This is a genomic window from Pseudomonas sp. 382 (assembly GCF_002759075.1).
Taxonomy (GTDB): domain Bacteria; phylum Pseudomonadota; class Gammaproteobacteria; order Pseudomonadales; family Pseudomonadaceae; genus Aquipseudomonas; species Aquipseudomonas vlassakiae.
In genome coordinates this window covers 1-56,466 of the sequence record NZ_PEMX01000002.1, presented here as the reverse complement: position 1 = coordinate 56,466, position 56,466 = coordinate 1, and the positions used below count along the sequence as shown (strand labels likewise).

The window sequence follows — 56,466 nt, the reverse complement described above, 5'->3', positions numbered from 1 at the left end:
CATGCTCGCCGGCCTGGAACGGGGCGACGAAGCAGGCCAGCAACTTGTTGGCGATGGCATGGGCATCGCTGGGCTTGTGCAGGCCGGGCAGCAGGATGATGAATTCGTCGCCGCCCAGGCGGGCCACGGTGTCGACGTCGCGCACCTGCTCCTTGAGGCGCTGGGCGATGCCTTTGAGCAACAGGTCGCCAACCGGGTGGCCGAGGCTGTCGTTGATGTGCTTGAAGCGGTCCAGATCGAGGAACAGCACAGCACCCTGCCGGTTGGACACCTGTGCGCAGGTCAGCACGGCCTGCAGCCGGCTTTCGAAGAGGGCGCGGTTGGGCAGGCCGGTCAGTGGGTCGTGGTGGGCCTGGTAGTCGAGTTTGGCCTGGGCGTGCTTGAGGCTGGAGATGTCGGCGAACACGGCGACGAAGTGGGTGATGTTGCGATCATTGTTGCGAACGGCGCTGATGGTCAGCCAACCGGGATACAGTTCGCCGTTCTTGCGCTTGTTGTAGATCTCGCCCTGCCAGTGACCTTCTGCGGTGAGCTGGTGCCACATGGCGGCATAGAAGGCGCTGTCATGCTGGCCAGAGGCGAGCAGGCGCGGGGTCTGGCCGAGCGCCTCGATCTCGCTGTAGCCGGTGATCTCACTGAAGGCACGGTTGACTGCACTGATGCGCTGGTCGGTGTCGGTGATCAATACACCTTCAGCGGTATTTTCAAACACGGTGGCAGCCAGTTGCAGTTTTTCCTGCATCAGGTGGCGTTCGGTAATGTCGCGGGCGATGGTCAGCATGCAGTCGACACCACCGATCGGCAGTGGCCGGGCCGAGAGTTCGCAGAGGCGAATCTGCCCGTCGCTGCGGCGCAGGTGGCAGCTGAAGTCACGCACGAAACCATTGCGTCCCAGTTGGTCGATCAGGCGTTTGCGTTCGTTGAGGTCGACCCAGATCCCCAGGTCGAAGGAAGTCTGGTCGATCGGCTGGTTGAATTCGTAACCGGTCAGGCGGCAGAAGCCTTCGTTGACTTCCAGCAGCAGGCCGTCGCTTTGGCGCGACAGCAACAGGCCGTCAGGCGAGGCGTGGAAAGCCTTGGCGAACTTTTCCTCGGAGGTCTGCAACTGTTGTTGGGTTTCCTTGAGCTGGCTGATGTCGCGAACCGCCACGACCAGCGCCGGGGTGCCGTCGAGCTCGAAGGTTTCGGCCGAAGTCAGGCCGGTGAACAACTGGCCGTTGCTGCGGCGGAAAGTCATTTCAAGGTTGCGGATGCCACCCTGATGCAGGCGTTCGAGAAGCCTCGGGCCCATGCCTTCGACCCCCCACAGGTTGAGCTCGGTAGCGGTACGGCCGATGACCTCACCCGGTTTCAGGCCGATCTGTTCTTCGAAGGCTTCGTTGACCTCGAGCAGCACGCCATCACTATGCCGTGCGATCAGCAGAATGTCCGGGCACTGCTCGAACACCGAGGCGAACTTTTGCTCAGACAGACGCAGGGCGTCTTCGGTGCGTTTGGTCTCGCTGATGTCGATCATCAGGCCCCGCATCACCGGCCGGTGGCCGTGTTCGATCATGCTGACGATGTTGCGCACCCAAAGCGCCTGGCCGTCGGCGCGTAGCACGCGGTAATCGAGGCTGTGATCACGCCCTGCGGCGGTTTCGCTTTCGCAGAAAGCCTGGGCCCAGAGCGCATCGTCGGGGTGCAGGATGCTGCGCCAGAAGCCGGGCTTGAGCCAGTCGTGCAACGGGTAGCCCAACAGGTCCTCGGCGTGCGGCGAGACATAACTGTAGGTGAAGTCGTTGGCGTCGGCTTCCCAGGCGATTGCCGACAGGCTCTCGATCAGGCCGCGGTAATGGTATTCGCTGCTGCGCAGTTCCTGTTCCAGGGCGATACGTCTGGAAATTTCCGAGCTGAGCCGGCGATTGATACGGATGACCGCGGCGAGAATGGCGATCAGCAGCAGGACGGCCGGCAGCCCATAGAGCAGCGTGTCGTGCCAGAAGCTTCGCTGGTCGACCACGGCGCCGACCCAGCGCTGCTGGATATGGCTGATCTCTTCGCTGGACATGTCGGCCATCACTTTGTCGAGGATGCCGACCAGTACCTGCTGGTCACGGGGCGCGGCCATTGCCAACTGATAGCGATAGGGTGTGTCGCCGCTTACATACAACCCTTCGAGCTTGAGCTGGCGCAGGCTCCAGATACTGGAGGCGAGGTCACCGACCACGGCGTCCACCGCGTCGGTGGCCAGTGCCTGCAGGGTCGAGTTGACATTCGGCATCGCCACCAGGTTCAGGTCCGGGTGGTGGGTGCGGAGCAGTTCATGGGGCGCATAGTTTTCCACCACAGCGACCTTCAGCCCGTACAAGTCCTTGAGCGTGCGCGGTTGTGGGCCGCCTTCATGGGCCAGGATGACGATGGGGAAATCGAGGTAGGGACGGGTGAACGCGAGGTAGCCCTGGCGTTCGGGTGTCGACATGATGCCGGGCAGCAAGTCGATGCGGCCTTCGCGCGCCTGCTGCAGCACTTCGGTCCACCTGCTCGGCTCGACCGGTTTCAGTATTACGCCCAGGCGATCCTGGAGCAGGGCGATGTAATCGGCGGCCAATCCCTGGTACCGGCCCTCCTGGTCACGAAACTCGAAAGGTGGCCAGGAAGCGTCGACGCCCAGTCTCAACTGCGGGTGGGCAGCGAGCCAGGTTTTTTCCTCGTCTGTCAGGGTCAGGGCGCCGGCCGTTGTGTTCCACAGCATCAGGAACAGCAACAGAATGGCCGGCTTCGGCAGCATAGCGGCCTCGCATTCAGTTGGTCTGAAGTCGAGTGTAGACGGGCATTCAGCCAGCAGAGTGGCCGATCACAACTATTTGTCGGATAAGAAAAACCCCGGCCTGGGCCGGGGTTCGTCATCACTCGTCGAGGAAGGAGCGTAGATGCTCGCTGCGAGTCGGGTGGCGCAATTTGCGCAACGCCTTCGCTTCGATCTGACGAATCCGCTCACGGGTCACGTCGAACTGCTTGCCTACCTCTTCAAGGGTGTGGTCGGTGTTCATGTCGATACCGAAGCGCATGCGCAGCACCTTGGCTTCGCGTGCGGTCAGGCCCGAGAGCACGTCACGGGTCGCTTCCTTGAGGCTTTCGACCGTGGCCACGTCGATCGGGGACTGCATGGTCGAGTCCTCGATGAAGTCGCCCAGGTGCGAATCTTCGTCATCACCGATCGGGGTTTCCATGGAGATCGGTTCTTTGGCGATCTTCAATACCTTGCGGATCTTGTCCTCAGGCATTTCCATGCGCTCACCGAGCTCTTCCGGGGTCGGCTCACGGCCCATTTCCTGCAGCATCTGGCGGGAAATACGGTTGAGCTTGTTGATCGTCTCGATCATGTGCACCGGAATACGGATGGTGCGCGCCTGGTCGGCGATCGAGCGGGTGATCGCCTGACGGATCCACCAGGTGGCGTAGGTCGAGAACTTGTAACCGCGACGGTACTCGAACTTGTCCACCGCCTTCATCAGGCCAATGTTGCCTTCCTGGATCAGGTCGAGGAACTGCAGGCCCCGGTTGGTGTACTTCTTGGCGATGGAAATCACCAGACGCAGGTTCGCCTCGACCATTTCTTTCTTGGCGCGGCGGGCTTTCGCCTCGCCGATAGACATGCGGCGGTTGATTTCCTTGATCTCGGCGACGGTCAGGCCGGTCTCGGTCTCAAGGTCGATCAGCTTCTGCTGGCAAGCGACGATGGCGGCGTCCTTTTCACCCAGGGCAGCTGCCCACTTGGTGTTGCGCTTGGCCAGGTCACCGGACCAGGTCTGGTCGGTTTCATTGCTCGGGAACAGGCGCAGGAAATCAGCACGCGGCATACGGGCATCACGCACGCACAGCTGCATGATCGCGCGCTCTTGCTGACGCAGGCGATTCAGGGCATCGCGCACACGCTCGACCAGGACGTCGAACTGCTTCGGCACCAGCTTGATCGGCATGAACAGGTCAGCCAGGGCCTGGAGGGCCTCGATGCTTTCCTTGCCGTCACGGCCGTGCTTTTTCAGGACCTTGGCGGTGGCCTGGAGCTGATCGGCAACGGCACCGAAGCGCTGGGCTGCGACAACCGGATCGGGACCGCTTTCGGTCTCTTCCTCGTCGTCACCCCCTTCGCTTTCCTCGTCTTCGTCGTCCGACTCTTCCTTGGCCGCTGGTACCTTGGCACCAGGTACTGGCACTTCGTCGGTCGGTGCGGCGATGTTGTCGTCAGGGTCGATGTAACCGCTGAGGACGTCGGACAGGCGGCCGCCTTCGGCGGTGACGCGGTCGTATTCGCCGAGGATGTAGTCGACAGTGCCCGGGAAGTGAGCGATGGCGCCCATGACTTCACGGATGCCTTCCTCGATACGCTTGGCGATTTCGATTTCGCCTTCGCGAGTCAGCAGCTCGACGGTACCCATTTCGCGCATGTACATGCGCACCGGGTCGGTCGTGCGGCCGATATCGGTTTCAACTGCCGCCAACGCAGCAGCGGCTTCTTCGGCCGCGGCTTCGTCGGTGTCGGCTTCCGCCAACAGAAGGGCATCCGCATCCGGAGCACTCTCGAATACGTTGATCCCCATGTCGTTGATCATGCGGATGATGTCTTCCACCTGTTCCGGATCTGAAATATCCTCAGGCAGGTGGTCGTTGACCTCCGCGTAAGTCAGGTAGCCCTGCTCACGACCGCGGGTGATCAACTCTTTGATACGAGACTGCTGTTGCGCTTTTCCGGACATAACACCCTATCCACTGAAGGTCTTGGCGGGCAAAAAACAAGCCGAGGATTATACCCGAGCATGGGCCTCACGCGCCAGATGAGGTCGGCGTTTGTGCGGGAACATTCCGGCTCAGCAGGGCGAGGAGCTGTGATTTTTCCTCGCTGGTCAATTCGCTTTGACGTGATTTCCTGAGCAGTTGTTCCAGGCTGCGCTCGCGTTGGCGGGCGGACAAGCTAGTTATAGTGTCGAAAAACTGTTGTTCAAGGTTGTCGGCCACGATCAACCATTCCTTTTCGGCCAGGGCCCGCAGCAGACGGCCTTGTTCAGTGCCGTGCCAACGTGCGATCAACTGCATTGAGCTTAGCCCAGGATTCTTCTGCGCAGCTTCGATCAGGGCCACCAGCAGCTGGCTGTACAGGTGTTCTTCGTCGGCGAAGTGGCTGGCATCCTCGACCTTGCCGGCCAGCAATGGATGGTGCAGCAAGGTGCGCAGGGCGGCCAGGGTCGGTGGTTCGACCGGTGCCGGCACCCGCGGCGGTGCTTCGTCGCGCTGCTGCCATGGCTTGCCGCCCTTGCGGTTCTTGTCCCAGGGCTTGTCGCCCCACTGCTTCTTGCCCCCGCCTTTGTTTGGCTTCCACTCCTGTTGCTGATGAACGGGGGCGTAGTCGGGCTGTGGCATGTCGCCGTAGTCGGGGGTATAGCTGGCCATGGCATCGTAGTCATAGCCAGGGTCGTAATCTGGCACGCCGCTGGTCGCCGGGGCCTGTTGCGCCAGTTGCTCGACCTGCTGAGGGTCGAGGCCGGTGATTTCCTTCAGGCGGTTGCGCATGAGCTGACGCAAGTTCGCACCGGGGATCTTTTCGATCAACGGTGCAGCCAGGGTGGCCATGTGTGCCTTGCCTTCCAGCGAGCGCGGGTCGGCTTCGTTGCTCAATTGCTCGAAGAAATAGTCGGCCAGTGGCTGTGCGTGCTGGTTGATCCGGGCCATGAAGGCATCGGTGCCTTCGGCGCGTACCAAGCTGTCCGGGTCTTCACCTTCTGGCAGGAACAGGAAGCGCGCACGGCGGCCATCCTGCAGTGCCGAGAGGGTCGATTCCAGCGCCCGCCAGGCAGCCTTGCGCCCGGCCTGGTCGCCGTCGAAGCAGAACAGTACGCTGGGCACCACGCGGAACAGGCGCTTGAGGTGCTCTTCGCTGGTCGCGGTGCCGAGGGTGGCGACGGCATTGCGCAGGCCTTGTTGGGCCAGGGCGATCACGTCCATGTAGCCTTCGACGACGATTATTTCGTCGAGGTTGCGGTTGTGCTTGCGTGCCTCGTACAGCCCGTAGAGTTCCTGGCCCTTGTGAAACACCGGGGTTTCCGGTGAGTTGAGGTACTTGGGCTTGTCGTCGCCCAGTACCCGGCCGCCAAAAGCGATGATGCGCCCACGGCTATCGCGGATCGGGAACATCACCCGGTCGCGGAAGCGGTCGTAGCGTTTGCCGCTTTCCGCATTCTCGATCAACAAGCCGGCGTCGATCATCACCTTTTGCTGCAGACTGTCGGCGCCCAGGTGCTTGAGCAGGTTGTCCCAGCCCGGCGGCGCGAAGCCCAGGCCGAAGTCTCGGGCGATCTCGCCAGACAAGCCACGGCTCTTGAGGTAGTCCACCGCCGCCTTGCGGGTCGGATGGCTGCGCAGGGCCTGGCGGTAGAACTCCGAGGCGGCATCGAGCAATGGGTACAGCGGCGAATCGGTTGGCTGGCGCGGCTTGTTGTCGCGACGGCCTTGTTCCCTGGGCACTTCCATGCCGGCTGCGCGGGCCAGCTCCTCGACGGCCTGGGGAAAGTCCAGGTTGTCGTGGTCCATGACGAAACCAAGGGCGTTGCCGCCGGCACCGCAGCCGAAGCAGTAGTAGAACTGTTTGTCTGGGCTGACCGTGAAGGAAGGGGTCTTTTCCTTGTGGAACGGGCAGCAGGCGGAGTAGTTCTTGCCGGTTTTTTTCAGCTGAACGCGCGAACTCACCACGTCGACAATGTCGAGGCGGTTGATCAGGTCGTCGATGAAGCTTTGGGGAATCAGCCCGGCCATGGCAGTCTCGTCATCTGGCAACTGGCAAGTCTAAACGCTAACGGGGCGAGTGATGCTAGGGGAAGTGCGAGGGAGTGTGTGCTCGTCGCCAGCCTCCGGCTTGCCGGGGGCTCGTCAGTCAGGACGTGCACGACTGGCCGAAACCAGATCTGACGCTTTGGAACCATTTGCCCGCTGCAAGTTGCTGCAGGCACCTTGGGCTAGCTGCTCAAGGCCAAACAAACCGCTGCCATCGGCCCGGCAGCGAGCCGGGCAGGGCAGAAGCTCTTGCGTAGAACGTCTGTATTAGTACAGGCGAACGGCGCGGCGCTGTTCGCGCTGAACTTTCTTGGCGTGACGCTTAACAGCTGCAGCTGCTTTGCGCTTACGCTCGGCGGTCGGCTTCTCGTAAAACTCGCGGCTACGAACTTCAGCCAGTACACCGGCTTTTTCGCAGGAGCGCTTGAAACGACGCAGAGCTACGTCGAAGGGTTCGTTCTCTTTAACTTTGACGGCTGGCATCCAGGGCTACCTTAATTCATTACCGGGGTAGACGTGCTCCTGGCAAAACAAAGGTGTGCTGGAGAACGTCGGTTTTCAAGGGTTGCGGATGTTAACCCTTAGTACGCCGGAATGCAAAGCCTCTGATCGAAAACCGCTGGTCGGCACCCGGCACGGGGACTATCATGCGCGGCTTCGAATTCAGCCCCCACAAGGGACGAGCCCATGCTAGTACTGGGATTGGAAACATCCTGCGACGAAACCGGCGTCGCATTATACGACAGCGAGCGCGGTTTGTTAGCCGACGCGCTGTTCAGTCAGATCGACCTGCACCGCGTGTTCGGTGGCGTGGTGCCCGAGCTTGCCTCGCGTGACCACGTCAAGCGCATGCTGCCGCTCATCCGCCAGGTGCTGGAGGAAGCTGGCTGCGTCGCCACCGAGATCGACGCCATTGCCTACACTGCCGGCCCTGGCCTGGTCGGTGCGCTGTTGGTCGGCGCCTCGTGCGCCCAGGCCCTGGCTTTCGCCTGGGATATCCCGGCGATCGGTGTGCATCATATGGAAGGCCACCTGTTGGCGCCGATGCTGGAGGAAAACCCTCCCGAGTTTCCGTTCGTCGCTTTGCTGGTTTCCGGCGGCCATACCCAGCTGGTGCGGGTGGATGGCATCGGCCAGTACGAGCTGCTGGGCGAGAGCCTCGACGATGCTGCCGGCGAAGCGTTCGACAAGACCGCCAAGCTGATCGGCCTCAACTACCCGGGGGGGCCGGAAATCGCGCGCCTGGCCGAGCGGGGTGTGCCTGGGCGCTTCGTGTTCCCGCGGCCGATGACCGATCGGCCGGGTCTTGAGTTCAGCTTCAGTGGCCTCAAGACCTTCGCCCTGAACACCTGGCAGCAATGCAAGAATGCTGGCGACGACAACGAGCAAACCCGTTGCGACCTGTCCCTGGCTTTCCAGCAGGCGGTGGTGGAGACTCTGACCATCAAGTGCAAGCGGGCCCTCAAGCAGACTGGCCTCAAGCGCCTGGTCATCGCGGGTGGCGTGAGCGCCAACAAGGCCTTGCGCGCCTCCCTGGAAGACATGCTGGCCGGCCTCAAGGGCAACGTGTACTACGCGCGACCACAGTTCTGCACTGATAACGGTGCGATGATCGCCTATGCCGGTTGCCAGCGTCTGTTGGCCGGGCAGAAGCAGGACTTGGCCATCAGCGTGCAGGCACGCTGGCCCATGGAGCAGCTGCCGCCGCTGTGATGGCGTGCGGGCGCGTCAGAAATGCCTTTCGCGCCCGGCAAACAAGTCGCGCAGATTGTTGCGGTGGCGCCAGACGATCATCACTGTCAGCACGGCGATCGGCAGCAGCGCCTCCGGCTCTCGCCAAGCCAGAAGTGGCAAGGTCAGCGGGGTTGCCACAAGCGCCGCCAGCGAGCTGGTGCGAGTGAGGTAGAAGGTCAACAGCCAAGCGCCGATGGCCAGCAGTGCGGCTGGGAAATACAGGCCCATGAGCATGCCTGCGGCAGTGGCGACGCCTTTGCCGCCGCGGAAGCGGAAATACAGCGGGAACAGGTGGCCGAGCACTGCGCACACGCCGACCCAGGCTTGCTCTTGCAGGCCAAGGCCGGCAGCGCGGGCGAGCAAAACCGGCAACAGCCCCTTGCACAGGTCGCCGAGCAGGGTCAGGATCGCCAGTTTACGGCCCGCCAGGCGTAGCATGTTGGTGGCGCCGGCATTGCCCGAACCGCTGGAACGAGGGTCCGGGCTGCCCGAAAGGCGGCTTAGGACGATGGCGAAGGACAGCGAGCCGAGCAGGTAGGCGAGCAACGCCAGTAACCAAAACATGCTAACTATTCCGGGCGAGGACGCCCTGATTCTAACGGCGCCAGTCGCCCTTGTCGTGCTGTGGAGAGAAGTGCTTGGACAGAGTGTTCATCGAAGGCCTGGAAGTCGATACCGTCATCGGCGCCTATGACTGGGAGCGGGATATTCGCCAGTGCCTGCGCCTGGACCTGAGTTTTGCCTGGGATAACCGCCCGGCAGCCGCCGGTGATGACCTGAACCTGGCACTCGACTATGCCAGTGTGTCGGCGCGGATCCAGGCATTTGCCGAGCAGGCGCGCTTCGAATTGGTGGAAACCTTCGCCGAGCGCCTGGTGGCCGCGCTGATGGAAGAGTTCCACATTCCCTGGGTGCGGTTGAAGCTGACCAAGCCGGGGGCCGTTCCCGCCGCCCGCGGCGGTGTTGGCGTGGAGATCGAGCGCGGATGTCTCTGAACACCGTTTACCTGGGCCTTGGCAGCAACATCGATCGCCACCAGCACCTGTGTGCGGGGCTCGATGCGCTGGCGGCCATTCTCAGCGACATGCAATGTTCCCCGGCGTTCGAGAGCCAGGCTGTGGGGATCAAGAGCGGGCCGTTCATCAACTTCGTGGTCACCGGCAAGACCGATCTGCCGCTGATGGAGCTGGATCGCCGGCTCAAGTTCATCGAGGCGGACAATGGTCGCTATGCTCCGGATCGCAAGGGCCTGCCGCTGGATATCGATGTACTCCTGTATGACGACCTGCATGGCACGTTCGATGGGCTGGTGCTGCCTCGGGCGGAGATCCTGAAGAATGCCTTCGTGCTGTGGCCTTTGTCGTTGCTGGCGCCGGAGCTTGTACATCCAGGTGCGGGCAAAAGCATGGCGCAGCTGTGGCAGGAGGCGCGGATCGACCAGGTGTTGGCACCTGTCGCTTTCGAATGGCGGGGCGTGCAGCTGACCCAGGCGTGAGCCTGTAACGGCCCTTTCGCGGCTAAAGCCGCTCCCACAGTGACCCCATAAGCCTTGGTCTGATGCGATCCCACAGGGACCCCATAGGCCTTGGTCTGATGCGATCCCACAGGGACCCCATAAGCTTTGGTCTGATGCGATCCCTGTGGGAGCGGCTTTAGCCGCGAAAGGGCCGGTGTGGTCAGCCCGGCTTGTAAGCCTCGAGCGCTTTTAGCCGCTCACCGTTGAGGGCCTCGCCCAGGCCTTGCCCGGTCAGCCCGGCTTCCACCAGTGGCTTCACATCCACTGCCCGGGCTGCGGCTGCCGCCCCGCGCAGATAATTACCCTGTGGATAACCTTCACAGGTGGCCATTTCACACGCGGCAATGAAATCCTCGAAACGCTGTGGTCGTCGATAAACGTCGAATTTCTGCAGCATTTCCAGCAATTTTGCAGGCGTTAATTGCAACGCGTTGTCAGCCCGCCCGGCAAACTCACCCACCAGCACGGCCAGTTCCTGGCATTCACGCGGCGCCTTGAAACGCTGATTGAGTGCTTTGATCGCCACTGGCTCCAGCCCTCGCAGCAAGCACGCCCAGCGCACAGCCAGCGGCTGCTGGCGCTCTGCCGCCCGGCGCAGGGCGCCCAGTGCGTGCGCAGGCTGTTCCAGCTCAGGCATCAACTCGTTCAAAGCGCCACAGGTCTGCAATACCTGGATGAACACTTGCGGCTGACTTTCCATCAGCGCCCGTTCGATCTCTTTCCAGCTACGTTCGGCTGTCAGCGCCTGCAATTCGCCAGATTCGGCGATCTGGCGCATCAGCGCCAGTGTTTCATCGGCGACCTTGAAGCCCAAGGGGGCGTAACGTGCGGCAAAGCGGGCAACACGCAACACACGTAGGGGATCTTCGGCGAATGCGGGGGAAACGTGGCGCAGAATGCGTTGTGCAAGGTCGGCCTGGCCATGGTAAGGGTCGAAGACCACGCCCTGTTCATCCTCGGCCATGGCATTGATGGTCAGGTCGCGGCGGATCAGGTCTTCCTCTAGCGTAACGTCCGGGCTGGCGTGAAAGGTGAACCCGCCGTAACCGCGTCCGCTCTTGCGCTCTGTGCGTGCGAGGGCATATTCCTCGCCGGTCTCTGGATGCAGGAACACCGGGAAATCAGCGCCGACCGGGCGGAAGCCCAGGGCATGCATTTCCTCGACCGTGGCGCCAACCACCAGCCAGTCGATATCACTGACCGGGAGCCCGAGCAGGCGGTCGCGTACTGCGCCGCCGACTTTGTAGATGTGCATGTGCAGCCTCCATTACTGCCCACAGGATAACCTGTTGGCAGTAATGGCGGTGCATCAGAGGTGGTGGATGACGGCGAGGTCCATGCGCCCGTAGTCGCCGCTCTCGGCATGTTCCCCGCGCGGTGGCATGTGATGGGTCTTGACCACCTGGTCGCCCTGTACTGTCTCCAGGTGGATATCGAAGCCCCACAAGCGGTGCAGATGCTTGAGCACTTCCTCGGTGGAATCGCCCAGCGGTTTGCGGTTGTGCTGCTGGTGGCGCAAGGTCAGGGAGCGATCGCCGCGGCGGTCGATGCTCCAGATCTGCACGTTGGGCTCGCGGTTGCCCAGGTTGTACTGGGCAGCCAGTTGCTCACGAATTATCCGGTAACCCGCCTCGTCATGGATGGCCGGTACCAGCAGGTCGTCGCGCTGGTCATCATCGAGGATGCTGAACAGTTTCAGGTCACGCATCACCTTGGGTGACAGGTACTGCAGGATGAAGCTCTCGTCCTTGAAGCTGCTCATGGCGAACTTGATGGTAGAAAGCCAGTCACTGCCGGCAATGTCGGGGAACCAGTGGCGATCTTCCTCCGTCGGGTTTTCGCACATGCGGCGGATGTCGGTGTACATGGCAAAGCCCAGTGCATACGGGTTGATGCCGCTGTAGTACGGGCTGTCGAAACCGGGCTGGAACACAACGCTGGTGTGGGACTGCAGGAACTCGATCATGAAGCCTTCAGTGATCAGGCCTTCGTCGTACAGGTCATTCATCAGGGTGTAGTGCCAGAAGGTGGCCCAACCTTCATTCATCACCTGGGTCTGGCGCTGTGGGTAGAAGTACTGGGCGATCTTGCGCACGATGCGCACCACCTCGCGCTGCCAGGGTTCGAGCAGCGGAGCGTTCTTCTCGATGAAGTAGAGGATGTTTTCCTGCGGCTCGGAGGGGAAGCGGGCATCGTCGCGGTCACCGCCTTTGTCCGCACTCTTTGGAATCGTGCGCCACAGGTCGTTGATCTGCCGCTGCAGGTGCTCTTCCCGGTCTTTCTGACGCCGGCGTTCTTCCTCAGCGGAGATCGGATAGGGGCGCTTGTAGCGGTCCACGCCGTAGTTCATCAGCGCATGGCAGGAGTCGATCAGGTCCTCCACGGCGTCGATGCCGTGGCGTTCCTCGCACTGGGCGATGTACTGCTTGGCGAACACAAGGTAATCGATGATGGATGTGGCGTCGGTCCAGGTGCGGAACAGGTAATTGCCTTTGAAGAAGCTGTTGTGGCCATAGCAGGCGTGGGCAATCACCAGTGCCTGCATGCACATGGTGTTCTCTTCCATCAGGTAGGCGATGCACGGATCGGAATTGATCACGATCTCGTACGCCAGACCCATCTGGCCCCGGCTGTAGGACTTCTCGGTACTGAGGAACTGCTTGCCGTAGGACCAATGGTGGTAACCCAGCGGCATGCCGACGGACGCGTAGGCATCCATCATCTGCTCGGCAGTGATCACCTCGATCTGGTTGGGGTAGGTGTCCAGGGCGTAACGCTCGGCCAGCCGACTGATTTCCCGATCGTAGGTCTGGATCAGTTCGAACGTCCACTCGGACCCGGTGGAAATGGGTTGGCGTCTCTGTGCTCTGGCGGTCATGTGGCTAACCTGCGCTGGAAGAGTTCACGGAAGACCGGGTAGATATCGCCGGCCGATACCAACTGCTGCTGGGCGAATGTGTCGGGGAAGGCTTCACCGATTCGCTCGTACTCGTACCACAACGCCTGGTGCTCACGGGGGGTGATCTCAACGTAAGTGTAGTACTGCACATGCGGCATGATCTGCTTGGACAGGATCTCGCGGCAGATCGGCGAGTCGTCGTTCCAGTTGTCGCCGTCGGACGCCTGGGCGGCATAGATGTTCCAGTCGGCGGCCGGGTAACGTTCAGCCATGATTTCCTGCATCATCTTCAGCGCACTGGAGACGATGGTGCCGCCAGTTTCCCGGGAATAGAAGAATTCTTCCTCGTCGACTTCGCGGGCGCTGGTGTGGTGGCGGATGAACACCACCTCGATCCGGTCGTAGTTTCGCTTGAGGAACAGGTACAGCAGGATGAAGAAGCGTTTGGCGATATCCTTGGTGGCCTGAGTCATCGAACCGGACACGTCCATCAGGCAGAACATCACCGCCTTGGAACTGGGATTGGGTTGCTTGACCAGCAGGTTGTACTTGAGGTCGAACGTGTCGAGGAAGGGCAGGCGGTTGATGCGTGCCTTGAGCCGTTCGATTTCCTGTTCGACTTCCTGGATATCGGTGAAGTTGTCGGGTTCTTCGATCTTCAGCCGGTCCAGTTCCTTCTGTGCTTCGCGCAGCAGCGCACGGCTGCTGCCGGTCAGGGCGATGCGCCGGGCGTGCGCCGAGCGCAGGGTACGGACGATGTTGATGCGTGACGGGTTGCCCTCGTTGGCGATGCCAGCTCGCACGGTCTTGAAGGTGTCGGCGCCGGTCAGGTGGCGTTTGACCAGGTTGGGCAGTTCGAGGTCTTCGAACATGAATTCGAGAAACTCTTCCTGGGTGATCTGGAAGACGAAGTCATCCATCCCCTCGCCGGAGTTGCCGGCCTTGCCGCGGCCACCGCCGCCCCCGCCGCCTTGTGGCCGAGGGATATGCTCGCCAGCGGTGAACTCCTTGTTGCCTGGGTGCACGATGGTCTGCTTGCCGCCCCGGCCATGGTGCAGCACAGGTTCATCGATGTCCCGTCCCGGAATGCTGATCTGTTCGCCATGTTCCATGTCCATGATGGAACGGCGGCTCACGGCCTCTTCGACGGCCTTCTTGATGTGTTCACGGTAACGCCGCAGGAAGCGCTGGCGGTTGACCGTGCTCTTGTTCTTGCCGTTCAGGCGTCGGTCGATAACGTAGCTCATGGTCCCTCCGGTAGCTGGGAGCAGCTGCAAGCCACAAGCTTCAGACTGCTGGAATCAGCAGCCACCGCTGCTTCACGCTACGGCGCCGGGCTTGCGCTCGGCGCTGGGCAGCTTGAAGCGAGCGGCTTGTAGCTTGCCGCTTTATTGCGATTTCCTGACCCGCAGGTACCATTCCGAGAGCAGGCGAACCTGTTTGTCGGTGTAGCCACGTTCCACCATCCGCGTGACGAAGTCGTTGTGCTTCTGTTGGTCCTCCTTGCTGGCCTTGGCGTTGAAGCTGATGACCGGCAGCAGGTCCTCGGTGTTGGAGAACATTTTCTTCTCGATCACCACCCGCAGCTTCTCATAGCTGAGCCAGCTCGGGTTCTTGCCATTGTTGTTGGCGCGGGCACGCAGCACGAAGTTGACGATCTCGTTGCGGAAGTCCTTCGGATTGCTGATGCCTGCCGGTTTCTCGATCTTTTCCAGTTCTTCGTTGAGGGCGATGCGGTTGAGGATCTCGCCGGTTTCCGGATCGCGGTATTCCTGGTCCTGGATCCAGAAGTCGGCGTACAGCACGTAGCGGTCGAAGATGTTCTGACCGTATTCGCTGTAGGACTCGAGGTAGGCCGTCTGGATTTCCTTGCCGATGAACTCGATGTAGCGCGGTGCCAGGTACTCCTTCAGGTAGCGCAGGTAACGCTCGCGTACTTCGGCCGGGAACTGTTCTTGCTCGATTTGCTGTTCCAGCACGTACAGCAGGTGCACCGGGTTGGCTGCCACTTCATGTGGATCGAAGTTGAACACCTTGGAGAGAATCTTGAAGGCGAAGCGGGTCGACAGGCCGTTCATGCCTTCGTCGACGCCCGCCGCATCGCGGTACTCCTGGATCGACTTGGCTTTCGGGTCGGTGTCCTTGAGGTTTTCGCCGTCGTAGACGCGCATCTTCGAATAAATGTTGGAGTTTTCCGGCTCCTTCAGGCGTGAGAGCACGGTGAACTGGGCGAGCATCTTCAGCGTGTCTGGCGCGCAATGGGCCTTGGCCAGCGAGCTGTTGATCAGCAGCTTGTCGTAGATCTTGATCTCATCGCTGACCCGCAGGCAGTACGGCACCTTGACGATGTAGATCCGGTCGATGAACGCCTCGTTGTTCTTGTTGTTGCGGAAGGTGTGCCACTCCGATTCGTTGGAGTGGGCCAGCAGGATACCGGTGTAGGGAATGGCCCCAAGGCCTTCGGTACTGTTGTAGTTGCCTTCCTGGGTGGCGGTGAGCAAGGGGTGCAGGACCTTGATCGGCGCCTTGAACATTTCGACGAATTCCATCAGGCCCTGGTTGGCCCGGCACAGAGCGCCCGAATAGCTGTAGGCATCGGCGTCGTTCTGCGGGAATTCCTCGAGCTTGCGGATATCGACCTTGCCGACCAGGGCGGAGATGTCCTGGTTGTTCTCGTCGCCCGGCTCGGTCTTGGCGATGGCGATCTGGTTAAGGATCGAGGGGTACAGCTTCACTACCCTGAACTTGCTGATGTCACCGCCGAACTCCTGCAGGCGCTTGGTGGCCCAGGGCGACATGATGGTGTTCAGGTAGCGCCGCGAGATGCCGTACTCCTCCTCGAGAATGGCCCCGTCTTCGGTGGCATTGAACAAGCCCAAGGGCGACTCGAACACTGGCGAGCCCTTGATTGCGTAGAAGGGCACCTTTTCCATCAACTGCTTGAGTTTCTCGGCCAGCGACGATTTACCGCCGCCTACCGGGCCCAGCAGATAGAGGATCTGCTTCTTCTCTTCCAGGCCTTGGGCGGCATGGCGGAAGTACGAAACGATCTGGTCGATGCACTCTTCCATGCCATGGAAGTCGGCAAAGGCCGGATACCGGCGAATGACCTTGTTGGAAAAGATTCGCGACAGCCTGGAGTTGGTTGAGGTGTCGATCAGTTCTGGCTCACCGATGGCCAGCAACAGCCGTTCAGCCGCCGATGCGTAGGCACTGCGATCCTCTTTGCACAGCTCGAGGTACTCCTGCAGCGAGAGTTCTTCCTGGCGCGTAGACTCGAAGCGTTGTTGGAAGTGGCTAAAAATGCTCATGACGTCACCTCGCTCGATACGTGGAGACGACGCCGGATCAGTCAGCTGATGCTGGCATGCAACCGGGTTCGCCGATTGCTGTATACCCCCCAGAACACCCTGAAACGCTACCGATGACCCGCACGCCGGTGTACCGGCTCTCCCCTTTTTTTGGATGGCCTGCGCTTAAGAATAGTTGGTTATCCGCAAGGTCAAGGGCGCGCAGTGCAGAAGTTACGAACGACCGTTCGTCAGGTGGGCTGCGAGCCCGCGTGGGGCGCGGGCTGCAGTAAATATGAAAAAATTATTCGGCAGCGCCTTGAGCGGTCTCTGCCGGGTAGGTGGCGCGCCATAGTTCGAAGCCGCCATCGACGCTGTACACCTCGGAGAAACCTTGGCCGACCAGGTAGGCCGCTGCGCTCTGGCTGGAGTTACCGTGGTAGCAGACCACCAGGGTCGGGGCATCTAGGTCGGCATTGCGGATGAACTCGGCGACCGAGTGGTTATCCAGATGCTTGGCACCGGTGATGTGGCCGGCGGCAAAGGCTTGCGGGTCGCGAATGTCGACGACTACCGCACCTTGTGCGCGCAGTGCCAGGGCCTGCTCGGGAGGGATGCGCTTGAATTCGCTCATGGTACGGCTCTCTTCAGGATTGATCGTTCAGTGTAGTGGGTTGTGCAGGCAGACGGACATTGCCGTCGTCGGTGCAGTCGCAGCGGTGGTATTCACCGCTGTCAACGTTGTACAGGGTCATGGCGCCCCCCCACACGCAGCCGGTGTCCAGAGCGATGATGCCAGGCTCGTCGACCTGGCCCTGGAGTGCAGCCCAGTGGCCAAAAATGATCGTCACGTGGCGGGAGCGGCGGTCTTTGTGGGCATACCAGGGTTTGTAGCCCTTGGGTGCGGTGCCCAGGCCTTCCTTGCTCTTGAGGTCGAGCTTGCCTGCGGGGGTGCAGAAGCGCATGCGCGTAAGGTAATTGGTGATGACCCGCAGGCGCTCGATACCGGTGAGGTGTTTGCTCCACTTGTTCGGCTCATTGCCGTACATGCCATCCAGATACAGCTTCAGTCGGCCGTCGTCGCGCAGCACTTCTTCGACTTCCGCAGCGAGCTTCAGGGCCTGGCCAAGGGTCCACTGTGGCGGGATACCGGCATGAACCAGGGCGACGCCGCGGGGCTCGTCGTAATGCAGCAGCTTCTGCTGGCGCAGCCAGTCGAACAACTGATCGGCGTCCGGCGCCTCGATGACCTCGCGCAGGGTGTCGCTCTTCTTCAAGCGCTCGACATTTTGCCAGGCAGCCAGCAGGTGCAGATCATGGTTGCCCAGCACGCACACCAGTGACTGGCGGATCGAGTAGAGGTAGCGCAGGGTTTCCAGCGACTCGGGGCCGCGGTTGACCAGGTCGCCGACCAGCCAGAGGCGGTCGACCGCCGGGTTGAAGTTGACCCGCGCGAGCAGGCATTTGAGCGGACCAAGGCAGCCTTGCAGGTCTCCGACGGCGTAGGTAGCCATCAGTGCAGCGCTCCAGGAACCGCGAGGCGGAAGGGTGCGATGTCGGCTTCGAAGCGCTTGCCGTCTTCGGCGAACATCTCGTAGCTGCCCTGCATGGTGCCGACGCGTGTGCTGATCACCGCGCCACTGCTGTAGGTGTGGCTCTGGCCAGGTTCGATGGTCGGCTGCTGGCCGACCACGCCGGCACCGCGCACTTCCTCGACTTCGCCATCACCGTTGGTGATCAGCCAGTGGCGTGACAGCAGCTTGGCTTTGACCAGGCCGTTGTTCTGCACGGTGATGGTGTAGGCGAAGGCGAAGCGACTGCTTTCGGGGTCGGATTGGTCTTTCAGGTAACGGGTCACGACGCTGACGTCGATCTGATAGCGAGGGTCGGACATGCAAGGGCCTTGGGCGAACTGACGCAATAATGCAGTCTAGGCCATTGGCAGGGTGGAGGGCCAGCGGTGTAGGGGCTTGGAGGGTGTGCTGTCAGTGCCGGCCCCTTCGCGGGTAAACCCGCTCCCACAGGGACCGCACAGGCTCCTGGGGTTGCGCAATTCCTGTGGGAGCGGGCTCACCCGCGAAAGGGTCGGTGCAGGCTGAACCTGCTCCCACAGGGTGGACTGCACAGGCTCCTGGGGTTGCGCAATTCCTGTGGGAGCGGGTTCACCTGCGAAAGGGCCGGTGCAGGCTGAATCAGGCTTGCTGGTCGGCCAGCTGATCGGCCAGGCGCACGAACGCCGCCAGGTCGAGCTGTTCAGGGCGCAGGCTGCCATCCACGCCAGCGGCCTCGATTGCGGCGCTGTCGAGCAGGCCTTTCATGGTGTTGCGCAGGGTCTTGCGACGCTGGTTGAACGCCTCACGCACCACCTGCTCCAGCAACCGTGCATCCTTGGCCGGGTGCGGCAGCACTTCGTGCGGCACCAGGCGCACGATTGCCGAGTCGACCTTCGGCGGCGGGTTGAACGCGCCTGGGCCGACGTTGAACAGGTGTTCCACGCGGCAGTGGTACTGGACCATGATCGACAGGCGACCCCAGTCACCCCCGCCTGGGCCGGCAGCCATGCGCTCGACCACTTCCTTCTGCAGCATGAAGTGCATGTCACGGATCAGTCCGGCATGGCTGAGCAGGTGGAAGATCAACGGGGTAGAGATGTTGTACGGCAGGTTGCCGACCACCTTCAGGCTGCGTGGTGGCACACCCAGCTGGTTGAAGTCGAACTTCAACGCATCGCCCTGGTGCAGGCGGAAATTATCGCGGCCAGCGAACTTGTGCTGCAGGATCGGGACCAGGTCCTTGTCCAGCTCGACAACGTCCAGCTGAGCGCCACTGCCCAGCAAGCCTTCGGTCAGGGCGCCCTGGCCCGGGCCGATTTCCAGCAGGTGTTCGCCAGCCTTGGCGTTGATGGCGCGCAGGATGCGGTCGATGATGCCTGCATCGTGCAGGAAGTTCTGGCCGAAGCGCTTGCGTGCCCGGTGTTGGTATTGCTCGTTCATGGTCGGTTCTCGGCCATCTGGTAGGCGGTTTCCAGGGCTACGCGCAGGCTGCCGGTGTCGACCTTGCCGCTACCGGCGAGGTCCAGGGCAGTGCCGTGGTCGACCGATGTGCGGATGATCGGCAGGCCCAAGGTCACGTTGACGGCTGCGCCAAAGCCTTTGTACTTGAGTACGGGCAGGCCCTGGTCGTGGTACATCGCCAGCACTGCATCGCAGTGCTCCAGATATTTGGGGGTAAACAGGGTATCGGCCGGCAGTGGGCCGCGCAGGTCCATGCCTTCAGTGCGCAGGCGGGCCAGCGTCGGCTCGATGATGTCGATTTCTTCGCGGCCAAGATGGCCGCCTTCTCCGGCATGCGGGTTGAGGCCGCAGACCAGGATGCGCGGGTTGGCGATGCCGAACTTGTCGCGCATGTCGGCGTGCAGGATGCGGGTAACCCGCTCCACACGTTCGGCAGTGATGGCGTCGGCAATGTCCCGCAGCGGCAGGTGCGTGGTCACCAGGGCAACGCGCAGGCCACGGGTGGCCAGCAGCATCACCACCTGGGCGGTGCGGGTCAGGTCGGCAAGAAATTCGGTATGGCCGGAGAAGGCGATACCGCTTTCGTTGATCACGCCCTTGTGCACTGGCGCGGTGATCATCCCGGCGAATTGCCCATCAAGGCAACCTTGGCCGGCACGGGTCAGCGTTTCCAGCACGAACGCCGCGTTGGCCTTGTTCAGCTGGCCCGCCACCACGGGCGCAGCCAAGGGTGTATCCCATACGTACAGGCTACCGGCAGGCGCAGGCTGGTCAGGCCATTGGCCTGGCGCTACCGCTAGCAGGTTGACCGCCAGCCCCAGCTGCGTGGCCCGCTCGGCGAGCAGGTCACGGCTGGTGATGGCAATCAGGGGATGGGGCTGGGCGTCGGCGGCGAGCAGCAGGCACAGGTCAGGGCCTATGCCGGCTGGTTCGCCGGGAGTGACGGCGAAGCGCAGGGGCTTCACTTCGCGGCCTGGTCAGCGCCAGGCAGCTTGATTTCAACGTAGGCTTCGTCGCGGATCTGGCGCAGCCAGGTCTGCAGCTCTTCGTCGTACTTGCGGTTGCGCAGCACGTTCATGGCCTGTTGCTCACGCGCCTGTTCGGTGCTGTCGGTAGCGCGACGGCCCAGCACTTCCAGGACGTGCCAGCCGTACTGGGTCTTGAATGGCTTGGTCACCACGCCTTGCTGGGCGTCGGCCATCTGCTCGCGGAACTCAGGCACCAGGCTGTTCGGGTCGACCCAGTTGAGATCGCCGCCGTTGAGTGCCGAACCTGGGTCTTCCGAGAAGCTCTTCGCCAGTTCGCCGAAATCTTCGCCGTTCTGGATACGCTCGTACAGGCGCTCGGCCAACTGCTTGGTGGCTGCTTCGCTGCGGATTTCGCTCGGCTTGATCAGGATATGACGGACATGCACTTCGTCACGCAGCACGTTCTCGCCGCCACCGCGCTTCTCTTCGAGCTTGAGAAGGATGAAGCCGTTGGGGATGCGGATTGGCTGGGTGATGTCGCCGACTGCCATGCTGCTGAGCATCTTGGCGAAGTCCGGTGGCAGCTGGGCCGCTTTACGCCAGCCCATTTCGCCACCTTCCAGGGCGTTTTCGCTGGCCGAGTTGGCAATCGCCACCTGGCCGAAGTCGGCGCCCTGGCGCAGTTGCTGGTACAGCTCGCCAACCTTGCGTGCAGCTTTCTGGATGTCGTCCGAGTTGGCGGCTTCCGGGGTCGGGATGAGGATGTTGGCCAGGCGGTACTCTTCCGACATCTGCATCTTGCCCATGTCCGAGGCGAGGAAGTTCTTCACTTCCTGCTCGGACACCTGGATGCGCTCGGCAACGCGACGCTGACGCACGCGGCTGATGATCATCTCGCGCTTGACCTGCTCACGGGCGTCGTCGAACGACAAGCCGTCATGGGCGAGGGCGGCGCGGAACTGCTCCAGGGACATGCCATTGCGCTGGGCAATGGTACCGATGGCCTGGTTCAGTTCTTCGTCGGTGATGCGGATCCCCGAACGCTCGCCAATCTGCAGCTGCAGGTTCTCGACGATCAGGCGTTCCAGTACCTGCTGCTCCAGTGCGCCGGTCGGTGGTACGCCACCGCCGCGCTTGGCGATGGTCTGCTGCACCTCGTGGACGCGCTGGTCCAGCTGGCTTTGCATGACCACGTCGTTGTCGACGATGGCTACCACGCGGTCCAGAGGTTGTACCGCGGCATGCACCGCGCCACTCAGCAATGCAGCGCCCAGCAATACCGGGCGCAGTCGATCAATAAGCTTGGTCTTCACGTGTACGGTAACCTTGAATGCCTTGGTCGAGGAACGATTCCACCTTGTTGCCCACTACGCCGCCGAGGCCTTTCAGGACGATTTGCAGGAAGATGCCGTGGTCACCCTTTTCGTTTGTCGGGGTAGCCTGGCTAAAGTCGTCGGAGTCGATCCAGTAACGGTTGATCAGGCGCAGCTTCCAGCAGCAGTTGTCGTACTCGAAGCCACCCATGGCTTCCAGGGTACGGTTGCGGTTGTAGTCATGCTGCCAGCGGGCGATCACGCTCCATTGCGGCACGAGCGGCCAGATCACCGAGAAGTCGTGCTGCTGGATCTTGTAGTAATCCTTGATGAAGTTCGGGTCGCCCGGCGTGCCATAGTCGCCGCCGCCCACTTTCCAGGTACCGGTGGTGGAATCGTAAGCGATGGTGTCATTGCGGTAGCGATAACCGAAGTTGACCACCTTGTTCGGGTTGTCTTCAGGCTGGTAGTGGAACATCGCGCTGCCCGAGCGGGTGCTGCGGCTGTCCGGGTCCCAGTTGAAGTCCGAATTGAAGCGCCAGTCGCGGTTGAAGTAGTAGTTGTACAGCAACGCGTATGGCGACACATCCGACTGCGAGTCCTTGCGGGTACGGTAGTCGATGCCGGGCAGCTGGACCTTGCGGTCCTTGAAGTAGTAGGCCTGGCCGATGCTGAAGTTCTGGCGCTCGAAGCCGTTGTCCTCGATCCAGCGGGTGGTCACACCCAGCGACAGCTTGTTCTCGTCACCGATACGGTCGGTGCCGGAGAAGCGGTTGTCGCGGAACAGCGAGTCGTAGCTGAACAGGGTTTCACCCGTGTCGAACAGCGGGATGTCCTTCTGGTCCTTGTACGGGACGTAGAGGTAGTACATGCGCGGTTCGAGGGTCTGCCGGTAGTTGGTACCGAACAGCGAGGTGTTGCGGTCGAAATACAGGCCGCTGTCGACCGAAGCGATCGGAATATCACGGTTCAGCGTGCTGTTGTAGCTGCCGTATGCCGGGTTGGCCGATTGCGCAATGGCTTGGGCCTGGCCTTGGCTGTCCAGATCGAGGTCATAGTGCGTGTAGGCATATTTCAGCTTGGGCGTGATGTAACCATAGCTGGCTTGCATCGGCAGGCTGATCGACGGCGCAACATTCAGGCGCGTGCCGTTGGCCCGTGCAATGCCACTGATGTTCTGGTCCAGGCGGCGGCCATCGGGACCGGCGGTGGTGTCGAGGTTGCCGTCCTTGTCGAACACCGTGTCGTTCTTGAGGTTACGGTCGAAGCGTACTGCTTCGGTTTCGTAACCCATGTCCAGACCGCCCGGATGGAACGGCAGTGCACCGTTGAGGGTGATCTGCGGCAGCTTGTCGTACGGCGTAATCTGCGACAGGGTCGCCATCTCGTACGCTTGCGCATTCAGGCGGGCGGTGTAGGTGTCGCCACGCCAGGTCAGGGCACCTTGCTGGTTGACCACGTCCCGGCTCTTGACGCCAATCTGGTCGGTTTCCAGGTCCTGGAAGTAGAACGGATCGCTGATGTCGGTGTAATCAACTTCAGTCATCAGGCGCTCGTCCAAGCCACCCTTGTGCTGCCAGTTGATCATCCAGCGTTCTTTCTTGTAGTCCGTCTGCAGCTTGCGATCGTCGTCCTCGTCGTTGAGGTAGCCGCCGCCGAACTGGCCTTCGCTGGACTTGGTCAGGTAGCGGAACTCGCCTTCCATCAGCAGGCCGCGCTTGGTCATGTAGCGCGGGTACAACGTGGCGTCATAGTTGGGCGCCAGGTTGAAGTAGTAAGGCGTGACCAGCATGAAGCCGGTGTCGCTGGTGCTGCTGAACGACGGCGGCAGGAAGCCGGACTGGCGACGGTCGTCGATCGGGAAGTAGATGTACGGTGTGTAGAGCACCGGGAAATCTTTGACCCGCAGGGTGACGTTGGTCGCGGTACCGAAACCGGTCGCCGGGTTCAGGGTGATGTTGTTGCCCTTCAGCTGCCAGGCGTTGCTGCCCGGTTCGCACGTGGTGTACGTACCGTCCTTGAGGCGGATGATGGCGTTTTCGCCACGCTTGGCGTACAGGGCGTTGCCGCGGATGTGCGACTTGTGCATCACGTATTCGGCGTTGTCGACCTGGGCTTCGCCGGTGTCGAGCTGGATCTCTGCCTGGTCACCGACGACCAGCGAGCCGTTGTCGCGGATCTTGACGTTGCCCTTGAGCTCGCCACGGTTCTCGGCCTGGTACAGGTTGGCTTCGTCGGCTTCGGCCTGCATGCTGCCCTGGCGCATGACCACGTCACCCGCGAGGGTAGCGATCTGCTGCTCCTGCTGGTACTTGGAGACCTTGGCGTTGATGTAGGTCGGCGACTCGTCCTTCGGCGTGGAGTCGGCCATGCCCGGGCGGGTCGGCTCGATGTACGCACCGCCACAATACGGGCCGGTTTCGGCCAGCTGGGCGGCAGTGAGCTTCTCGCGTGGAACCCAGTCGAGGTGGCTGTAATCTTCGCTGCGCGACTTCAGGCCACGGCCCTTGGCCTCGGTGACCAGCATCGGCTTGTCGGCGCTCTCGGCCTCGGCCGACTCGGCTTCGGTGCCGGACGTGAGCGCAGCACCTTCGTGCACCGGGCGCGGAGGCAGGTTGTTGGCTGGGGTCTTGGGCTTGCAGTCCCAACCACCGGAGGCGGACACTTGGCAGTCGAACTGCTCGGCAGCCACCACATAGGAGGTGGCAAGAGGTTGCATGGCCAGCAGACCGCCGGTTACCAGCAACGGAAACTTTCTACGAAACGCGGGGGATTTCAATGCCATCTTATTAGTCCGGGCTTCCTGCGTGCCATCTGCCCGCGTGTGGGGCCGCACGCCTCTCGATGGTCTGAAAAAGATGCTGGATAATAAAGCATGACCCGCTTGACGGCTAGGGCCGTCGGAGACCCTTGTAATGCCTGAACACGATGTACGCCTGCAACAACTGACTGTCTGGCTCCATGAGCAGCTCGATCGACTTTTCCGCGACAACGCCTGGGGCGAGGTGCCCGAGGGCAGCCTGACCGCCGCCAGCAGCGACGCCAGCTTCCGCCGTTACTTCCGCTGGCAGGGGGCGGGCCACAGTTTCGTGATCATGGACGCGCCGCCTCCGCAGGAAAACTGCCGACCATTCGTCGCCATTGACCATCTGCTGGCCAGTGCAGGCGTGCATGTGCCGCAGATCCATGCGCAGGACCTGGAGCGCGGCTTCCTGTTGCTGGGTGACATGGGCCATCAGACATACCTGGACATCATTCAGGCCGACAATGCCGATGGCCTGTTTGCCGATGCGATTGACGCCCTGCTGGCCTTCCAGCGTCTGCCAATGGGCGCGCCATTGCCCAGCTACGATGACGCCTTGCTGCGCCGTGAAGTCGAACTGTTCCCGGAGTGGTACGTAGGCCGTGAGCTTGGCCTGGCCTTCACGCAAGCGCAGAAAGCCAGCTGGCAGCGTATCAGCCAACTGCTGATCGACAGCGCCCTGGCCCAGCCCAAGGTGCTGGTGCACCGTGACTACATGCCGCGCAACCTGATGCAAAGCACCCCGAACCCAGGCGTGCTGGACTTCCAGGACGCAGTCTATGGCCCGGTCACCTACGACATCACCTGTCTGTTCAAGGACGCTTTCCTCAGCTGGCCGCAGGCGCAGGTCGAAGTCTGGTTGCGCAGCTACTGGGACCAGGCGCGAGCCGCCGGTATTCCGGTGCAGCCGGTATTCGGCGATTTCCAGCGTGCCAGTGACCTGATGGGCGTGCAGCGCCACCTCAAGGTGATCGGTATCTTCGCGCGAATCTGCCATCGTGACGGAAAACCGCGTTATCTGGCCGACGTCCCGCGATTCTTCGCCTATATAGATGAAGTGGTCAGCCGTCGCCCGGAGCTTGCCGAACTGGGCCAGCTGATTGCCGAGTTGCAAGCCGGAGCGCATGCATGAAGGCGATGATTCTTGCGGCAGGCAAAGGCGAGCGCATGCGCCCGCTGACCCTGCATACCCCCAAACCGCTGGTGCCAGTCGCGGGTCAGCCACTGATCGAATATCACCTGCGCGCGCTGGCGGCGGCCGGGTTTACCGAGGTGGTGATCAACCACGCCTGGCTTGGCCAGCAGATCGAAGATCATCTGGGCGATGGCGGCCGGTTCGGCCTGAGCATCCGTTACTCGGCCGAAGGGGAGCCGCTGGAAACCGGCGGCGGAATCTTCAAAGCCCTGCCGTTGCTGGGGAGCGAGCCCTTTGCCCTGATCAACGGCGATGTCTGGACCGACTACGACTTCACGCAACTGCGCACGCCGCTGCGTGGGCTGGCGCACCTGGTGCTGGTCGACAACCCAGGGCATCACGGGCGTGGCGACTTCCGTCTGCGCGAGGATCGGGTGATCGATGGTGACGACGCCCCCGGTACGCTGACGTTCAGCGGACTCTCGGTGCTGCACCCGGCGCTGTTCGAAGGCTGCCAGGCGGGGGCCTTCAAGTTGGCGCCGTTGTTGCGTCAGGCGATGGCGTCGGGCCAGGTGAGTGGCGAGCATTACCGTGGCCTTTGGGTGGATGTCGGTACCCTTGAGCGCTTGGCCGAGGCCGAGCGCTTGATCGGCGAGCGCGCCTGACATGTGGTGGCCAGGCACGGTAATCGGGTTGGGCGCAGGCTTCGCGGTCGCCAGTATCCCCGGGGCGCTGCTCGGTGCCTTGCTGGGCCAGGCGATGGACCGGCGCCTGCGCTTGCAGGGTTGGGACGACATGTGCGAGCGCCTGGGTGCTCGCCCGGTCCTGCAAGACGATGAGTTGCTGTTCGTCTTGCTCGGGCGGCTGGCCAAGAGTGATGGTCGTGTGGCCGAGCAGCACATTCAGCAGGCGCGGCAGGAAATGGTCCGCCTGGACATGCCCGAGGCGGCGCGGTTGCGGGCCATCGCCGCGTTCAACCGGGGCAAGGCGGGCAATGACCGGCTGTCGGGCCACCTGCGCCGGATCCGGCTGCAGCCGCATGCTGCCGAGGGTACCCTCCGTGCCTGCTGGCGCATGGCCTGGGCCGACGGTAAGGCCGGGCGCCATGAGCGCGAGCTGCTACTGGAGTGGGGGCAAAAGCTGGGCCTGAGCCGTCGCCAGGTACAGGCAATGTCGCTGGAGTACGAGCCGCGCAAGGTGCCGGCGTCAGCGGCGGCTATGAACTATGCGGCAGCACTGCGCTTGCTGGGCATCGAGGCCGACACTGAAGGGGACCAGGTCAAGCAGGCTTACCGGCGCCTGGTCAGCAAGCATCATCCGGACAAGCTGGCGGGCAGCGGAGCAAGCGAGGCGCAAGTGCGCGAAGCGACCGAGCGGACCCGCGAACTGCACCAGGCCTATGCCATCGTGCGCAAGCGGCAGGGGTTCTAGCAGGGGCGCACAGCGCCCCTGGCCATTCACACTACTGTTGCGGGCTCATCCAGCCTCGAACCCGGCGGAACAGCTGCTCCTGCTCGCCGTCCTTGTTCGCCGGCATGGCAATCAGCGAGAGCTGCTTGTACTGGCTGTCCTTCTGCCGCTTGCTGGCCTGCAAGCGCAGCGCGGCGGCATTGCGGTCGCCGGTACGGGTGGCGTAGTAGAGGTCGGCCGTCGGCACCTTGAGGGTTGGCGTCAGGCTTTCCAGATCGTGCTCGACCCGCGCCGGCGTCTGCGCCGCCACCATCACCAGTTTCTGCACCTGCGGCGGTTGCTTCTCGCTCAGGTAGCGCGCTGCCCAATAGGCGCCGCTGCCGTGACCGATCAGCACGATGCTGCGCGAATTGTGCTGTTGCGCATAGGCTACGGCAGCATCCAGGCGGGCGAAGATGCGTTCAGCGTCGGCCACGTCGTTCTGTTCGCTGGCTTGCTCGGCGTCGGTGCTTTCTGCGGTCTCGGCGTCGGCGGCCGTGGCCTGGGCGACGTTGGCGTTGGCGTCGGCAGGGGTGTCCTTGGCCGGTGCGCTTTCGCCTGTCTTCTGCTCAGGCGCTGGCGCCGGCTTGGCCTCTACCCGCGCCTGCGGGGCGTCGGCGAGCAGGTCGGGCAGGCTCACGCTCAGGCTGTGCCAGCCGATATCCGGGAACTTGCGCCGCAGCGGCCCGACTGCATTGGGCCAGTCGGCATTCTCGCCAGCGCCAGGCACGATGATCACGGCACCTTGCGGATCAGCGAGGTTGGCCGGTTTCCAAAGGGCCAGGAAGCTGTCCGCTCCGGCCTGCAGGGTCTGTTGTTCGGCTTTTGGTACCAGGCGCTCCAGGGCTTGCGCGCCCTCCTGGCTGCGCTCCAGCAGCGGTGGGCGTGGCGCCGCGGCGGAGGGCGCCTCGGTTGCAGCCTCTGGCGTGGCCGCATCGGCGGCCAGGGCGGCGAGTGATAGGAGCGAGGCCAGGCAGCACATTGCCAGCGTCGTGCGATAAAGTGTGGACATGAATCAACCCAAGGCCAGAATGATACCGGCAGCCTAATAGTATTTGCCCGCGGCGGCCATGCTGCATGGCCGCCCTTGCCAAGACGAGCGTGTAGATGAAGCGATTGCGTCGCCTGTTGGTTATCGGCTGGTTGTGCCTGCCCTTGATCGCGTTGGCACGGCCGCAGGTGTCGCCAGCGGTGACCTTGGAGCCTGCACAGCAGCAATGGCTCGAAAGCCATCGCAGCTTGCGTGTCGGTCTGGTGCTGCAGGCGCCCTACGCCCAGTTCGACCGGCGTCTGCAACAGCTTTACGGCGCCAACGTCGAGCTGGTGAACTGGTTGGGACAAGCGTTGGGCCTGGACCTGACCTGGCGCAACTTCACTGACCAGGCCAGCCTTGAACATGCCTTGCAGGCGGGAGAAATCGATTTTGCCCCAGGGCTGACGCAAACCCCGGCCAGCTTGCGCCTGTGGCTGTTCAGCGACCCTTACATGCGGGTCCCCCAACTGGTGGTGGGAGCGCGGACAGGGGCAATGTCGGTAGAGCTGGAAAAGCTCGATGCGCAAACCCGCGTCGCAGTGCGCATGCCCAGCGTTCTAGCCGACTATCTGCGCGGTAATTACAGCGGCCTGAACGTGCAAGGCGTGCCCAGCGAACGCGAGGCGTTGCAATGGGTGGTCGGCGGCCAGGCCAGTTACGCGGTGCTGGATGAGGCTCAGCTGAGTCGGTTGTCACGCGAAAATGAGTTCGCCGAGCTGGTAGTGGTGGGTGATATAGGTTTGCCCCAGTTATTGCGGGTGGGCTCCCGGCGCGACTGGCCAATGCTCGCCGATGTGCTCGAACGCGGGCTGCAGGCCATGCCTGCCAAGGCGCTGGAGCAACTTCACCAGCGTTGGTTGCAGCCGAAGTACCCGCGCTTGAGCGAGTCGCCGGGCTTCTGGCAGAACCTGGCGTTGCTGTTCGGCATGTTGCTGCTGTGTACCGTGGCCACCCTGGTGTGGCAGCGTCGGCAGCAACGTCAGCTGGAGCGCAGTCTGCTGGCCACGCGGGAAAGCCTGACCGAGCGGCAGGGCCGCGAAGAGGCACTGCGCCTTAGCCAGTTCGCTATCGACCAGAGTACGGTGGGCATTCTCTGGGTCAATTGGGACAGCCATGTGCGCTACGCCAACCATGCAGTGGAGGCCATGCTCGGCTATGCAGAGGCTGAGTTGCTGGAGCGCCCGCTGAGCGACTTCGAGCCGAACCTGAGTATGGACCGCTGGCTGGAACTGTGGAAGGGGGCCCGCGCCGGCGACGGCGGTGCCCGGCAATTCGAAACCCAATGCCGGCGCGCTGATGGCAGCTTGCTCCCGGTGGAGCTGTCGCTCAGTTTCCTGCGTTTTCGCGATGCCGAATACCTGGTGGTGTACCTCGCCGATGTCACCGAGCGCCATCGCGCCCTGGCGGCGTTGCGCGAAAGCGAGGCGCGGCTCAAGGGTATCGCAGGCAACGTGCCGGGCCTGGTGTTCCGCCTTGAACCGGCGCCGGCCGAAGGCGAGCCGGAATTTCCCTACATCAGCGAAGGCAGCGAGGCACTGGTGGGTTACACGCCTGCGCAGATCCAGCACCCGTTGATGGGCTTGCGCAATCTCGTTCATCCGGACGACCGGGCCGACTATCACCAGGTGCAGGACCTGGCCATTGCCAGCGATCAGGACTGGTCGTGGCAGGGGCGCATCCTCACCCGTCAGGGTGAGCAACGCTGGGCCGACATCAAGGCCAGTGCCCGACGCCTGCCCAATGGCCGGGTGGCCTGGGACGGTATCGTCTGGGACATTACCCAAGGCAAGCGCGCCGAGCTGGCGCTGGCCCAGTCGCAGGAACAGCTGCGCGAACTGTCGGCGCACCTGGAGAGCGTGCGCGAAGAAGAAAAGGCCCGCATCGCCCGTGAAGTTCACGACGAGCTGGGGCAGATGCTGACCGTGCTCAAGCTGGAAGTGTCGATGTGCGAGCTGGCCTTTGCCGACCTGGATCCTGGGCTGCACGAGCGCCTGGGCAGCATGAAGCGCCTGATCGCCCAGCTGTTCCAGTTGGTGCGCGACGTAGCCACCGCGCTGCGTCCACCGATCCTCGACGCTGGCATTGCCTCGGCCATCGAATGGCAGGCGCGGCGCTTCGAAGCGCGCACACAGATACCCTGTCTGGTGCAGGTGCCGGATAATCTGCCAGCATTGAGCGATGCCAAGGCCATCGGCCTGTTCCGCATCCTGCAGGAGGCGTTGACCAACGTGATGCGCCACGCGCAGGCGCACAGTGTGGAGATCGAGCTGGTGCGGGAGGACGGGCAGCTGCGCATGACCGTCAGCGACGATGGCACCGGGTTCCGTCGGGACCAGCCCAGACCTGCCTCGTTCGGCCTGGTCGGCGTACGTGAGCGGGTGCTGATGCTCGGCGGCAGCATGGCGCTGGACAGTGAACCAGGCGAAGGCACCAGCCTGAGCGTGACCATTCCCTTGGAGTAGGAGAGCGAGCGTGATTCGAGTGCTGGTGGCCGAAGACCACACCATTGTCCGCGAAGGCATCAAACAGTTGATTGGCCTGGCCAAAGACATGCAGGTGGCGGGGGAGGCCGGGAACGGCGAGCAGTTGCTCGAAACCCTGCGCCACACACCCTGCGAGGTGGTGTTGCTGGATATTTCCATGCCGGGGGTGAATGGCCTGGAGGCGATCCCGCGAATCCGCGCGTTGCACGATGCTCCGGCGATCCTGATGCTGTCGATGCACGATGAGGCGCAAATGGCGGCCCGTGCCTTGAAAGCTGGCGCTGCTGGCTATGCGACCAAGGACAGTGACCCGGCCCTGTTGCTCACGGCGATTCGCCGGGTTGCAGGCGGCGGGCGCTATATCGATCCGGCACTGGCCGACCGCATGGTCTTCGAGGTGGGCCTGACTGAGACCCGGCCACTGCACACGCTGTTGTCAGAGCGCGAGTTCTCGGTGTTCGAGCGCTTGGCCCAGGGCGCCAACGTCAACGACATCGCCCAGCAACTGGCGCTGTCGAGCAAGACCATCAGCACCCACAAGGCCAGGCTGATGCAGAAGCTCAAGGTCAATTCACTGGCGGAGCTGGTCAAGTACGCCATGGAGCACAAGCTGGTCTGACTGTTCTGATTGCGACAGCTGCCATTGCCTGTACGGCGCCGAATCCTGTGGGAGCGGGTTACCCGCGAAAGGGTCAGGCCTGCCATTTGCACGGTGCCTGGGCTGGCCTCTTCGCGGGTGAACCCGCTCCCACCGGGATTAATGTCTGTGCTGAAAGCGCCGTTCTTGTAGGGCAATCCCTACAACAAATCTTCCAGCCGGATGAGGACATTCTCTCAGCACCGCCGATTTCCGGGCGCTGGCGGCTCTTCTACTCTTTTGCCTACGCAGTCATTCCAACAAGAAGGTGCAGGCATGAGCGAGGCGAATTCGAACGCTGCCACCAGCGAGACGCTGGTCAGCTTCCGTGGTGTGCAGAAGAGCTACGACGGCGAATCGCTGATCGTCAAAAACCTCAACCTGGACATTCGCAAGGGTGAATTTCTCACCCTGCTCGGCCCCTCCGGCTCGGGCAAGACCACCAGCCTGATGATGCTGGCCGGTTTCGAAACCCCGACCGCCGGTGAAATCCAGCTGGCCGGGCGCTCGATCAACAACGTGCCGCCGCACAAGCGCGACATCGGCATGGTGTTCCAGAACTACGCACTGTTCCCGCACATGACCGTGGCCGAGAACCTGGCCTTTCCGCTGACCGTGCGCGGCCTGAGCAAGACCGACATCAGCGAACGGGTCAAGCGGGTGCTGAACATGGTCCAGCTCGATGCTTTCGCCAAGCGCTACCCCGGCCAGCTTTCCGGCGGTCAGCAGCAGCGTGTGGCATTGGCTCGGGCACTGGTGTTCGAACCACAGCTGGTATTGATGGACGAACCGCTGGGTGCCCTCGACAAGCAGCTGCGTGAACACATGCAGATGGAGATCAAGCACATTCACCAGCGCCTGGGCGTGACCGTGGTCTACGTGACTCACGATCAGGGTGAGGCACTGACCATGTCCGATCGCGTGGCGGTGTTCCACCAGGGCGAAATCCAGCAGATCGCCGACCCGCGCACCCTTTATGAAGAACCCTGCAACACCTTCGTCGCCAACTTCATCGGCGAGAACAACCGCATCAACGGCACCCTGCTGGCCAGCGATGGCAAGCGTTGCCAAGTGCAGCTGGCCCGTGGCGAGCGGGTCGAGGCGCTGGCGGTGAATGTCGGCCAGGCCGGCGAGCCGGTGACCCTTTCGGTACGCCCCGAGCGCGTGCGCCTCAACGGCCACAGCGAAAGCTGCGTCAACCGCTTCTCTGGCCGCGTGGCCGAGTTCATCTACCTGGGCGACCACGTACGGGTGCGCCTGGAGGTCTGTGGCAAGGCCGACTTCTTCGTCAAACAGCCGATCGCCGAGCTCGACCCGGCGTTGGCCGTGGGCGATGTGGTACCCCTGGGCTGGGAGGTGGAGCACGCCCGCGCGCTCGATCCGATTGCCGAAGCCCACTGATCGGTTGCTTCACCAACCCTGTACTGTGGAGAAAATAATAATGCGCAAGCAGTTGAAACTGACCGCCCTGGCTCTCGGCCTGTGCGCCGCCGGCCAGAGCATGGCGGCGGACCTGACCGTGGTTTCCTTCGGCGGTGCCAACAAGGCTGCCCAGGTCAAGGCGTTCTACGAGCCATGGGAGAAGGCCGGCAAGGGCAAGATCGTCGCGGGTGAGTACAACGGTGAAATGGCCAAGGTCAAAGCCATGGTCGACACCAACAGCGTGTCGTGGAACCTGGTGGAGGTGGAGTCGCCAGAGTTGGCCCGTGGTTGCGACGAGGGCATGTTCGAAGAACTCGACCCGGCGCTGTTCGGCAATGAATCCGACTATGTGAAGGGCGCCATCCAGCCTTGCGGCGTGGGCTTCTTCGTCTGGTCCACGGTGCTGGCCTACAACGCCGACAAGCTCAAGACCGCACCGACCAGCTGGGCCGATTTCTGGGACACCAAGAAATTCCCGGGCAAGCGTGGCCTGCGCAAAGGCGCCAAGTACACCCTCGAGTTCGCCCTTATGGCCGACGGTGTTGCGCCGAAGGACGTGTATCAGGTGCTGGGCACCAAGGAGGGCGTGGATCGCGCCTTCAAGAAGCTCGACGAGCTCAAGCCAAGCATCCAGTGGTGGGAAGCCGGCGCCCAGCCGCCACAGTACCTGGCCTCGGGTGACGTGGTCATGAGCTCGGCCTATAACGGCCGCATCGCTGCGGTGCAGAAAGAGAGCAACCTCAAGGTGGTGTGGAACGGCGGCATCTACGACTTCGATGCCTGGGCGATCCCGAAAGGCGCCAAGGATGTGGAGGAGGCGAAGAAGTTCATCGCCTACACCGTGCAGCCCGAGCAGCAGAAGACCTACTCCGAGAACATTGCCTACGGCCCGGCCAACTCCAAGGCCGTCCCGCTGCTGGCCGATGCGGTGAAGAAAGACATGCCGACCACGCCTGAGAACATCGCCAACCAGGTGCAGATCGACGTGGCCTTCTGGGCCGACAACAGCGAGCAGCTGGAGCAACGCTTCAACGCCTGGGCGGCGAAGAAGTAAGAAACCGGGAAGCGGGGCCGCGCTGCGGCCCCAATTTCAGCCTGTATCGCGGAGTTCGCCATGGCCATTGCAGTGCCCCTCAACGAAGGCGCAGGTCCAAGTCTCAAGCAGCGCCTCAAGCATGCCGAGCGGGTCAACCGCTGGAAGGCGCAGGCGTTGATAGCGCCGCTGGCGCTGTTTCTCCTGCTGGTGTTCCTGGTGCCGATCGCGGCGCTGCTGTACAAGAGCGTCGGCAACCCGGAAGTGGTCGGCGGCCTGCCGCGCACCGTCGAGCTGATCAGCCAGTGGGACGGCAAGAGCCTGCCCGGCGAAGACGTCTACAAGGCGCTGAGCCAAGATTTGGCCGAGTCGCGCAAGAACCAGACCTTGGGCGACCTCTCCAAGCGCCTGAACATGGAGCTGGCCGGCTACCGCAGCCTGCTGGCCAAAACCGCACGGGCGCTGCCGTTCAAGGCCGAGCCTGCCTCATACAAGGATGCCTTGCAGGCAGTCGACGAGCGTTGGGGCGACCCGGCCTACTGGCAGGCGATTCGCCGCAATACCAGCTCGCTGACCTCGTTCTACCTGCTGGCGTCGCTCGACCACCGCATCGATGACCTTGGCGAGCTGGCCAAAGCCACCCCCGACCAGGCCATCTACCTGGATATCTTTGCCCGCACCCTGTGGATGGGTGTGGTGATCACCGCCATCTGCCTGGTACTGGCCTATCCACTGGCCTACCTGCTGGCCAACCTGCCGACCCGGCAGAGCAACCTGCTGATGATCCTGGTGCTGCTGCCGTTCTGGACCTCGATCCTGGTACGGGTCGCTGCGTGGATCGTGCTGCTGCAGTCCGGCGGTTTGATCAACAGTGCGCTGATGGCGATGGGCATCATCGACCAGCCACTGGAACTGGTGTTCAACCGCACTGGCGTGTACATCTCGATGGTGCACATCCTGCTGCCATTCATGATCCTGCCGCTGTACAGCGTGATGAAAGGTATTTCGCCGAGCTACATGCGTGCGGCGATTTCGCTGGGCTGCCACCCGTTTGCCAGCTTCTGGCGGGTGTACTTCCCGCAGACCTACGCCGGGGTAGGCGCCGGTTGCCTGCTGGTATTCATCCTGGCCATTGGCTACTACATCACCCCGGCGCTGCTCGGCAGCCCGAACGACCAGATGGTCAGCTACTTCGTCGCCTTCTATACCAACACCAGCATCAACTGGGGCATGGCCACTGCCCTGGGTGGCTTGCTGCTGCTGGCGACCGTGCTGCTGTACCTGATCTATAGCTGGCTGGTCGGCGCCAGCCGCCTGCGCCTGAGCTGAGGAGCCTTGAGATGCTGAGCCCCTACATGTCGCCCGTCGAACGGGTCTGGTTCTACACCCTGCGCATCCTCTGCGGTCTGATCCTGCTGTTCCTGGTGTTGCCGGTGCTGGTGATCGTGCCGCTGTCGTTCAATAGCGGCAGTTTCCTGGTCTATCCACTGCAAGGCTTTTCGCTGCAGTGGTACCACGACTTCTTTGCCTCCGCCGAGTGGATGCGGGCATTGAAGAACAGCATCATCGTCGCGCCAGCGGCCACGGTACTGGCCATGGTGTTTGGCACCCTGGCGTCGATCGGCCTGACCCGTGGCGATTTCCCGGGCAAATCGCTGGTGATGGCGCTGGTGATTTCGCCGATGGTGGTACCGGTGGTGATCATCGGCGTGGCCAGCTACCTGTTCTTCGCCCCGCTGGGCATGGGCAACAGTTTCACCTCGCTGATCCTGGTGCACGCAGTGCTGGGCGTGCCGTTCGTCATCATCACCGTGTCGGCGACCTTGCAGGGCTTCAACTACAACCTGGTGCGTGCGGCTGCCAGCCTCGGCGCCTCGCCGTTGTTGACCTTCCGTCGGGTGACCTTGCCGCTGATCGCCCCCGGGGTGATCTCGGGGGCACTGTTCGCCTTTGCCACGTCGTTCGACGAAGTGGTGGTGACGCTGTTCCTCGCCGGACCGGAGCAGGCGACCCTGCCGCGGCAGATGTTCAGCGGCATTCGCGAGAACCTCAGCCCTACCATTGCAGCGGCGGCGACGCTGTTGATTGCCTTCTCGGTGGTCTTGTTGCTGACCCTGGAGTGGTTGCGCGGGCGTAGCGAGAAGCTCAGGACTCAACAACCTGCCTGATGATGCATTGTCTGTACCGGCCTCTTCGCGGCTAAAGCCGCTCCCACAGGAGGTATGCGAACCCTGTGGGAGCGGCTTTAGCCGCGAAGAGGCCGGTACAGGTTGATGCTAATCAGCCCTGATAGACTTCCCTGAGTTACAATGCGCGCCACCGTGATTCTGCCAACAGGTGCGCCATGCAGCCCTACGCTATTGCCCCCTCCATTCTCTCTGCCGATTTCGCCCGTCTGGGCGAGGACGTCGACAAGGTTCTGGCTGCGGGTGCCGACATCGTCCACTTCGATGTCATGGACAACCACTACGTACCCAACCTGACCATCGGCCCGATGGTCTGCACCGCGCTGCGCAAATACGGCGTGACCGCGCCGATCGACGTGCACCTGATGGTCAGCCCGGTCGACCGCATCATCGGCGACTTCATCGAGGCCGGCGCCACCTACATCACCTTCCACCCGGAAGCGTCGCAGCACATCGACCGCTCGCTGCAACTGATCAAGGACGGCGGCTGCAAGGCCGGCCTGGTGTTCAACCCGGCCACCAGCCTGGATGCCCTGAAGTACGTGATGGACAAAGTCGACATGGTCCTGCTGATGAGCGTCAACCCAGGCTTCGGCGGGCAGAAGTTCATCCCTGGCACCCTCGACAAGCTGCGCGAAGCGCGTGCGCTGATCGATGCCAGCGGCCGCGACATCCGCCTGGAGATCGACGGCGGCGTCAACGTCAACAACATTCGCGAAATCGCCGCCGCTGGCGCTGATACCTTCGTAGCCGGCTCGGCGATCTTCAACGCCCCTGACTACCAGGAAGTCATCGCCAAGATGCGTGCCGAACTGGCCCAGGCCCGCCCATGAGTGGCTTCGAGCAGCTGTTCCCGGGGACGCTGCCCAGGCTGGTGATGTTCGATCTGGACGGTACGCTGATCGACTCGGTCCCCGACCTGGCCGCCGCCGTGGATCGCATGCTGCTCGAACTGGGGCGCCCGCCAGCGGGTCTTGAGGCGGTGCGCCACTGGGTTGGCAACGGCGCCCAGATACTGGTGCGCCGCGCGCTGGCCGGTGGCATCGAGCATGAAGAGGTGGACGATGCGCTGGCCGAAAAGGGGCTGGCGCTGTTCATGGACGCATACGCCGAACACCATGAGCTCACTGTGCTCTACCCCGGCGTGAAAGACACCCTGCGCTGGCTGCAGAAGCGGGGCGTGGAAATGGCGCTGATCACCAACAAGCCGGAGCGCTTTGTCGCACCGTTGCTGGACCAGATGAAGATCGGCCGCTACTTCCGCTGGATCATCGGTGGCGATACCTTGCCGCAGAAAAAGCCCGACCCGGCGGCGCTGCTGTTCGTCATGCAGATGGCCGGTGTCAGCCCGCAGCAGTCGCTGTTCGTCGGCGATTCGCGCAGCGATGTGCTGGCGGCCAAAGCAGCCGGGGTGCAATGTGTGGGTCTCACCTATGGCTACAACCATGGCCGGCCAATCACCGAGGAATCGCCCAGCCTGGTGGTCGACGACCTGCGCGCTCTGCTGCCTGGTTGCGCAGACCCGGCCACTGGGATAACGTTGGCGGACCTTCAAGCCTCCCAAGACAGAGAGTCCACCGTGGCGGTCACTGGCAAATTCTGGATGAAAGTCATCAAGGCCCTGGCCCGTTGGCGCTGGCGCGCCTGACTCATGCCTGCCGGCGCCTGCCGGCCCGTCCGCTTGCCCGACCCTATTGCTGCTTGCCACGAGGCTACCCATGACCCGCGAAGAATTCCTGCGCCTGGCCGCTACCGGCTACAACCGCATCCCTTTGGCCTGTGAAACCCTGGCCGACTTCGACACGCCGCTGTCGATCTACCTGAAACTGGCCGACCAGGCCAACTCCTACCTGCTCGAGTCCGTGCAGGGCGGTGAGAAGTGGGGCCGTTACTCGATGATCGGCCTGCCGTCGCGCACCGTCATGCGCGTGCATGGTTACCGCGTGAGCATCCTGCAGGATGGCGTGGAGGTGGAAAGCCACGACGTCGAAGACCCGCTGGCCTTTGTCGAAAGCTTCAAGGACCGCTACAAGGTCGCCGACATCCCTGGCCTGCCGCGTTTCAACGGTGGCCTGGTCGGCTACTTCGGCTATGACTGCGTGCGCTATGTCGAGAAGCGCCTGGGTGCCAGCCCGAACCCAGACCCGCTGGGAGTGCCGGACATCCTGCTGATGGTTTCCGACGCGGTGGTGGTGTTCGACAACCTGGCGGGCAAGATGCACGCCATCGTGCTGGTTGACCCGACGCAAGAGCAGGCCTTCGAGCAAGGCCAGGCACGCCTGCAAGACCTGCTGGAAACACTGCGCCAGCCCATCACCCCGCGTCGCGGCCTGGACTTGAGCGGCCCGATGGCTGCCGAACCGGCGTTCCGCTCCAGCTACACCCGGGACGACTATGAGAACGCGGTGGGCCGTATCAAGGAATACATCCTGGCCGGTGACTGCATGCAGGTCGTGCCGTCGCAGCGCATGTCGATCGACTTCAAGGCTGCACCCATCGACCTGTACCGCGCGCTGCGCTGCTTCAACCCGACGCCGTACATGTACTTCTTCAACTTCGGCGACTTCCATGTGGTCGGCAGTTCGCCGGAAGTGCTGGTGCGAGTAGAGGACAACCTGGTCACCGTACGCCCGATCGCCGGTACCCGCCCGCGTGGGGCTACCGAAGAAGCGGACCGGGCGTTGGAAGACGACCTGCTGTCGGACGAGAAAGAGATCGCCGAGCACCTGATGCTCATCGACCTCGGCCGCAATGACGTGGGTCGGGTCTCGTCCACCGGTAGCGTGCGCCTGACCGAGAAGATGGTGATCGAGCGCTACTCCAACGTGATGCACATCGTGTCCAACGTCACCGGCCAACTGCGTGAAGGCCTGACCGCGATGGATGCGCTGCGGGCAATCCTGCCGGCGGGCACCTTGTCGGGAGCACCGAAGATCCGTGCGATGGAAATTATCGACGAGCTTGAGCCGGTCAAGCGTGGCGTCTACGGTGGTGCGGTCGGCTACTTCGCCTGGAACGGCAACATGGATACCGCGATTGCCATCCGTACAGCGGTGATCAAGGATGGCGAACTGCATGTGCAGGCAGGTGGCGGCATCGTTGCCGACTCGGTGCCGGCGCTGGAATGGGAAGAGACCATCAACAAGCGCCGGGCGATGTTCCGTGCCGTGGCGCTGGCTGAGCAGACTACCGCCAAGTAAATCGATTGGGGCCGCTTTGCGGCCCTTAGCGGGCTTGCCCGCTCCCACAGATATTGCGCAAGTCTTGAAGCATGTGCGATCCCTGTGGGAGCGGGCAAGCCCGCGAAGTGCTGCAAAGCAGCCCCAAGGATTTAGAAGTCGATGCTGACGCCCAGACTCACACCCTGCTGAGTCAACTCATCACTTTTGCGCCAGTTGTAGTTCCCGCGCAGGTTCACCCCCGCCACCAGTTCATGGCTCACTCCCAGGCTCGCCCGGGTCAAATCACTGTGCGGCGTATACCCGGTCAGCGTGAAGTCATTGGCCGGCAACGTCGTCAGGTGCAAGGTCACATCCTGTTGGTCATCCTCGAACTCATGCTCATGCGCAACCTCGGCAACCAGCCGGGTGCTCGGCAGTACCTGCACGCTGCCTAGCAGCCCAACGCCCAGGCGCCGCGAAGTCCGCTCCTGATCATCAAAGCCCAGCGCAGTCGATCGCCCGCTTTTTTCGTCATAGCCATCGACTTTTACCCGCGCATGATCGGCACTGATAAAAGGTGCCAGTTGCCAGCTGCTGCTTTCGGCCGCCAGGTTGTAGCCCACCCGGGCAGTCACGGCCCAAGCCTCGCCATCGGTGTCACCCTTTTCACTACGGTCGTTGACGCCAAGTACGAAGGTGCGCTTGAGGTCGTGGTAGTCCAGACGACCCGCGCTCAACGCGGCATCAGCCCACCAGCGGTCCTGCCGGAACTGGGCGAAGGCGCTGGCCAGGTAGCTGTCGAGCTTGTAGTCCGAGTCCTGTTCACCGGCCTCCAGCTTCTGCCGGTATACACCACCGGCAAGGCCCAGGCGCCATGCGTCGTTGAGACGGTAACTGCCGCCCAAGGTCAGGTTGTAGCCGTGTCCGTCAGCGCTGGCAGCACTGCGCTGGTCATCGAAGTCCAGGTCCTGGCCACCGGTGCTGACGAAAGCTTGCCATTGGCCGACGGCCTGCCAGGGTGACTGCCACTGATTGCGCAGTTCGTCCTGGTGCGCACGCAAGCTGGCGTGAGCCATTTCCGGCAACAGGGTCAACTCCCAGGGAGCAGAAATGATCGAATAGGCGTAGTCGGCAATCAGTTGCTGGCCGGCAATGGTTGGGTGTACTGAGTCATTGAACAGCAATTTGGTCGGATCTGGCGTTGTGCCATTTATGCCATATATCGGGTTCCCCAAGCATCCTTCGCCGCTGTAGCAGGTGCCAACCAGGTTCTGGCCGATAGCCAGGCCGAACTGACTGGGGCTGGCCAGGGCCTCGCTCAGCAGCACGGGAATGTTCAGCGGGATGATTTCGGCATCGATCTGCCTCAGTTGGCTGAGCAGCGACTGGTTGAATGCACCGGAAAGCAGCGACAGCGGGTTTTGCTGGGGCGTGCCGCTGAAGTTTGGGGTTTGTCCGAGGTCAGGCAGCAGCCAGACCATGATGTAGCGAGCCCCGCCCTGCTGCAGCGCCTGGGCACTGGCGGCCAGACGGCCGCCGGCGGCGATGGCATCGGCCGGGCTGTTCACCAGCCCCTGCAGGAAATCGTTGCCGCCGCCGGTCAGGTAGTACAGCGCATTGGGGTCGGCACGCAGGCCGTTGGCCAGGTAGCCCGGTTTTTCCCGTAGAACCAGTCCGGCACCAGGGCGACCTGGCGGAATGATGGTTTCGGACGTGCTGGTGATCGAATTCAGGATCTGCTGGGTGGTGTAGCCGCCGACCGCCCAGTTGTTGCCATCGGCAATCCCCAGCAACGGATTGACGGGGGAGGTGGAGGGGCCGAGCGCTGTCGGGTTCACTCCCAGCCGACCGCCCAGGATCATCGGCGACACCGGGGCGTAGTCGCCATTGGCATTGCGGTTGGTGAAGCGTGCGCCACCAAACTGCCCGGCGTCGCTGAGGCTGTCGCCAAAAACTATCAATGTGGAGTAGGGCGAAGGCGCGGCGAAGGCCTGGCTGCAGGCCAAGGCCAGCGAGGCGAGGGTGAACCGTACCAGGGGGGCTTTTCGCATCGTTGAACATCCTATTCATTGTTTTTATGAGGAGTAGCTGCTCGACCTTAGCAAATCGCTTTGCATCCCTCCCAAGTCCATTCGTTTCCCCGTGTTTACGGGCATATTGCGCCAGCCGCCCCGGTAGGCTACTGTGCCTGCAAGTATGAGCGAGACCTATCCTGTGTTGATCGTCAGCAAACTCTTGATGCGCGTAATCAAGGCCCATGCCCGTTGGCGTTGGCGCGCCTGACTTTATCTCCTGCCGGCCAGTCCGGCCCGTCCCCGTTTACCTTCCTGTCCGTTTAGCGACTGCCCTTCGTGGCCAAACCGTGCCTGCGGTGGTGTAGGAAGGTTCGTTTTTTGAAGTCAGTAGATTCAAGAGGTTTAGCCCGATGTTACTGATGATCGACAATTACGACTCATTCACTTACAACGTTGTTCAGTACCTTGGTGAGCTGGGTGCGGAGGTCAAGGTCATTCGCAATGATGAAATGACCATCGCCGAGATCGAAGCCCTCAACCCCGAGCGCATCGTTGTTTCCCCAGGCCCGTGCACGCCGAGCGAAGCAGGCGTGTCCATCGAAGCCATCCTGCATTTTGCCGGCAAGCTGCCGATCCTCGGCGTATGTCTGGGCCACCAGTCCATCGGCCAGGCCTTCGGCGGTGATGTGGTGCGTGCCCGTCAGGTCATGCATGGCAAGACCAGCCCGGTGCACCACCGCGACCTCGGCGTGTTCGCCGAGCTCAACAACCCGCTCACGGTAACCCGCTACCACTCCCTGGTGGTCAAGCGCGAAACCCTGCCGGATTGCCTGGAGGTCACCGCCTGGACTGCCCATGAAGACGGTTCGGTCGACGAGATCATGGGCCTGCGTCACAAGACCTTGAACATTGAAGGGGTACAGTTCCACCCCGAGTCCATCCTCACCGAGCAGGGCCACGAGCTGTTCGCCAACTTCCTCAAGCAGACCGGCGGCCGCCGCTAAGGATTGATCATGGATATCAAGAGCGCGTTGGGCCGCATCGTCGGTCACCTGGACCTCAGCACCGATGAAATGCGTGACGTCATGCGCCAGATCATGACCGGCCAATGCAGCGAGGCGCAGATCGGCGCCTTCCTGATGGGCATGCGCATGAAGAGCGAGAGCATTGACGAGATCGTCGGTGCGGTCTCGGTGATGCGCGAGCTGGCTGACAAAGTCGAACTGAAAAGCCTCGATGGCGTGGTGGATATCGTCGGTACCGGCGGTGATGGCGCCAACATCTTCAACGTTTCCACCGCGTCCGCGTTTGTCCTCGCCGCTGCCGGCTGCAGCGTGGCCAAGCATGGCAACCGTGCCGTGTCGGGCAAGAGCGGCAGCGCCGACCTGCTGGAAGCCGCCGGTATCTACCTGAACCTGACTCCGACCCAGGTCGCTCGCTGCATTGACAGCTTGGGCATCGGTTTCATGTTCGCCCAGAGCCATCACAGTGCCATGAAACATGCCGCTGGCCCGCGTCGCGATCTGGGGCTGCGTACCCTGTTCAACATGCTCGGCCCGCTTACGAATCCGGCCGGTGTGAAGCACCAGGTGGTCGGTGTGTTCACCCAGGCGCTATGCCGCCCGTTGGCCGAGGTCCTGCAGCGGCTGGGCAGCAAGCATGTGCTGGTGGTGCACTCGAAGGATGGCCTGGACGAGTTCAGCCTGGCTGCGCCAACCTTCGTCGCCGAGCTGAAGAATGACGAGATCACAGAGTATTGGGTCGAACCCGAAGACCTAGGCATGAAGAGCCAGAGCCTGCATGGCTTGGCTGTCGAGACGCCGCAGGCCTCGCTGGAGCTGATCCGCGATGCCCTGGGCCGGCGCAAGACCGAAAACGGCCAGAAGGCCGCCGAAATGATCGTGCTCAATGCTGGCGCGGCACTGTATGCCGCTGACCATGCCATGAGCCTGAAGGCTGGCGTGGAACTGGCCCACGACGTACTGCACACCGGGCTGGCCTGGGAGAAACTGCAGGAACTGGGCGCCTTTACTGCAGTATTCAAGGTGGAGAACGAAGCATGAGTGTGCCGACGGTGCTGGAAAAAATCATCGCCCGCAAGTTCCAGGAAGTGGCCGAGCGCAGCGCGCGCGTCAGCCTTGCCGAACTGGAGCGCCTGGCCAAGGCAGCGGATGCCCCGCGTGGCTTTGCCAATGCGCTGATCGAGCAGGCCAAGCGCAAGCAGCCGGCGGTAATCGCCGAAATCAAGAAGGCTTCGCCAAGCAAAGGCGTGATCCGCGAGAACTTCGTGCCGGCGGACATCGCCGTCAGCTACGAGAAAGGCGGGGCGACCTGCCTGTCGGTGCTGACCGATGTGGATTACTTCCAGGGCGCAGACGAGTACCTGCAGCAGGCCCGCGCGGCTGTTTCGCTGCCGGTGATCCGCAAGGACTTCATGGTCGACCCGTACCAGATCTTCGAGGCCCGTGCCCTGGGTGCCGACTGCGTGCTGTTGATCGTGTCGGCGCTGGATGATGTGAAGATGGCGGAGCTGGCTTCGGTGGCCAAGGATGTCGGCCTCGACGTGCTGGTCGAGGTGCATGATGGCGATGAGCTGGAGCGTGCGCTGAAGACCCTCGATACGCCGCTGGTGGGGGTGAACAACCGTAACCTGCACACCTTCGAAGTCAGCCTGGAAACCACCCTCGACCTGCTGCCACGCATTCCACGAGAGCGTCTGGCGATTACCGAGAGCGGAATTCTCAACCGTGCCGATGTCGAGCTGATGGAGATCAACGAGGTCTACTCGTTCCTGGTCGGTGAGGCGTTCATGCGCGCACCGCATCCGGGGCTGGAGCTGCAGCGGTTGTTCTTCCCGGATCAGGTGAAGAAGACTGTTCAGCCTCTGGACTGATCGAAACAAAGCCGGCTTGATGCCGGCTTTTTCATGCCCGCAAAAACAATATGAAAGGTGGATCAATGACCGATCAACCCCTGGCCCTAACCGTCGAGCAGGGCCTGCATGCCGAGCAGGAGCTACTCGCTGCCGTCTGCCGTGGCGAGCGCGATTGCGGCGTGCTGTTCTGGCGCCCCACCGATCACGCCCTGGTCATGCCACGCCGCATGAGCCGCCTGGACAACTTCGAAGCCGCCTGCTCGGAGCTGGCAATTGCCGGCTGGCCGGTCCTGCTGCGTGAAACCGGTGGTGAGCCGGTGCCGCAGTCGCACGCGACGGTGAACGTTGCACTGGTCTACGTGGCCCCGCGTAGCGAAGGCGATCATGGCCGAATCGAAAGCGCCTACGAACGCCTGTGCCTGCCATTGTGCGATGTGCTGCGCGAGTGGGGCGGCGTCGCTTCGGTGGGTGAAATCGATGGTGCCTTCTGCGATGGTCGTTACAACGTCAACCTCAATGGCCGCAAACTGGTCGGTACGGCCCAGCGCTGGCGCCAGGGCCTGGGTGGCAAACGCCCGGTGGTGCTGGTGCATGGCGCGCTGCTGCTGGACAACGAGCGCGAGTCGATGGTCGCGGCGGTCAACCGCTTCAATGAGTGCTGCGACCTGGAGCAACGCTGCCGCGCCGACAGCCATATCGCCCTGCACGAAGTGGCGCCTGAGGCGCCCTGGTTCGAGCGCCTGTCCCTGGCCTACCGCGACGTGCTGGCGGCGCTGCCCAAGGATTAACGAGTGCCGTAGACCACCATGGTCTTGCCCTTGACCTGTACCAGGCTGCGTTCTTCGAGGTCTTTGAGGACGCGGCCGACCATTTCCCGCGAGCAACCGACGATGCGGCCGATTTCCTGTCGGGTGATCTTGATCTGCATGCCGTCCGGGTGGGTCATGGCATCCGGTTGCTTGCACAGGTCGAGCAGGCAACGGGCCACGCGGCCGGTAACGTCGAAGAAGGCCAGGTCGCCGACCTTGCGCGTGGTGTTGCGCAGGCGCTGGGCCATCTGGCTACCCAGGGCGTAGAGAATCTCCGGGTCCTGGCGGGCCAGTTCGCGGAACTTGTCGTAGCTGATCTCTGCCACTTCGCACTCGGTCTTGGCACGTACCCAGGCGCTGCGCTGTTGCTCGCCGCCTGCCGGTTCGAATAGCCCCAGCTCGCCAAAGAAGTCGCCATTGTTGAGGTAGGCGATGATCATCTCGTGACCTTCGTCGTCTTCGATCAGGATGGTGACCGAGCCCTTGATGATGAACGACAGCGTTTCGGCACGGTCGCCTGCGCAGATGATATTGCTTTTGGCGGTGTAGCGGCGGCGCTGGCAATGAACCAGCAGTTTGTCGATGTTCTTGATCTTGGCGGGTAGGGCTGAGGCAACCATCACGAAATCCTGTTCGAGGCGAGGCATAGGCTCTTCTAGACCTTGTCTGACGCGACGCGCCAGTCAATTGGCGCCAGCTTATCAGACAGCGCTTGAAGTTTTGCCACTAAAGCGACTCGCATTGAGCTTTTCCGACAGGCATACAAGGCTTAAGCTGACACCCTTTTGCGAATCCAGGAGTACGGACAGATGAAGGCACGCATCCAGTGGGCCGGTGAAGCGATGTTCCTCGGTGAGTCGGGGAGCGGCCACGTGGTGGTGATGGACGGCCCGCCCGAGGCGGGCGGCCGCAACCTGGGCGTGCGCCCGATGGAAATGCTCCTGCTCGGCCTTGGAGGCTGCAGCAGCTTCGACGTGGTGAGCATCCTGAAGAAGTCGCGCCAGGCGGTGGAAAGCTGCGAAGCGTTCCTGGAAGCCGAGCGTGCCAGTGAAGACCCGAAGGTGTTCACCAAGATCCACATGAACTTCGTGGTCAAAGGGCGAGGGCTGAAAGAGGCTCAGGTCAAGCGTGCGGTGGAGCTGTCGGCTGAGAAGTACTGCTCGGCGTCGATCATGCTCGAACGTGCCGGTGTTGAAATCACCCATGGCTATGAAATCGTAGAGCTGGGCTGAGTCCGACGATCGGGGCCGAGCAGCGGCCCCGGCGAGCCGCAGTCAGTCACGCAGGGCCGGGAAGGCCCTCAGCAACCATGCCGGCAAACTGCTTCTGACCGCCCGGCTCAACTGCTCCCGCCGCTTTTGATACCCCAACCCCAAGCCGATCACCCCCAGCCCGATGAGGCTCAGCACCAGCGGGAACAGCAGCGATTCGGCAAACACGTCGTAAGACAGATAACCCAGATAAGCTGCTACCCCCAGCGCACCGAACACCATGAACACCGGCCGGCGCAACAACACCGCGGCACCCATCAAGGCCAGGTTGATCAGGCAGTACAGAGCCTTGCCCAGTTCACTGTCGCTTTCCATCATCGTCAGCCCGCCCCAGAATGCCGCCAGGCCAGCCAGATAGCCCCAGTGGGCATAGTCCTCGCGGGTACGCCCATCGACGATCAGGAATACCAAAAGCAAGCCGAGCCCGAACCACAGTGACACCGTGCGCCGCTGTTCCCAGGAGAAGGGCGAGCCGTACACCCATTCGCTCAGGTCCATCGACATGAACCACAGGGCCACGGCGATCGGCATCACCACGAAGGGGTAGGGAACCAGGCGCAGCATGAGCAGCCCGGCAACCACGGTGGCGGCCTCCATCAGCAGCCAGCCACCCTGCACGTAGGTGTAGTACTGGTGATAGTCCGCCTGTGCATCATCCAGTGGCCACCAACCCGTCAGGCGCTCGATGGCGAACACGACCAACGGCACGATACTGACCGCGACGGCGGCCAGTACCCCGGCGGCCACCGGTTGCTTGCGCCCCTGCAGGTTGAGGGCGAACGAGGTGAGGAGAACGACATAAAGCGTGGCGATGGCCAGCAAGGCTCCGTCACCCATTGTCATCCAGGCTTCGGTGAGCAGCCAGCCCATTGCCCCCATGATCAGCAGCGCGCCGAAGTAAAAGGCGACATGGGCAAGCTGGAAATTGCCCTGGGCTGGCGTTTGCTGGCGCAGGAAAGCCAGCAAGGCCTGGTCTTGGCCAGGCTGCAGAATGCCGGCTTGCACGGCGCGCGCCAGGTCCTTGGCGTCGATACGGTCCCTCATGCGTGTGTCCTTGTCAGATGCGGTAGGTACTTTTGGTCATGACCTTGGCCAGCAGGCTCATGCCGAAACGCACCGGCATCGGGAAGCGGTAGCCGCCAGCTTCAAGGGCAGACTCGGCGTGCTGCTCTTCATCCACGCGCATCTGTTGGAGAATGGCGCGGGATTTCTCGTCTTCCTGCGGCAGCTGTTCCAGGTGTTCGTCCAGGTGTTTGCAGACCTGATGCTCGGTAGCGGCGACGAAACCCAGGCTGACTTTGTCGCTGACCAGGCCGGCGAGAGCGCCAATGCCGAATGACATGCCGTAGAACAGTGGGTTGAGCACGCTCGGGTGGCTGCCCAGCTGACGGATACGTTGTTCGCACCAGGCCAGGTGGTCGACTTCCTCTTCGGCAGCATGTTCCATGGCCTTGCGCACTTGCGGCAGCTTGGCGGTCAGGGCCTGGCCCTGATACAAGGCCTGGGCGCAGACTTCGCCGGTATGGTTGATGCGCATCAGCCCGGCGATGTGGCGGGTCTGGTTGTCATCCAGTTCCGCATCAGGCTGGATGATCGCCGGCGATGGGCGGGAGGGTTGGCCGCTGAAGGGCAGCAAGGTGCGCATGGCGGTATCGGCCTGCAGCAACAAGCGGTCGAGCGGCGAGTAGTGACGTTCGGTAGCCATCGGGCACCTCCGCTGAAGTGATGCCCGACAGTTTACCTCAATCGCTCAGGAGGAGCTTGCCTTGGGTCAGCCCGGTGGCCAGTGCATCTGGCGCTGGCCAAGCACGTGCATGTGGATGTGATAGACGGTCTGGCCGCCTTGCTCGTTGCAGTTCATGACCACGCGGAAGCCATCCTCGCAGCCCAGTTCCTTGGCCAGGCGCTGGGCGGTAAACAGGATGTGGCCGGCCAGGCCCTTGTCCTCTTCGGTCAGGTCATTGAGGGTGCGGATGTGCTTCTTCGGGATGACCAGAAAATGCACCGGCGCCTGCGGCGCGATGTCATGGAACGCCAGAACCTGGTCGTCCTCGTAAATGATCTTCGCCGGGATCTCCCGGTTGATGATCTTGATGAATAGATCTTCCACAGCACTTGCTCCATGGTGAGTGTCGGGCCGAGTGTACTCAGCCGGGCGTCACTCGCCCAGTGGCTATTCCATGCCAACCGGGCAGTAACGGCGATGGATGAAGCCGGCCAGCTTGCGTGTCAACCAGCGCGGCAGCAGGCGCGGAGCGAAGGCCAGCCAGCGATCACGGCGTACCGGCATGATCACTGCGCGATTTTTCGCCAATGCGCGCACCGTGCACAACGCCACTTCTTCAGGGCTCAGGCAACGGCTGTTGCCTTCAAGCCGGGGGATGCGCCGGCGCGACGAGCGGACCGGGCCGGGGCAAAGCACCGATACCTTGATGCCAGCAGGCTTGAGCTCTTCGCGCAGCGCTTCGCTGAAGTGCATCACATAGGCTTTGCTGGCGGCATAGGTGGCCATGCCCGGCCCAGGTGCCACCGCGGCCAGCCCAGCGACGTTGAGGATCTGCCCGCCACCTTGCACCGCCATCAGGTTGCCAATGGCGTGGCACAGTCGGCTCAGGGCAAGGATGTTGACCTCCAGCAAGTCCTGTTCGTCGGCCCACTCGTGGGCCAGGAACGGGCCATAGGTCCGCTGGCCGGCGCAGTTGGCCAGCAGGTCGATGCGTCGCTCGCCTTCTTCCAGTTCCAGCACGAAACCGGACAGCCGCAGGGGTTGGCTGAGGTCACAGGCGCGTAGCAGCACTTCGACGCCGAAGCGCTGGGCCAGTTCGAGCGCTATCGGCTCCAGCGTTTCTCGATGGCGTGCCACCAGGATCAGGTTGCGCCCGCGCCGTGCCAGTGCTTCCGCCAGGGCCAGGCCCAGGCCGCTGGAAGCTCCGGTAATCATGGCGTAACGGGTCATGCAAGGCTCCTGGGGGCTGAAGAGGGCGCCTAGTGTACAGCCTGGCCGCGCGAGTTGTTGCCTTTTGCTAGAGGGCCTTGTCGCGCAACGCCTGGAAGCGCGCCAAGGCGGCGCGGTACTCGTTGTGCAGGCGCTCGATCAGTGTGGCGGCTGCAGGCAAGTCATGGATTTCGCCGACGCCCTGGCCGGCCGACCAGACGGTCTTCCAGGCCTTGGCTTCATCGTCGATCGGCTTGAGCTTGCCTTGCTCGTGCCCGGATTTCAGTGCCGCCATGTCATACCCGGCCTGTTCAAGGCTGGGGCGCAGGAAGCTGGCCGGGATGCCGGAGACGGCAGGCGTGTGGATGATGTCTGCGGCTTGGGCCTCAAGGAGCATCTGCTTATAGGCTGCCTGGGCATGGCTTTCGTGGGTGGCAATGAAACGCGTGCCCATGTAGGCCAGGTCGGCACCGAGCAACTGTGCAGCGAGAATCTCGTGACCGTGGTTGATGCAGCCGGCCAGCAGCAGGGTCTTGTCGAAGAACTGGCGGATTTCGGCCGCCAGCGCGAACGGGCTCCAGGTACCTGCATGGCCACCGGCGCCGGCTGCAACGGCGATCAGACCGTCGACGCCAGCTTCGGCGGCTTTCTCGGCGTGACGGCGGGTGGTGACGTCGTGGAACACCAGGCCGCCGTAGCCGTGCACTGCATCCACCACTTCCTTCACGGCGCCGAGGCTTGTGATGACAATGGGTACGCGGTGCTCGACGCACAGTGCGAGGTCAGCCTGTAACCTCGGGTTGGTCGGGTGGACGATCAGGTTCACCGCATAGGGTGCTGGCGCCTGCAACTGATCCAATCCCGCCTCGATTTCTTCCAGCCAGGCCTTGAAACCGGTGCTGTCACGTTGGTTCAACGCCGGGAAACTGCCGACCACGCCACTGCCACAGCAGGCCAGTACCAGCTCGGGGTTGGAAATCAGGAACATCGGCGCTGCCACCACAGGCAAGCGCAGGCGTTGTTCAAGCGAAGCGGGCAGGGGCATGGATCAGGCTCCATCGTGTCATGTCAGAACGGTTTGACCACCACCAGAATCACGATGCCCAGCAGGAACAGTACGGGCACCTCGTTGAACCAGCGGTAGTAGACGTGGCTGCGGGTATTGTTGCCAGCGGCGAAGCGCTTGCGCTGAGCGCCACAGATGTGATGGTAGCCGGTCAGCAGAATCACCAGGGTGAGCTTGGCATGCAGCCAGCCCTGGCTCAGCCATCCGGGTGTCAGGTAGAGCATCCAGGCGCCAAACACGTAAGTGGCGATCATTGCCGGGTTCATGATGCCGTGGTACAGCTTGCGCTCCATGGTAACGAAGCGTTCCTGGCTGACGCTGTCCTGACTCTGGGCGTGGTAAACGAACAGCCTGGGCAGGTAGAACAGGCCGGCGAACCAGCAGACCACGCTGACGATATGCAGCGCTTTGATCCATAGGTAAAGCATGGAGGGAGTTCCTTCAGGTAATCACGGTCGTCAGATAGTAGAGCCCAAGCGCTCGAAGGGGCACCCCAAGAGTTGTTACAGCCGCTTTGCCCCCCTATCATCGTGCGCTTTCCAGACGGCTCGTTGATAAGGGGCAAGCGTTATGATCAAGGTCGGTATCGTCGGCGGCACGGGTTACACCGGCGTCGAACTGTTGCGTCTGCTGGCACAGCATCCTCAGGCCGAAGTGGCGGTCATCACTTCGCGCTCCGAAGCGGGCGTGGCGGTCGCCGACATGTATCCGAACCTGCGCGGCCACTATGACGGCCTGGCTTTCAGCGTGCCGGACAGCAAAACCTTGGCCGCCTGCGACGTGGTGTTCTTCGCCACGCCGCACGGGGTCGCCCATGCCCTGGCTGGCGAACTGTTGGCGGCCGGGACCAAGGTGATCGACCTGTCCGCCGACTTCCGCCTGCAGGATGCAGCCGAGTGGGGCAAATGGTATGGCCAGCCACATGGCGCTCCAGAGCTGCTCAAGGACGCCGTCTACGGCTTGCCTGAGGTCAACCGTGAAAAAATCCGCCAGGCACGCCTGATTGCCGTGCCGGGTTGCTACCCGACCGCTACCCAGTTGGGCTTCCTGCCTCTGCTCGAAGCTGGCCTGGCCGACCCCTCGCGCCTCATTGCCGACTGCAAGTCGGGCGTCAGCGGCGCTGGCCGTGGTGCAGCGGTGGGGTCGCTGTTCTGTGAGGCAGGCGAAAGCATGAAGGCCTACGCGGTCAAGGGCCACCGTCACCTGCCTGAAATCAGCCAGGGCCTGCGCCTGGCCGCTGGCAGGGACATCGGGCTGACCTTCGTGCCGCACCTGACTCCGATGATCCGTGGCATCCACGCCACCCTGTATGCGACCGTCGCCGACAAGTCGATCGACCTGCAGGCGCTGTTCGAAAAGCGTTACGCCGACGAGCCGTTCGTCGACGTGATGCCGGCCGGCAGCCACCCGGAAACCCGTAGCGTGCGCGGAGCCAACGTCTGCCGTATCGCCGTTCATCGCCCGCAGGGGGGGGATCTGGTGGTGGTGCTGTCGGTAATCGACAACCTGGTCAAAGGAGCTTCGGGCCAGGCGGTGCAGAACCTCAACATCCTGTTCGGCCTGGACGAGCGCATGGGCCTTTCCCATGCCGGCCTGCTGCCGTAAGCGCTCGCTTATGGAACAGGCCCGCCCAGTGCGGGCCTTTTTGTTTGTCGCGACTAAAGCCGCACAATTCTTGACCAATTTTCTCGGAGAAGCGGATAATGCGCGTCATCGAGTTTTATGGCGGCTACCGCGCCGGGAGAATCAACATGAGCGTCGAAACCTTCACCCCTACGGCTTTGGAATTCACCCACGGCGCCGCGCAAAAGGTGAAGAACCTGGTTTCCGAAGAAGGCAATGACCGCCTCAAGCTGCGCGTGTTCGTCACCGGTGGCGGCTGCTCGGGCTTCCAGTACGGCTTCACCTTCGATGAGGACGTGGCTGAAGACGACACCATTGTCGAGCGTGAAGGCGTTTCGCTGGTGGTCGACCCAATGAGCTTCCAGTATCTCGCCGGTGCCGAAGTGGACTATCAGGAAGGCCTGGAAGGTTCGCGCTTCGTGATCAAGAACCCGAATGCTGCGACCACCTGCGGTTGCGGGTCTTCGTTCTCGATCTGAGCCAAGGCTGTACGAAAACGCCGCGCTATTGCGCGGCGTTTTGCTTTGTGGCTAGGGGTCAGGCGGGGTAGATCGCGCCGAGTACGCGTAACCCCTTGGCCGCTGTCACACTAGGGCGATTGGCGGCAATGCCCTCGAGGCAACAGTGGGCGAGCCAGGCAAAGGCCATGGCCTCGACCCAGTCCGGATCCACGCCATGGGCACCGGTGCTGGTTACCCGGGCCTTGGGCAGCAGTTCGGCAAGCCGATTCATCAGGGCGCCATTGCGAGCGCCGCCGCCGCAGACCAGCAGTGCTTCGGTGCCATGCTGGGCGTTTTGCAACGATTCGACGATGCCGCGCGCGGTCAGCTCCAGCAGGGTGGCCTGGACATCTTCTTCACGGTAGCTCGGTAGACTCGCCAGGTGGGCATCCAGCCATGGCAGGTTGAACACTTCTCGGCCGGTGCTCTTCGGACCGGTGCCGGCGAAGAACGGGTCACTCAGCAGGCGGCTGAGCAGATCGCCCTGCACGATGCCGCTGGCCGCCCAGGCGCCATCCGCGTCATAAGCCTGACCACGCTTGCGCTCGATCCAGGCGTCCAGCAGCACGTTGCCGGGCCCGCAGTCGAAGCCATGCACGGGCCTGGCCTCTTCGATCAGGCTCAGGTTGCTGAAACCACCCACATTGAGGACCGCCAGGCGTTGGCCGAGGTGGCCAAACAGGGTTTCATGGAAGGCCGGCACCAACGGGGCGCCCTGGCCTCCTGCAGCAACATCGCGGCGGCGAAAGTCGGCGACCACGCTGATACCGGTAAGCTCGGCGAGCAGCGCCGGGTTGCCGATCTGTACGGTGAAGCCGCGAGCCGGCTCATGGCGGATGGTCTGGCCATGGCTGCCGATGGCGCGGATGGCCTCGGCCGGCAGCCCTCGCTTGTCGAGCAACTGCCGTATGCCTTCACCTGCCAGGCTGGCCCAGTAGTTCTCTGCCAGCGCGGCGCGGGCAATCTCGTCAGGGCCGCTGCTGCAGAGGCTGAGCAGTTGCTGGCGCAGGTCGGTCGGCATGGGCAGGTAATGAGTGGCGAGCAACTGAAGCTGCTCGCCCTGATCGACCAGGGCGATATCCAGGCCATCAAGGCTGGTACCGGACATCACCCCCAGATAAAGCGCCATGGGTCAGCGCTTGTTGGCCGCGAGCATGGTGGCCTTTTCCTGGTCCATGCGGGCGATCAATGGTTGGCTCTGTTGCATGAAGCGCTGGCGTTCGTTCTTGGCGATCGGATCAGCCATCGGCACCTTCTGGCTCAGCGGGTCGACATGCACGCCGTTTACCTGAAACTCGTAGTGCAGGTGCGGGCCGGTCGACAGGCCGGTAGTACCGATGTAACCAATGATCTGGCCCTGCTTCACGTTACTGCCGGTCTTGATGCCCTTGGCGAAGCCCTGCATGTGACCGTAAAGAGTTTTGTAGCTGTTGCCGTGGGCAATGATCACGGTGTTGCCGTAACCGCCGCGGCGGCCAGCCAGTTCGATGCGGCCATCACCGGCTGCCTTGATCGGCGTGCCACGTGGGGCCGCATAGTCCACACCCTTGTGCGCGCGAATCTTGTTCAGGATCGGGTGCTTGCGACCGGCGGAAAAGCGCGAGCTGATGCGGGCGAAGTCGACCGGGGTGCGGATGAAAGCCTTGCGCAGGCTGTTGCCGTCAGCGGTGTAGTAGCTGGTGTTGCCCTGCTTGTTGGTGTAGCGCACGGCGGTGTAGGTCTTGCCGCGGTTGGTGAAGCGTGCGGACAGGATGTTGCCGGTGCCGACCACCTTGCCGTCCATGACCTTTTGCTCGTAGACCACGTCGAACTCGTCGCCCGGGCGGATATCCTGGGCGAAGTCGATGTCGTAGCCCAAGACCTTGGCCATGTCCATGGTCATGCTGTGGGAAAGTCCGGCGCGCTGGGCGGATGCCGACAGCGAGCTTTTGATCACGCCATGGGCGTAAGCGGTGCGGACCACCGGCTTGCTGATCTCGCGATCGAAGGTGTAGCCCTTTGCGGTCTTGGTCAAGCGGATGGTTTCGAGGTTGCTGACCTTGCTGTGCAGGCTGGCCAGTTGGCCGTCCTTGTCGAGTTCGAACTGCAGCACCTGGCCATGCTTCAGCTGACTGAACTGCTTGGCTTGCTTGTTGCTGGCCAGCAGGTCGTGCACGGCATTGGCCGGTAGACCTACCTTGGCGAACAGGGTGGACAGGGTGTCGCCACGGGATACGGTCACTTCGCGGTGACCTGGCTCCTTGGCCTCAGGCGTTTTCTCGGTGGCCGGCGCTTCTTGTGCTGCCTGCCCGGTGCTGGTTTCGGCGCCGTCGATCTGTGCGAAGGGGGAGCCCTGATCGCCTTGAGCCTGGACCAGCGGCGTGCTGCTGGCTTCGTCCTTCAACTGCTCGGCCGGGCTTTCCAGCTCCAGGCTGAGGGTGGTCTTTTTGGCTTCGACCTCGCTGGAGGGAAATACCAGCAGTGCCAGGCTGAGCAGGGCGGCGATGCCGCTGGCGGCCAACAGATGGCTTTTCGGATAAAGCGGGGGCGCTTTAGGCGTTTCGTTGGTCATAGATAAGGTGACTTTGAAGAAAAATGAATATGGAAAAGATGAATGACATGATGAAGATGAAATAACTGTATAAAATATAACCAAATCCGCTTTCGCGCAAGGGCGCGTAGACGCCGTGACGCGTCGGTCGGGTCACATTTCATTTCGAAACTTGTAATTGATGGCCGATCTTGTATGGTTGGCTCCCTTTGAATCTGAGCCTTGCGGGTCTGTCTATGAAGTCGGTTGAAGAGCAGCTGGCGCTTATCAAGCGCGGTGCGGAAGAGGTATTGGTCGAGTCGGAACTGGTCGAGAAGCTCAAGCGTGGCCAGCCTCTGCGTATCAAGGCAGGCTTCGACCCGACTGCGCCTGACCTGCACCTGGGGCACACGGTGCTGATCAACAAGCTGCGCCAGTTCCAGGAGCTGGGGCATCAGGTCATCTTCCTGATCGGTGACTTCACTGGCATGATCGGTGATCCGAGCGGCAAGAGCGCCACCCGTCCGCCGCTGACCCGCGAGCAGGTGCTGGACAACGCCGAGACCTATAAGCAGCAAGTGTTCAAGATTCTCGATCCGGCAAAGACCGAGGTCGCGTTCAACTCCACCTGGATGGACAAGCTGACGCCAGCCGACTTCATTCGCCTGGCATCGCAGTACACCGTTGCGCGCATGCTCGAGCGTGACGACTTCGACAAGCGTTACACCACCAATCAGCCGATTGCGATCCACGAGTTCCTCTACCCGCTGGTGCAGGGCTACGATTCGGTGGCGCTGAAGGCAGATGTGGAGCTGGGTGGTACAGACCAGAAGTTCAACCTGCTGATGGGGCGCGAGTTGCAGCGTTCCTATGGGCAGGAGGCACAGAACATCGTGACCATGCCATTGCTCGAAGGGCTTGATGGCGTGAAGAAGATGTCCAAGTCGCTGGGTAACTATGTTGGCATCCAGGAAGCGCCGGGTGTGATGTACAGCAAGCTGGTGTCGATCCCGGACACCCTGATGTGGCGTTACTTCGAGCTGCTGAGCTTCCGCTCGATGGAAGAGATCGATCAGTTCCGCGCCGACGTTGCCAACGGTGCGAATCCGCGTGATATCAAGATCAAGCTGGCCGAAGAGATCGTTGCGCGCTTCCATGGTGAAGAGGCTGCGGCCAATGCTCACCGCGCTGCGGGTAACCGCATGAAAGAAGGCGAGCTGCCTGAGGATCTGCCAGAGATTGAAGTGGCTGCAGCTGAAGCCTTGCCAATCGCTGCCGTGCTGAACCGTGCGGGCCTGGTGAAGAACTCGGCGCAAGCGCGTGACCTGCTCAGTGGTGGAGCGGTAAAGGTCGATGGTGCGGTGGTCGACAAGGACTTCATGTTTGCCCTCGGCGCGACCCATGTGTGCCAGGCGGGTAAGAAGTCGTTTGGCCGGGTTACCCTCAAGGCTGAGTGATCGCCTGGTGGTGTAGCTATATAGAAGCGGGGAGGCCGTCAGGCCTCCCCGCTTTGCTTTTCAGCGATATTAAAGTTTCTTGAAATTAAAGGTTGACGGGGTTTCGAATCCCCTTATAATGCGCCCCACTTCCAGCGACATCGGAACGACAAACTCCTTGAAATTCAACGAGTTAGGGAGTTCGGGTGAGGTTGGAGGCGCTTCGGTCGAATGATCGATGGCGGTTGAGATGAAGGTTGACAGCGGTTTTAAACGCTGTATTATTCGCCTCCCGCTACGAGAGATCGCAGCGAGCCAAGTGTTTGAAGCTAAACGAGTTTCTCGCAAAAAACTTCAAAATAAACGCTTGACAGGCTGTGAGGAAGGCGTAGAATGCGCGCCTCGGTTGAGACGAAACGCTCTTAACCAAACGCTCTTTAACAAATCGAATCAAGCAATTCGTGTGGGTGCTTGTGAGTACGGACTGATAGTCACAAAGATTATCAGCATCACAAGTGGCCATGCGAGAAATCACATAGTCATT

51 protein-coding genes (1 of these 51 only partly in view) are annotated in these 56,466 nt (G+C 62.3%); 24 read left to right on the top strand and 27 right to left on the bottom strand.

The features are described from left to right. The 4 genes from CQW31_RS03225 to rpsU all read right to left on the bottom strand — a co-directional run. A protein-coding gene (locus CQW31_RS03225) for a bifunctional diguanylate cyclase/phosphodiesterase (protein ID WP_054885231.1) crosses the window boundary here: on the bottom strand, window positions 1-2,770 show its 5' portion. 974 nt of this gene lie to the left of the window's left edge; 2,770 of the gene's 3,744 nt are visible here — the first part of the coding sequence; the start codon lies at window positions 2,768-2,770; its stop codon lies beyond the left edge, outside the window. A 118-nt stretch (window positions 2,771-2,888) separates the two neighbouring features. Next, on the bottom strand, window positions 2,889-4,739 hold the full coding sequence (gene rpoD, locus CQW31_RS03220; protein ID WP_099813728.1) for an RNA polymerase sigma factor RpoD: 1,851 nt from the start codon (window positions 4,737-4,739) through the stop codon (window positions 2,889-2,891). A gap of 67 nt (window positions 4,740-4,806) precedes the next feature. Next, window positions 4,807-6,789: a DNA primase gene (dnaG, locus tag CQW31_RS03215; RefSeq protein WP_099813727.1), complete on the bottom strand. Its 1,983-nt coding sequence runs from the start codon at window positions 6,787-6,789 to the stop codon at window positions 4,807-4,809. Window positions 6,790-7,074: 285 nt separating this feature from the next. Further along, window positions 7,075-7,290, bottom strand: coding sequence for a 30S ribosomal protein S21 (gene rpsU, locus CQW31_RS03210; RefSeq protein WP_003255575.1), 216 nt, complete (start codon window positions 7,288-7,290; stop codon window positions 7,075-7,077). Between the two features lie 204 nt (window positions 7,291-7,494). Between rpsU and tsaD the strand changes: the two genes are divergently transcribed. Beyond that, window positions 7,495-8,520: a tRNA (adenosine(37)-N6)-threonylcarbamoyltransferase complex transferase subunit TsaD gene (gene tsaD, locus CQW31_RS03205; protein ID WP_054885228.1), complete on the top strand. Its 1,026-nt coding sequence runs from the start codon at window positions 7,495-7,497 to the stop codon at window positions 8,518-8,520. Window positions 8,521-8,535: 15 nt separating this feature from the next. On the opposite strand, the gene plsY is transcribed toward tsaD, so the two are convergent. Next, the gene (gene plsY / locus CQW31_RS03200; protein WP_054885227.1) at window positions 8,536-9,105 is read right to left on the bottom strand and encodes a glycerol-3-phosphate 1-O-acyltransferase PlsY; all 570 of its coding nucleotides are present in this window, start codon (window positions 9,103-9,105) and stop codon (window positions 8,536-8,538) included. 74 nt (window positions 9,106-9,179) lie between these two features. On the opposite strand from plsY, the gene folB reads away from it, so the two are divergent. After that, window positions 9,180-9,536, top strand: a complete 357-nt coding sequence (gene folB, locus CQW31_RS03195; RefSeq protein WP_009682799.1) for a dihydroneopterin aldolase — start codon at window positions 9,180-9,182, stop codon at window positions 9,534-9,536. Further along, entirely contained in the window at window positions 9,527-10,036 is a 510-nt protein-coding gene (folK, locus tag CQW31_RS03190) for a 2-amino-4-hydroxy-6-hydroxymethyldihydropteridine diphosphokinase (RefSeq protein WP_054885226.1), read from the top strand. Before folB ends, folK begins: the two co-directional genes overlap by 10 nt. Window positions 10,037-10,217: 181 nt before the next feature. Here folK and CQW31_RS03185 read toward each other — a convergent pair whose 3' ends face one another. From CQW31_RS03185 to CQW31_RS03135, 11 genes are all read right to left on the bottom strand, one after another. Continuing rightward, window positions 10,218-11,312 (bottom strand): multifunctional CCA addition/repair protein, encoded by a 1,095-nt coding sequence (locus CQW31_RS03185; protein ID WP_099813726.1) that lies wholly within the window; start codon window positions 11,310-11,312, stop codon window positions 10,218-10,220. A 54-nt stretch (window positions 11,313-11,366) separates the two neighbouring features. Continuing rightward, window positions 11,367-12,935 (bottom strand): SpoVR family protein, encoded by a 1,569-nt coding sequence (locus CQW31_RS03180; protein WP_099813725.1) that lies wholly within the window; start codon window positions 12,933-12,935, stop codon window positions 11,367-11,369. Continuing rightward, window positions 12,932-14,203, bottom strand: coding sequence for a YeaH/YhbH family protein (locus tag CQW31_RS03175; RefSeq protein WP_099813724.1), 1,272 nt, complete (start codon window positions 14,201-14,203; stop codon window positions 12,932-12,934). Before CQW31_RS03175 ends, CQW31_RS03180 begins: the two co-directional genes overlap by 4 nt. A 141-nt stretch (window positions 14,204-14,344) precedes the next feature. Further along, window positions 14,345-16,267, bottom strand: coding sequence for a PrkA family serine protein kinase (locus CQW31_RS03170; RefSeq protein WP_054885222.1), 1,923 nt, complete (start codon window positions 16,265-16,267; stop codon window positions 14,345-14,347). A gap of 283 nt (window positions 16,268-16,550) precedes the next feature. Beyond that, window positions 16,551-16,880 carry a thiosulfate sulfurtransferase GlpE gene (glpE, locus tag CQW31_RS03165; protein ID WP_054885221.1) on the bottom strand — a complete coding sequence of 110 codons (330 nt, stop codon included), beginning with the start codon at window positions 16,878-16,880 and terminating at the stop codon, window positions 16,551-16,553. A 13-nt stretch (window positions 16,881-16,893) separates the two neighbouring features. After that, a complete protein-coding gene (locus CQW31_RS03160; RefSeq protein ID WP_054885220.1) occupies window positions 16,894-17,760 on the bottom strand; it encodes a symmetrical bis(5'-nucleosyl)-tetraphosphatase in 867 nt (288 codons plus the stop codon). Next, window positions 17,760-18,140: a Co2+/Mg2+ efflux protein ApaG gene (gene apaG / locus CQW31_RS03155; protein ID WP_054885219.1), complete on the bottom strand. Its 381-nt coding sequence runs from the start codon at window positions 18,138-18,140 to the stop codon at window positions 17,760-17,762. Before apaG ends, CQW31_RS03160 begins: the two co-directional genes overlap by 1 nt. 298 nt (window positions 18,141-18,438) lie before the next feature. Continuing rightward, entirely contained in the window at window positions 18,439-19,239 is an 801-nt protein-coding gene (gene rsmA, locus CQW31_RS03150; protein WP_054885218.1) for a 16S rRNA (adenine(1518)-N(6)/adenine(1519)-N(6))-dimethyltransferase RsmA, read from the bottom strand. After that, the gene (gene pdxA / locus CQW31_RS03145) at window positions 19,236-20,225 is read right to left on the bottom strand and encodes a 4-hydroxythreonine-4-phosphate dehydrogenase PdxA (RefSeq protein WP_054885217.1); all 990 of its coding nucleotides are present in this window, start codon (window positions 20,223-20,225) and stop codon (window positions 19,236-19,238) included. Before pdxA ends, rsmA begins: the two co-directional genes overlap by 4 nt. Continuing rightward, entirely contained in the window at window positions 20,222-21,541 is a 1,320-nt protein-coding gene (locus CQW31_RS03140; protein WP_054885216.1) for a peptidylprolyl isomerase, read from the bottom strand. The genes pdxA and CQW31_RS03140 overlap by 4 nt, the downstream gene beginning before the upstream one ends. Then, entirely contained in the window at window positions 21,522-24,326 is a 2,805-nt protein-coding gene (locus tag CQW31_RS03135; RefSeq protein WP_099813723.1) for an LPS-assembly protein LptD, read from the bottom strand. The genes CQW31_RS03140 and CQW31_RS03135 overlap by 20 nt, the downstream gene beginning before the upstream one ends. A gap of 130 nt (window positions 24,327-24,456) precedes the next feature. Here CQW31_RS03135 and CQW31_RS03130 point away from each other — a divergent pair, with 130 nt between their 5' ends. The 3 genes from CQW31_RS03130 to CQW31_RS03120 are packed head-to-tail and all read left to right on the top strand — an operon-like array spanning window position 24,457 to window position 26,910. Next, window positions 24,457-25,476 carry an aminoglycoside phosphotransferase family protein gene (locus CQW31_RS03130; protein ID WP_099813722.1) on the top strand — a complete coding sequence of 340 codons (1,020 nt, stop codon included), beginning with the start codon at window positions 24,457-24,459 and terminating at the stop codon, window positions 25,474-25,476. Further along, window positions 25,473-26,144 (top strand): N-acetylmuramate alpha-1-phosphate uridylyltransferase MurU, encoded by a 672-nt coding sequence (murU, locus tag CQW31_RS03125; RefSeq protein ID WP_054885213.1) that lies wholly within the window; start codon window positions 25,473-25,475, stop codon window positions 26,142-26,144. Before CQW31_RS03130 ends, murU begins: the two co-directional genes overlap by 4 nt. 1 nt (window position 26,145) lies before the next feature. Beyond that, on the top strand, window positions 26,146-26,910 hold the full coding sequence (locus CQW31_RS03120; protein ID WP_099813721.1) for a TerB family tellurite resistance protein: 765 nt from the start codon (window positions 26,146-26,148) through the stop codon (window positions 26,908-26,910). Between the two features lie 31 nt (window positions 26,911-26,941). On the opposite strand, the gene CQW31_RS03115 is transcribed toward CQW31_RS03120, so the two are convergent. After that, complete coding sequence (locus tag CQW31_RS03115) at window positions 26,942-27,940, bottom strand: alpha/beta hydrolase family protein (RefSeq protein ID WP_099813720.1); 999 nt, start codon at window positions 27,938-27,940, stop codon at window positions 26,942-26,944. A gap of 95 nt (window positions 27,941-28,035) precedes the next feature. Between CQW31_RS03115 and CQW31_RS03110 the strand changes: the two genes are divergently transcribed. The 9 genes from CQW31_RS03110 (at window position 28,036) to trpE (ending at window position 38,922) form a co-directional block, all read left to right on the top strand. After that, window positions 28,036-30,423, top strand: a complete 2,388-nt coding sequence (locus CQW31_RS03110) for a PAS domain S-box protein (RefSeq protein WP_054885210.1) — start codon at window positions 28,036-28,038, stop codon at window positions 30,421-30,423. Window positions 30,424-30,433: 10 nt separating this feature from the next. After that, entirely contained in the window at window positions 30,434-31,063 is a 630-nt protein-coding gene (locus CQW31_RS03105) for a response regulator transcription factor (RefSeq protein WP_054885209.1), read from the top strand. Window positions 31,064-31,357: 294 nt separating this feature from the next. Further along, a complete protein-coding gene (locus tag CQW31_RS03100) occupies window positions 31,358-32,482 on the top strand; it encodes an ABC transporter ATP-binding protein (RefSeq protein WP_054885208.1) in 1,125 nt (374 codons plus the stop codon). A gap of 40 nt (window positions 32,483-32,522) precedes the next feature. Continuing rightward, window positions 32,523-33,557 (top strand): ABC transporter substrate-binding protein, encoded by a 1,035-nt coding sequence (locus tag CQW31_RS03095; RefSeq protein WP_054885207.1) that lies wholly within the window; start codon window positions 32,523-32,525, stop codon window positions 33,555-33,557. Between the two features lie 60 nt (window positions 33,558-33,617). Next, window positions 33,618-34,865: an ABC transporter permease gene (locus CQW31_RS03090; protein ID WP_054885206.1), complete on the top strand. Its 1,248-nt coding sequence runs from the start codon at window positions 33,618-33,620 to the stop codon at window positions 34,863-34,865. Between the two features lie 11 nt (window positions 34,866-34,876). Continuing rightward, on the top strand, window positions 34,877-35,704 hold the full coding sequence (locus CQW31_RS03085) for an ABC transporter permease (RefSeq protein ID WP_054885205.1): 828 nt from the start codon (window positions 34,877-34,879) through the stop codon (window positions 35,702-35,704). Between the two features lie 176 nt (window positions 35,705-35,880). Next, the gene (rpe, locus tag CQW31_RS03080; RefSeq protein WP_027917448.1) at window positions 35,881-36,555 is read left to right on the top strand and encodes a ribulose-phosphate 3-epimerase; all 675 of its coding nucleotides are present in this window, start codon (window positions 35,881-35,883) and stop codon (window positions 36,553-36,555) included. Continuing rightward, window positions 36,552-37,370 carry a phosphoglycolate phosphatase gene (locus CQW31_RS03075; protein ID WP_099813719.1) on the top strand — a complete coding sequence of 273 codons (819 nt, stop codon included), beginning with the start codon at window positions 36,552-36,554 and terminating at the stop codon, window positions 37,368-37,370. Before rpe ends, CQW31_RS03075 begins: the two co-directional genes overlap by 4 nt. 70 nt (window positions 37,371-37,440) lie before the next feature. Then, complete coding sequence (trpE, locus tag CQW31_RS03070) at window positions 37,441-38,922, top strand: anthranilate synthase component I (protein WP_099813718.1); 1,482 nt, start codon at window positions 37,441-37,443, stop codon at window positions 38,920-38,922. A gap of 131 nt (window positions 38,923-39,053) precedes the next feature. Here trpE and estP read toward each other — a convergent pair whose 3' ends face one another. Continuing rightward, window positions 39,054-40,934 (bottom strand): esterase EstP, encoded by a 1,881-nt coding sequence (gene estP / locus CQW31_RS03065; RefSeq protein ID WP_099813717.1) that lies wholly within the window; start codon window positions 40,932-40,934, stop codon window positions 39,054-39,056. A 374-nt stretch (window positions 40,935-41,308) separates the two neighbouring features. On the opposite strand from estP, the gene CQW31_RS03060 reads away from it, so the two are divergent. From CQW31_RS03060 to CQW31_RS03045, 4 genes are all read left to right on the top strand, one after another. Next, entirely contained in the window at window positions 41,309-41,902 is a 594-nt protein-coding gene (locus CQW31_RS03060) for an aminodeoxychorismate/anthranilate synthase component II (protein WP_054885201.1), read from the top strand. A gap of 9 nt (window positions 41,903-41,911) precedes the next feature. Further along, window positions 41,912-42,961: an anthranilate phosphoribosyltransferase gene (gene trpD / locus CQW31_RS03055; protein WP_054885200.1), complete on the top strand. Its 1,050-nt coding sequence runs from the start codon at window positions 41,912-41,914 to the stop codon at window positions 42,959-42,961. Beyond that, on the top strand, window positions 42,958-43,791 hold the full coding sequence (trpC, locus tag CQW31_RS03050; RefSeq protein ID WP_054885199.1) for an indole-3-glycerol phosphate synthase TrpC: 834 nt from the start codon (window positions 42,958-42,960) through the stop codon (window positions 43,789-43,791). The genes trpD and trpC overlap by 4 nt, the downstream gene beginning before the upstream one ends. Before the next feature lie 65 nt (window positions 43,792-43,856). Continuing rightward, on the top strand, window positions 43,857-44,561 hold the full coding sequence (locus tag CQW31_RS03045) for a lipoate--protein ligase family protein (protein WP_054885198.1): 705 nt from the start codon (window positions 43,857-43,859) through the stop codon (window positions 44,559-44,561). On the opposite strand, the gene crp is transcribed toward CQW31_RS03045, so the two are convergent. Further along, entirely contained in the window at window positions 44,558-45,202 is a 645-nt protein-coding gene (gene crp / locus CQW31_RS03040; protein ID WP_054885258.1) for a cAMP-activated global transcriptional regulator CRP, read from the bottom strand. The two genes, CQW31_RS03045 and crp, sit on opposite strands and share 4 nt — an antisense overlap. Window positions 45,203-45,391: 189 nt before the next feature. On the opposite strand from crp, the gene CQW31_RS03035 reads away from it, so the two are divergent. Beyond that, window positions 45,392-45,814, top strand: coding sequence for an OsmC family protein (locus CQW31_RS03035; protein WP_004376171.1), 423 nt, complete (start codon window positions 45,392-45,394; stop codon window positions 45,812-45,814). A 42-nt stretch (window positions 45,815-45,856) separates the two neighbouring features. Here CQW31_RS03035 and CQW31_RS03030 read toward each other — a convergent pair whose 3' ends face one another. From CQW31_RS03030 to hemJ, 6 genes are all read right to left on the bottom strand, one after another. After that, entirely contained in the window at window positions 45,857-46,897 is a 1,041-nt protein-coding gene (locus CQW31_RS03030) for a DUF2157 domain-containing protein (RefSeq protein ID WP_099813716.1), read from the bottom strand. 13 nt (window positions 46,898-46,910) lie between these two features. After that, the gene (gene coq7 / locus CQW31_RS03025; protein WP_054885195.1) at window positions 46,911-47,558 is read right to left on the bottom strand and encodes a 2-polyprenyl-3-methyl-6-methoxy-1,4-benzoquinone monooxygenase; all 648 of its coding nucleotides are present in this window, start codon (window positions 47,556-47,558) and stop codon (window positions 46,911-46,913) included. 66 nt (window positions 47,559-47,624) lie between these two features. Further along, a complete protein-coding gene (locus tag CQW31_RS03020) occupies window positions 47,625-47,963 on the bottom strand; it encodes a histidine triad nucleotide-binding protein (protein ID WP_054885194.1) in 339 nt (112 codons plus the stop codon). A 63-nt stretch (window positions 47,964-48,026) separates the two neighbouring features. Continuing rightward, a complete protein-coding gene (locus tag CQW31_RS03015) occupies window positions 48,027-48,809 on the bottom strand; it encodes an SDR family oxidoreductase (protein ID WP_099813715.1) in 783 nt (260 codons plus the stop codon). A gap of 67 nt (window positions 48,810-48,876) precedes the next feature. Continuing rightward, complete coding sequence (locus CQW31_RS03010) at window positions 48,877-49,833, bottom strand: nitronate monooxygenase family protein (protein WP_099813714.1); 957 nt, start codon at window positions 49,831-49,833, stop codon at window positions 48,877-48,879. A 23-nt stretch (window positions 49,834-49,856) separates the two neighbouring features. Continuing rightward, window positions 49,857-50,282, bottom strand: coding sequence for a protoporphyrinogen oxidase HemJ (gene hemJ, locus CQW31_RS03005; protein WP_099813713.1), 426 nt, complete (start codon window positions 50,280-50,282; stop codon window positions 49,857-49,859). Window positions 50,283-50,424: 142 nt separating this feature from the next. Between hemJ and argC the strand changes: the two genes are divergently transcribed. Both argC and erpA read left to right on the top strand, forming a co-directional pair. Continuing rightward, the gene (gene argC / locus CQW31_RS03000) at window positions 50,425-51,459 is read left to right on the top strand and encodes an N-acetyl-gamma-glutamyl-phosphate reductase (RefSeq protein WP_099813712.1); all 1,035 of its coding nucleotides are present in this window, start codon (window positions 50,425-50,427) and stop codon (window positions 51,457-51,459) included. Between the two features lie 146 nt (window positions 51,460-51,605). Continuing rightward, window positions 51,606-51,956 carry an iron-sulfur cluster insertion protein ErpA gene (gene erpA, locus CQW31_RS02995; protein WP_015268740.1) on the top strand — a complete coding sequence of 117 codons (351 nt, stop codon included), beginning with the start codon at window positions 51,606-51,608 and terminating at the stop codon, window positions 51,954-51,956. A 58-nt stretch (window positions 51,957-52,014) separates the two neighbouring features. On the opposite strand, the gene CQW31_RS02990 is transcribed toward erpA, so the two are convergent. Together CQW31_RS02990 and CQW31_RS02985 are read right to left on the bottom strand one after the other, a co-directional pair. After that, window positions 52,015-53,106 carry an anhydro-N-acetylmuramic acid kinase gene (locus tag CQW31_RS02990; protein WP_099813711.1) on the bottom strand — a complete coding sequence of 364 codons (1,092 nt, stop codon included), beginning with the start codon at window positions 53,104-53,106 and terminating at the stop codon, window positions 52,015-52,017. Between the two features lie 3 nt (window positions 53,107-53,109). Continuing rightward, window positions 53,110-54,528 carry a peptidoglycan DD-metalloendopeptidase family protein gene (locus CQW31_RS02985; protein WP_054885188.1) on the bottom strand — a complete coding sequence of 473 codons (1,419 nt, stop codon included), beginning with the start codon at window positions 54,526-54,528 and terminating at the stop codon, window positions 53,110-53,112. 215 nt (window positions 54,529-54,743) lie between these two features. On the opposite strand from CQW31_RS02985, the gene tyrS reads away from it, so the two are divergent. Both tyrS and CQW31_RS31425 read left to right on the top strand, forming a co-directional pair. Further along, the gene (gene tyrS, locus CQW31_RS02980; RefSeq protein ID WP_054885187.1) at window positions 54,744-55,943 is read left to right on the top strand and encodes a tyrosine--tRNA ligase; all 1,200 of its coding nucleotides are present in this window, start codon (window positions 54,744-54,746) and stop codon (window positions 55,941-55,943) included. 229 nt (window positions 55,944-56,172) lie between these two features. Next, window positions 56,173-56,466: hypothetical protein (locus CQW31_RS31425; protein ID WP_218254714.1), on the top strand; the 294-nt coding region annotated here is incomplete at its 3' end.

Excerpts from the sequence above, each read along its gene's own strand:
- rpoD (WP_099813728.1), bottom strand. The coding sequence starts at position 4,739 with ATGTCCGGAAAAGCGCAACAGCAGTCTCGTATCAAAGAGTTGATCACC.
- dnaG (WP_099813727.1), bottom strand. The coding sequence starts at position 6,789 with ATGGCCGGGCTGATTCCCCAAAGCTTCATCGACGACCTGATCAACCGC.
- rpsU (WP_003255575.1), bottom strand. The coding sequence starts at position 7,290 with ATGCCAGCCGTCAAAGTTAAAGAGAACGAACCCTTCGACGTAGCTCTG.
- tsaD (WP_054885228.1), top strand. The coding sequence starts at position 7,495 with ATGCTAGTACTGGGATTGGAAACATCCTGCGACGAAACCGGCGTCGCA.
- plsY (WP_054885227.1), bottom strand. The coding sequence starts at position 9,105 with ATGTTTTGGTTACTGGCGTTGCTCGCCTACCTGCTCGGCTCGCTGTCC.
- folK (WP_054885226.1), top strand. The coding sequence starts at position 9,527 with ATGTCTCTGAACACCGTTTACCTGGGCCTTGGCAGCAACATCGATCGC.
- CQW31_RS03185 (WP_099813726.1), bottom strand. The coding sequence starts at position 11,312 with ATGCACATCTACAAAGTCGGCGGCGCAGTACGCGACCGCCTGCTCGGG.
- CQW31_RS03180 (WP_099813725.1), bottom strand. The coding sequence starts at position 12,935 with ATGACCGCCAGAGCACAGAGACGCCAACCCATTTCCACCGGGTCCGAG.
- CQW31_RS03175 (WP_099813724.1), bottom strand. The coding sequence starts at position 14,203 with ATGAGCTACGTTATCGACCGACGCCTGAACGGCAAGAACAAGAGCACG.
- CQW31_RS03170 (WP_054885222.1), bottom strand. The coding sequence starts at position 16,267 with ATGAGCATTTTTAGCCACTTCCAACAACGCTTCGAGTCTACGCGCCAG.
- glpE (WP_054885221.1), bottom strand. The coding sequence starts at position 16,880 with ATGAGCGAATTCAAGCGCATCCCTCCCGAGCAGGCCCTGGCACTGCGC.
- CQW31_RS03160 (WP_054885220.1), bottom strand. The coding sequence starts at position 17,760 with ATGGCTACCTACGCCGTCGGAGACCTGCAAGGCTGCCTTGGTCCGCTC.
- apaG (WP_054885219.1), bottom strand. The coding sequence starts at position 18,140 with ATGTCCGACCCTCGCTATCAGATCGACGTCAGCGTCGTGACCCGTTAC.
- rsmA (WP_054885218.1), bottom strand. The coding sequence starts at position 19,239 with ATGAACGAGCAATACCAACACCGGGCACGCAAGCGCTTCGGCCAGAAC.
- CQW31_RS03135 (WP_099813723.1), bottom strand. The coding sequence starts at position 24,326 with ATGGCATTGAAATCCCCCGCGTTTCGTAGAAAGTTTCCGTTGCTGGTA.
- CQW31_RS03130 (WP_099813722.1), top strand. The coding sequence starts at position 24,457 with ATGCCTGAACACGATGTACGCCTGCAACAACTGACTGTCTGGCTCCAT.
- murU (WP_054885213.1), top strand. The coding sequence starts at position 25,473 with ATGAAGGCGATGATTCTTGCGGCAGGCAAAGGCGAGCGCATGCGCCCG.
- CQW31_RS03120 (WP_099813721.1), top strand. The coding sequence starts at position 26,146 with ATGTGGTGGCCAGGCACGGTAATCGGGTTGGGCGCAGGCTTCGCGGTC.
- CQW31_RS03115 (WP_099813720.1), bottom strand. The coding sequence starts at position 27,940 with ATGTCCACACTTTATCGCACGACGCTGGCAATGTGCTGCCTGGCCTCG.
- CQW31_RS03110 (WP_054885210.1), top strand. The coding sequence starts at position 28,036 with ATGAAGCGATTGCGTCGCCTGTTGGTTATCGGCTGGTTGTGCCTGCCC.
- CQW31_RS03100 (WP_054885208.1), top strand. The coding sequence starts at position 31,358 with ATGAGCGAGGCGAATTCGAACGCTGCCACCAGCGAGACGCTGGTCAGC.
- CQW31_RS03095 (WP_054885207.1), top strand. The coding sequence starts at position 32,523 with ATGCGCAAGCAGTTGAAACTGACCGCCCTGGCTCTCGGCCTGTGCGCC.
- CQW31_RS03090 (WP_054885206.1), top strand. The coding sequence starts at position 33,618 with ATGGCCATTGCAGTGCCCCTCAACGAAGGCGCAGGTCCAAGTCTCAAG.
- CQW31_RS03085 (WP_054885205.1), top strand. The coding sequence starts at position 34,877 with ATGCTGAGCCCCTACATGTCGCCCGTCGAACGGGTCTGGTTCTACACC.
- rpe (WP_027917448.1), top strand. The coding sequence starts at position 35,881 with ATGCAGCCCTACGCTATTGCCCCCTCCATTCTCTCTGCCGATTTCGCC.
- CQW31_RS03075 (WP_099813719.1), top strand. The coding sequence starts at position 36,552 with ATGAGTGGCTTCGAGCAGCTGTTCCCGGGGACGCTGCCCAGGCTGGTG.
- trpE (WP_099813718.1), top strand. The coding sequence starts at position 37,441 with ATGACCCGCGAAGAATTCCTGCGCCTGGCCGCTACCGGCTACAACCGC.
- estP (WP_099813717.1), bottom strand. The coding sequence starts at position 40,934 with ATGCGAAAAGCCCCCCTGGTACGGTTCACCCTCGCCTCGCTGGCCTTG.
- CQW31_RS03060 (WP_054885201.1), top strand. The coding sequence starts at position 41,309 with ATGTTACTGATGATCGACAATTACGACTCATTCACTTACAACGTTGTT.
- trpD (WP_054885200.1), top strand. The coding sequence starts at position 41,912 with ATGGATATCAAGAGCGCGTTGGGCCGCATCGTCGGTCACCTGGACCTC.
- trpC (WP_054885199.1), top strand. The coding sequence starts at position 42,958 with ATGAGTGTGCCGACGGTGCTGGAAAAAATCATCGCCCGCAAGTTCCAG.
- CQW31_RS03045 (WP_054885198.1), top strand. The coding sequence starts at position 43,857 with ATGACCGATCAACCCCTGGCCCTAACCGTCGAGCAGGGCCTGCATGCC.
- crp (WP_054885258.1), bottom strand. The coding sequence starts at position 45,202 with ATGGTTGCCTCAGCCCTACCCGCCAAGATCAAGAACATCGACAAACTG.
- CQW31_RS03035 (WP_004376171.1), top strand. The coding sequence starts at position 45,392 with ATGAAGGCACGCATCCAGTGGGCCGGTGAAGCGATGTTCCTCGGTGAG.
- CQW31_RS03030 (WP_099813716.1), bottom strand. The coding sequence starts at position 46,897 with ATGAGGGACCGTATCGACGCCAAGGACCTGGCGCGCGCCGTGCAAGCC.
- coq7 (WP_054885195.1), bottom strand. The coding sequence starts at position 47,558 with ATGGCTACCGAACGTCACTACTCGCCGCTCGACCGCTTGTTGCTGCAG.
- CQW31_RS03015 (WP_099813715.1), bottom strand. The coding sequence starts at position 48,809 with ATGACCCGTTACGCCATGATTACCGGAGCTTCCAGCGGCCTGGGCCTG.
- CQW31_RS03010 (WP_099813714.1), bottom strand. The coding sequence starts at position 49,833 with ATGCCCCTGCCCGCTTCGCTTGAACAACGCCTGCGCTTGCCTGTGGTG.
- hemJ (WP_099813713.1), bottom strand. The coding sequence starts at position 50,282 with ATGCTTTACCTATGGATCAAAGCGCTGCATATCGTCAGCGTGGTCTGC.
- argC (WP_099813712.1), top strand. The coding sequence starts at position 50,425 with ATGATCAAGGTCGGTATCGTCGGCGGCACGGGTTACACCGGCGTCGAA.
- erpA (WP_015268740.1), top strand. The coding sequence starts at position 51,606 with ATGAGCGTCGAAACCTTCACCCCTACGGCTTTGGAATTCACCCACGGC.
- CQW31_RS02990 (WP_099813711.1), bottom strand. The coding sequence starts at position 53,106 with ATGGCGCTTTATCTGGGGGTGATGTCCGGTACCAGCCTTGATGGCCTG.
- CQW31_RS02985 (WP_054885188.1), bottom strand. The coding sequence starts at position 54,528 with ATGACCAACGAAACGCCTAAAGCGCCCCCGCTTTATCCGAAAAGCCAT.
- tyrS (WP_054885187.1), top strand. The coding sequence starts at position 54,744 with ATGAAGTCGGTTGAAGAGCAGCTGGCGCTTATCAAGCGCGGTGCGGAA.